54 protein-coding genes, 2 tRNA genes and 2 pseudogenes (1 of these 58 cut by a window edge) are annotated in these 57,591 nt (G+C 35.8%); 31 read left to right on the plus strand and 27 right to left on the minus strand.

The window, feature by feature from the left end; translation table 11 throughout:
* Window positions 1–713: the 5' portion of a UbiH/UbiF family hydroxylase gene (locus ACFIKN_RS01165; RefSeq protein WP_375657779.1), read on the minus strand. It extends 514 nt beyond the left edge of the window; only the first 713 of its 1,227 coding nucleotides appear in the window; the start codon lies at window positions 711–713; its stop codon lies off the left edge, out of view.
* A 182-nt stretch (window positions 714–895) separates the two neighbouring features.
* Here ACFIKN_RS01165 and pcsA point away from each other — a divergent pair, with 182 nt between their 5' ends.
* The 3 genes from pcsA to ACFIKN_RS01180 are packed head-to-tail and all read left to right on the plus strand — an operon-like array spanning window position 896 to window position 3,194.
* Window positions 896–1,708, plus strand: coding sequence for a phosphatidylcholine synthase (pcsA, locus tag ACFIKN_RS01170; RefSeq protein ID WP_375657780.1), 813 nt, complete (start codon window positions 896–898; stop codon window positions 1,706–1,708).
* 26 nt (window positions 1,709–1,734) lie between these two features.
* Window positions 1,735–2,781, plus strand: a complete 1,047-nt coding sequence (locus ACFIKN_RS01175; RefSeq protein WP_375657781.1) for an enoyl-CoA hydratase/isomerase family protein — start codon at window positions 1,735–1,737, stop codon at window positions 2,779–2,781.
* Window positions 2,778–3,194, plus strand: coding sequence for a DUF6163 family protein (locus tag ACFIKN_RS01180; protein ID WP_375657782.1), 417 nt, complete (start codon window positions 2,778–2,780; stop codon window positions 3,192–3,194). Before ACFIKN_RS01175 ends, ACFIKN_RS01180 begins: the two co-directional genes overlap by 4 nt.
* A gap of 307 nt (window positions 3,195–3,501) precedes the next feature.
* Here ACFIKN_RS01180 and ACFIKN_RS01185 read toward each other — a convergent pair whose 3' ends face one another.
* From ACFIKN_RS01185 to ACFIKN_RS01215, 7 genes are all read right to left on the minus strand, one after another.
* Window positions 3,502–3,861, minus strand: a complete 360-nt coding sequence (locus ACFIKN_RS01185) for a hypothetical protein (protein ID WP_375613428.1) — start codon at window positions 3,859–3,861, stop codon at window positions 3,502–3,504.
* Between the two features lie 109 nt (window positions 3,862–3,970).
* On the minus strand, window positions 3,971–4,780 hold the full coding sequence (locus ACFIKN_RS01190) for an MBL fold metallo-hydrolase (protein ID WP_375631133.1): 810 nt from the start codon (window positions 4,778–4,780) through the stop codon (window positions 3,971–3,973).
* Between the two features lie 10 nt (window positions 4,781–4,790).
* Window positions 4,791–5,564 (minus strand): TatD family hydrolase, encoded by a 774-nt coding sequence (locus tag ACFIKN_RS01195; RefSeq protein WP_375657783.1) that lies wholly within the window; start codon window positions 5,562–5,564, stop codon window positions 4,791–4,793.
* The gene (gene metG / locus ACFIKN_RS01200; RefSeq protein ID WP_375637624.1) at window positions 5,554–7,113 is read right to left on the minus strand and encodes a methionine--tRNA ligase; all 1,560 of its coding nucleotides are present in this window, start codon (window positions 7,111–7,113) and stop codon (window positions 5,554–5,556) included. The genes ACFIKN_RS01195 and metG overlap by 11 nt, the downstream gene beginning before the upstream one ends.
* Before the next feature lie 76 nt (window positions 7,114–7,189).
* Window positions 7,190–8,233, minus strand: coding sequence for a DNA polymerase III subunit delta' (locus ACFIKN_RS01205; protein ID WP_375611915.1), 1,044 nt, complete (start codon window positions 8,231–8,233; stop codon window positions 7,190–7,192).
* The gene (gene tmk, locus ACFIKN_RS01210) at window positions 8,230–8,874 is read right to left on the minus strand and encodes a dTMP kinase (protein ID WP_273791046.1); all 645 of its coding nucleotides are present in this window, start codon (window positions 8,872–8,874) and stop codon (window positions 8,230–8,232) included. The genes ACFIKN_RS01205 and tmk overlap by 4 nt, the downstream gene beginning before the upstream one ends.
* 28 nt (window positions 8,875–8,902) lie before the next feature.
* Entirely contained in the window at window positions 8,903–10,066 is a 1,164-nt protein-coding gene (locus ACFIKN_RS01215; protein WP_375657784.1) for a D-alanyl-D-alanine carboxypeptidase family protein, read from the minus strand.
* A gap of 719 nt (window positions 10,067–10,785) precedes the next feature.
* On the opposite strand from ACFIKN_RS01215, the gene ACFIKN_RS01220 reads away from it, so the two are divergent.
* Complete coding sequence (locus ACFIKN_RS01220; RefSeq protein WP_273791044.1) at window positions 10,786–11,010, plus strand: hypothetical protein; 225 nt, start codon at window positions 10,786–10,788, stop codon at window positions 11,008–11,010.
* Between the two features lie 149 nt (window positions 11,011–11,159).
* Here ACFIKN_RS01220 and ACFIKN_RS01225 read toward each other — a convergent pair whose 3' ends face one another.
* Window positions 11,160–12,059 (minus strand): septal ring lytic transglycosylase RlpA family protein, encoded by a 900-nt coding sequence (locus tag ACFIKN_RS01225; RefSeq protein WP_375657785.1) that lies wholly within the window; start codon window positions 12,057–12,059, stop codon window positions 11,160–11,162.
* Between the two features lie 277 nt (window positions 12,060–12,336).
* Between ACFIKN_RS01225 and ACFIKN_RS01230 the strand changes: the two are divergent.
* A pseudogene (locus tag ACFIKN_RS01230) lies at window positions 12,337–12,523 on the plus strand (hypothetical protein); the annotation flags it as partial.
* Between the two features lie 90 nt (window positions 12,524–12,613).
* On the opposite strand, the gene ACFIKN_RS01235 reads toward ACFIKN_RS01230, so the two are convergent.
* Window positions 12,614–12,689, minus strand: a tRNA-Lys gene (locus tag ACFIKN_RS01235).
* A gap of 1,225 nt (window positions 12,690–13,914) precedes the next feature.
* Here ACFIKN_RS01235 and lexA point away from each other — a divergent pair.
* Together lexA and rimO are read left to right on the plus strand one after the other, a co-directional pair.
* Window positions 13,915–14,619 carry a transcriptional repressor LexA gene (gene lexA / locus ACFIKN_RS01240; RefSeq protein WP_273791042.1) on the plus strand — a complete coding sequence of 235 codons (705 nt, stop codon included), beginning with the start codon at window positions 13,915–13,917 and terminating at the stop codon, window positions 14,617–14,619.
* Window positions 14,620–15,080: 461 nt separating this feature from the next.
* A complete protein-coding gene (rimO, locus tag ACFIKN_RS01245; RefSeq protein ID WP_375657786.1) occupies window positions 15,081–16,394 on the plus strand; it encodes a 30S ribosomal protein S12 methylthiotransferase RimO in 1,314 nt (437 codons plus the stop codon).
* A gap of 531 nt (window positions 16,395–16,925) precedes the next feature.
* Here the strand turns inward: rimO and ttcA are convergent.
* The 4 genes and pseudogenes from ttcA to ACFIKN_RS01265 all read right to left on the minus strand — a co-directional run bounded on the left by ttcA (window position 16,926) and on the right by ACFIKN_RS01265 (window position 20,512).
* Entirely contained in the window at window positions 16,926–17,801 is an 876-nt protein-coding gene (gene ttcA / locus ACFIKN_RS01250) for a tRNA 2-thiocytidine(32) synthetase TtcA (protein WP_273791040.1), read from the minus strand.
* Between the two features lie 265 nt (window positions 17,802–18,066).
* The gene (rpsD, locus tag ACFIKN_RS01255; protein ID WP_273722651.1) at window positions 18,067–18,684 is read right to left on the minus strand and encodes a 30S ribosomal protein S4; all 618 of its coding nucleotides are present in this window, start codon (window positions 18,682–18,684) and stop codon (window positions 18,067–18,069) included.
* Window positions 18,685–18,854: 170 nt separating this feature from the next.
* Window positions 18,855–19,682 carry a glutamate racemase gene (murI, locus tag ACFIKN_RS01260; protein WP_273791039.1) on the minus strand — a complete coding sequence of 276 codons (828 nt, stop codon included), beginning with the start codon at window positions 19,680–19,682 and terminating at the stop codon, window positions 18,855–18,857.
* Window positions 19,675–20,512 (minus strand): annotated as a pseudogene (locus ACFIKN_RS01265) (RNA methyltransferase). The gene murI and the pseudogene ACFIKN_RS01265 overlap by 8 nt, the downstream one beginning before the upstream one ends.
* A 278-nt stretch (window positions 20,513–20,790) precedes the next feature.
* Here ACFIKN_RS01265 and sfsA point away from each other — a divergent pair.
* The 3 genes from sfsA to radC are packed head-to-tail and all read left to right on the plus strand — an operon-like array spanning window position 20,791 to window position 23,142.
* Entirely contained in the window at window positions 20,791–21,507 is a 717-nt protein-coding gene (gene sfsA, locus ACFIKN_RS01270) for a DNA/RNA nuclease SfsA (protein ID WP_273791037.1), read from the plus strand.
* Window positions 21,500–22,330, plus strand: coding sequence for a type I methionyl aminopeptidase (gene map, locus ACFIKN_RS01275; protein WP_375638409.1), 831 nt, complete (start codon window positions 21,500–21,502; stop codon window positions 22,328–22,330). Before sfsA ends, map begins: the two co-directional genes overlap by 8 nt.
* A 17-nt stretch (window positions 22,331–22,347) precedes the next feature.
* Window positions 22,348–23,142 (plus strand): DNA repair protein RadC, encoded by a 795-nt coding sequence (radC, locus tag ACFIKN_RS01280; protein ID WP_273791035.1) that lies wholly within the window; start codon window positions 22,348–22,350, stop codon window positions 23,140–23,142.
* Between the two features lie 43 nt (window positions 23,143–23,185).
* Here the strand turns inward: radC and ACFIKN_RS01285 are convergent, their stop codons facing one another.
* The 4 genes from ACFIKN_RS01285 to ACFIKN_RS01300 form a co-directional block, all read right to left on the minus strand.
* Window positions 23,186–23,398 carry a DUF3126 family protein gene (locus ACFIKN_RS01285; protein ID WP_375631125.1) on the minus strand — a complete coding sequence of 71 codons (213 nt, stop codon included), beginning with the start codon at window positions 23,396–23,398 and terminating at the stop codon, window positions 23,186–23,188.
* A 616-nt stretch (window positions 23,399–24,014) separates the two neighbouring features.
* Window positions 24,015–24,788: an alpha/beta fold hydrolase gene (locus ACFIKN_RS01290; RefSeq protein WP_273791033.1), complete on the minus strand. Its 774-nt coding sequence runs from the start codon at window positions 24,786–24,788 to the stop codon at window positions 24,015–24,017.
* Complete coding sequence (locus tag ACFIKN_RS01295; protein ID WP_273791032.1) at window positions 24,785–25,297, minus strand: DUF192 domain-containing protein; 513 nt, start codon at window positions 25,295–25,297, stop codon at window positions 24,785–24,787. The genes ACFIKN_RS01290 and ACFIKN_RS01295 overlap by 4 nt, the downstream gene beginning before the upstream one ends.
* Window positions 25,298–25,548: 251 nt before the next feature.
* Window positions 25,549–26,124 (minus strand): cold-shock protein, encoded by a 576-nt coding sequence (locus ACFIKN_RS01300; RefSeq protein ID WP_273791031.1) that lies wholly within the window; start codon window positions 26,122–26,124, stop codon window positions 25,549–25,551.
* Between the two features lie 323 nt (window positions 26,125–26,447).
* On the opposite strand from ACFIKN_RS01300, the gene ACFIKN_RS01305 reads away from it, so the two are divergent.
* The 5 genes from ACFIKN_RS01305 (at window position 26,448) to ACFIKN_RS01325 (ending at window position 31,306) form a co-directional block, all read left to right on the plus strand.
* The gene (locus ACFIKN_RS01305) at window positions 26,448–27,581 is read left to right on the plus strand and encodes an ABC transporter substrate-binding protein (RefSeq protein ID WP_273791030.1); all 1,134 of its coding nucleotides are present in this window, start codon (window positions 26,448–26,450) and stop codon (window positions 27,579–27,581) included.
* Between the two features lie 114 nt (window positions 27,582–27,695).
* Window positions 27,696–28,772 carry a branched-chain amino acid ABC transporter permease gene (locus ACFIKN_RS01310; protein ID WP_273791029.1) on the plus strand — a complete coding sequence of 359 codons (1,077 nt, stop codon included), beginning with the start codon at window positions 27,696–27,698 and terminating at the stop codon, window positions 28,770–28,772.
* Window positions 28,772–29,830 carry a branched-chain amino acid ABC transporter permease gene (locus tag ACFIKN_RS01315; protein ID WP_375657787.1) on the plus strand — a complete coding sequence of 353 codons (1,059 nt, stop codon included), beginning with the start codon at window positions 28,772–28,774 and terminating at the stop codon, window positions 29,828–29,830. Before ACFIKN_RS01310 ends, ACFIKN_RS01315 begins: the two co-directional genes overlap by 1 nt.
* The gene (locus tag ACFIKN_RS01320; protein WP_273791027.1) at window positions 29,827–30,609 is read left to right on the plus strand and encodes an ABC transporter ATP-binding protein; all 783 of its coding nucleotides are present in this window, start codon (window positions 29,827–29,829) and stop codon (window positions 30,607–30,609) included. The genes ACFIKN_RS01315 and ACFIKN_RS01320 overlap by 4 nt, the downstream gene beginning before the upstream one ends.
* A complete protein-coding gene (locus ACFIKN_RS01325; RefSeq protein WP_273791026.1) occupies window positions 30,596–31,306 on the plus strand; it encodes an ABC transporter ATP-binding protein in 711 nt (236 codons plus the stop codon). Before ACFIKN_RS01320 ends, ACFIKN_RS01325 begins: the two co-directional genes overlap by 14 nt.
* A gap of 96 nt (window positions 31,307–31,402) precedes the next feature.
* On the opposite strand, the gene gatA is transcribed toward ACFIKN_RS01325, so the two are convergent.
* Both gatA and gatC read right to left on the minus strand, forming a co-directional pair.
* Window positions 31,403–32,887, minus strand: coding sequence for an Asp-tRNA(Asn)/Glu-tRNA(Gln) amidotransferase subunit GatA (gatA, locus tag ACFIKN_RS01330; RefSeq protein ID WP_375657788.1), 1,485 nt, complete (start codon window positions 32,885–32,887; stop codon window positions 31,403–31,405).
* A gap of 31 nt (window positions 32,888–32,918) precedes the next feature.
* Window positions 32,919–33,206, minus strand: coding sequence for an Asp-tRNA(Asn)/Glu-tRNA(Gln) amidotransferase subunit GatC (gene gatC / locus ACFIKN_RS01335; RefSeq protein ID WP_273791024.1), 288 nt, complete (start codon window positions 33,204–33,206; stop codon window positions 32,919–32,921).
* Between the two features lie 147 nt (window positions 33,207–33,353).
* Between gatC and ruvX the strand changes: the two genes are divergently transcribed.
* A complete protein-coding gene (gene ruvX / locus ACFIKN_RS01340) occupies window positions 33,354–33,833 on the plus strand; it encodes a Holliday junction resolvase RuvX (RefSeq protein WP_375625758.1) in 480 nt (159 codons plus the stop codon).
* Here ruvX and ACFIKN_RS01345 read toward each other — a convergent pair.
* Window positions 33,818–35,437 carry an acyl-CoA dehydrogenase family protein gene (locus ACFIKN_RS01345; RefSeq protein ID WP_273791022.1) on the minus strand — a complete coding sequence of 540 codons (1,620 nt, stop codon included), beginning with the start codon at window positions 35,435–35,437 and terminating at the stop codon, window positions 33,818–33,820. The two genes, ruvX and ACFIKN_RS01345, sit on opposite strands and share 16 nt — an antisense overlap.
* A gap of 125 nt (window positions 35,438–35,562) precedes the next feature.
* On the opposite strand from ACFIKN_RS01345, the gene ACFIKN_RS01350 reads away from it, so the two are divergent.
* From ACFIKN_RS01350 to dprA, 4 genes are read left to right on the plus strand one after another with little or no spacing between them, the layout of a single operon-like run.
* Window positions 35,563–36,528: an aspartate carbamoyltransferase catalytic subunit gene (locus tag ACFIKN_RS01350; RefSeq protein WP_375631119.1), complete on the plus strand. Its 966-nt coding sequence runs from the start codon at window positions 35,563–35,565 to the stop codon at window positions 36,526–36,528.
* Window positions 36,525–37,826 carry a dihydroorotase gene (locus ACFIKN_RS01355; RefSeq protein ID WP_375657789.1) on the plus strand — a complete coding sequence of 434 codons (1,302 nt, stop codon included), beginning with the start codon at window positions 36,525–36,527 and terminating at the stop codon, window positions 37,824–37,826. The genes ACFIKN_RS01350 and ACFIKN_RS01355 overlap by 4 nt, the downstream gene beginning before the upstream one ends.
* Window positions 37,827–37,837: 11 nt before the next feature.
* Window positions 37,838–38,470, plus strand: a complete 633-nt coding sequence (gene plsY / locus ACFIKN_RS01360; protein ID WP_375657790.1) for a glycerol-3-phosphate 1-O-acyltransferase PlsY — start codon at window positions 37,838–37,840, stop codon at window positions 38,468–38,470.
* Window positions 38,427–39,659 (plus strand): DNA-processing protein DprA, encoded by a 1,233-nt coding sequence (dprA, locus tag ACFIKN_RS01365; protein ID WP_375631117.1) that lies wholly within the window; start codon window positions 38,427–38,429, stop codon window positions 39,657–39,659. The genes plsY and dprA overlap by 44 nt, the downstream gene beginning before the upstream one ends.
* Here the strand turns inward: dprA and ACFIKN_RS01370 are convergent.
* Window positions 39,589–39,795 (minus strand): hypothetical protein, encoded by a 207-nt coding sequence (locus ACFIKN_RS01370; protein ID WP_005773510.1) that lies wholly within the window; start codon window positions 39,793–39,795, stop codon window positions 39,589–39,591. The genes dprA and ACFIKN_RS01370 overlap by 71 nt on opposite strands.
* Before the next feature lie 261 nt (window positions 39,796–40,056).
* Here ACFIKN_RS01370 and topA point away from each other — a divergent pair, with 261 nt between their 5' ends.
* The 7 genes from topA to ACFIKN_RS01405 all read left to right on the plus strand — a co-directional run bounded on the left by topA (window position 40,057) and on the right by ACFIKN_RS01405 (window position 48,715).
* Complete coding sequence (gene topA, locus ACFIKN_RS01375; RefSeq protein WP_273791017.1) at window positions 40,057–42,630, plus strand: type I DNA topoisomerase; 2,574 nt, start codon at window positions 40,057–40,059, stop codon at window positions 42,628–42,630.
* Window positions 42,631–42,633: 3 nt separating this feature from the next.
* On the plus strand, window positions 42,634–44,910 hold the full coding sequence (gene rnr, locus ACFIKN_RS01380) for a ribonuclease R (protein WP_375631115.1): 2,277 nt from the start codon (window positions 42,634–42,636) through the stop codon (window positions 44,908–44,910).
* Between the two features lie 296 nt (window positions 44,911–45,206).
* On the plus strand, window positions 45,207–46,379 hold the full coding sequence (locus ACFIKN_RS01385) for an MFS transporter (RefSeq protein WP_273791015.1): 1,173 nt from the start codon (window positions 45,207–45,209) through the stop codon (window positions 46,377–46,379).
* Between the two features lie 102 nt (window positions 46,380–46,481).
* On the plus strand, window positions 46,482–46,649 hold the full coding sequence (gene rpmG / locus ACFIKN_RS01390; RefSeq protein WP_004864083.1) for a 50S ribosomal protein L33: 168 nt from the start codon (window positions 46,482–46,484) through the stop codon (window positions 46,647–46,649).
* Between the two features lie 331 nt (window positions 46,650–46,980).
* Complete coding sequence (locus tag ACFIKN_RS01395; protein ID WP_375657791.1) at window positions 46,981–47,544, plus strand: thermonuclease family protein; 564 nt, start codon at window positions 46,981–46,983, stop codon at window positions 47,542–47,544.
* A gap of 28 nt (window positions 47,545–47,572) precedes the next feature.
* Window positions 47,573–48,202, plus strand: a complete 630-nt coding sequence (locus ACFIKN_RS01400; protein ID WP_375657792.1) for a uracil-DNA glycosylase family protein — start codon at window positions 47,573–47,575, stop codon at window positions 48,200–48,202.
* Between the two features lie 21 nt (window positions 48,203–48,223).
* The gene (locus ACFIKN_RS01405) at window positions 48,224–48,715 is read left to right on the plus strand and encodes an Lrp/AsnC family transcriptional regulator (RefSeq protein ID WP_015856433.1); all 492 of its coding nucleotides are present in this window, start codon (window positions 48,224–48,226) and stop codon (window positions 48,713–48,715) included.
* Window positions 48,716–48,741: 26 nt separating this feature from the next.
* On the opposite strand, the gene cobT is transcribed toward ACFIKN_RS01405, so the two are convergent.
* The 3 genes from cobT to glpD all read right to left on the minus strand — a co-directional run bounded on the left by cobT (window position 48,742) and on the right by glpD (window position 53,353).
* Window positions 48,742–49,749 (minus strand): nicotinate-nucleotide--dimethylbenzimidazole phosphoribosyltransferase, encoded by a 1,008-nt coding sequence (gene cobT, locus ACFIKN_RS01410; protein WP_375631112.1) that lies wholly within the window; start codon window positions 49,747–49,749, stop codon window positions 48,742–48,744.
* A 393-nt stretch (window positions 49,750–50,142) separates the two neighbouring features.
* On the minus strand, window positions 50,143–51,123 hold the full coding sequence (dusA, locus tag ACFIKN_RS01415; protein ID WP_375657793.1) for a tRNA dihydrouridine(20/20a) synthase DusA: 981 nt from the start codon (window positions 51,121–51,123) through the stop codon (window positions 50,143–50,145).
* A 700-nt stretch (window positions 51,124–51,823) separates the two neighbouring features.
* Window positions 51,824–53,353, minus strand: coding sequence for a glycerol-3-phosphate dehydrogenase (glpD, locus tag ACFIKN_RS01420; RefSeq protein WP_375631110.1), 1,530 nt, complete (start codon window positions 53,351–53,353; stop codon window positions 51,824–51,826).
* A 344-nt stretch (window positions 53,354–53,697) separates the two neighbouring features.
* Here glpD and ACFIKN_RS01425 point away from each other — a divergent pair, with 344 nt between their 5' ends.
* The 4 genes from ACFIKN_RS01425 to ACFIKN_RS01440 all read left to right on the plus strand — a co-directional run bounded on the left by ACFIKN_RS01425 (window position 53,698) and on the right by ACFIKN_RS01440 (window position 56,962).
* Window positions 53,698–54,570, plus strand: a complete 873-nt coding sequence (locus ACFIKN_RS01425) for a DsbA family protein (RefSeq protein WP_273791009.1) — start codon at window positions 53,698–53,700, stop codon at window positions 54,568–54,570.
* A 242-nt stretch (window positions 54,571–54,812) separates the two neighbouring features.
* Window positions 54,813–55,310, plus strand: coding sequence for an acetyl-CoA carboxylase biotin carboxyl carrier protein (gene accB, locus ACFIKN_RS01430; RefSeq protein ID WP_375643407.1), 498 nt, complete (start codon window positions 54,813–54,815; stop codon window positions 55,308–55,310).
* Window positions 55,311–55,324: 14 nt separating this feature from the next.
* Window positions 55,325–56,683 (plus strand): acetyl-CoA carboxylase biotin carboxylase subunit, encoded by a 1,359-nt coding sequence (accC, locus tag ACFIKN_RS01435; RefSeq protein WP_375657794.1) that lies wholly within the window; start codon window positions 55,325–55,327, stop codon window positions 56,681–56,683.
* Between the two features lie 203 nt (window positions 56,684–56,886).
* A tRNA-Thr gene (locus ACFIKN_RS01440) sits at window positions 56,887–56,962 on the plus strand.
* Window positions 56,963–57,061: 99 nt separating this feature from the next.
* On the opposite strand, the gene ACFIKN_RS01445 is transcribed toward ACFIKN_RS01440, so the two are convergent.
* Both ACFIKN_RS01445 and ACFIKN_RS01450 read right to left on the minus strand, forming a co-directional pair.
* Window positions 57,062–57,265, minus strand: a complete 204-nt coding sequence (locus ACFIKN_RS01445; protein ID WP_005865986.1) for an AlpA family transcriptional regulator — start codon at window positions 57,263–57,265, stop codon at window positions 57,062–57,064.
* 95 nt (window positions 57,266–57,360) lie between these two features.
* Window positions 57,361–57,591 (minus strand): DUF488 family protein (locus tag ACFIKN_RS01450; protein ID WP_375657795.1); only part of this gene is annotated, 231 nt, incomplete at its 5' end.

Below are 57,591 nucleotides of genomic sequence, written 5' to 3' on the forward strand. Positions count from 1 at the left end.
TTCAATAATTCTTCAGCACGGGAAGGATGAACAACCCATACAAGACTAGATCTTCGTCCTGGTAGTGGAACCTGTGTAAATGGACCGTGTTCTGTATGAAATTCGGTTGATGTATTTTGATGAGAAAACTCATGAGAAAAGTTGAGAACAAGTGCTTTTTGTGGATAATTCCACTGTTTGACACTTATCCCTGCTGCGGCACGTGTAAGAGAGTGACGTCCATCAGCTGCAATAACAAGTGGTGCTTGAATGACTCTACAATCAGCAAGAGTAATACATACATGTTTTTTTGTGTGATGAACAGATTTGGCTGCAGAAACAAATCTTGTAATATTGGGCGTACGTGTAACAGCATCGACTAAAGCACTGTTCAATTTTACATTAGGTATATTATAGCCAAAAGCTTTTTCACCAATTTCAGCAGAAGAAAAATGCACCGTAGGAGCATGCACAATTCTAGAAGTTATATCTATAATTCTCATGGAAGATAAAGCTGCTGCATGTTTTTGAAGATTATCCCAAATATTGAGTTTTTGAAGCATGCGTATTGCAGGCATCATAAGAGCAGTTGTCCGTAACTCATCTGTATGAGCAGGGGGCCCAACAAGAAAAACAGAAAGCCCCTCATGTGCAAGACTCAGCGCCGCTAACATTCCGACAGGGCCTGCACCAATAACAGCAATATCTTTATGCTCTTCCTTTTCAAATATCACAATGACTTGAACCTTTCTCCATTGAGAAAATATTTTAACATTTCCAAATGATCGCTCTCTTTTTATTATATGAAGCTCTTCTATTATAGTATGTAATAAATAATGCGATATAAAAAAGTAACCTTTTTATGATTTTTTAAAATGCTGAGTTATATCATCGGTAAAAAATGGCGTATTGATAGATGGTTGAAGACTTTAAAAACGAGGATAAGAAAAACTTGAAACGTAAACTAACAAAGAAAATCAAAACAAATGCTAAATTATTACGCCATAAAAAAGTAACAATGCCACAAGCAAAGGCCTTTTCTGTTCATTTACTAACAGCTTCGGGATCATTTTTAGCGTTTCTTTCTCTTATATCAGCCTCTCAAAAAGAATGGACAGCTATGTTCTGTTGGCTTGGGCTTGCTCTTCTCGTTGATGGTATAGATGGACCAATTGCACGTAAACTTGATGTTAAATACGTTCTTCCAACATGGTCTGGAGAGCTGTTAGATAATATTATTGATTACGTGACTTATGTCTTAATTCCTGCCTTTGCACTCTATCAAAGTGGTTTTATGGGGGTAGGGTTATCATTTTCATTGAGTGCAATTATTGTTATTTCATCTGCTATTTATTATGCAGATACTAGTATGAAAACCAAAGAAAATTTTTTTAAAGGATTTCCTGTTGTTTGGAATATGATGATTTTTACGCTTTTTGTCGTCAGACCAGGAGAGTGGATTACTTTTATCATTATTGTTTTATCGGCGATTATATCTTTTTTGCCAATTTATTTTATTCATCCAGTAAGAGTCCTTCGTTTACGTAGGGTTAATTTTCCCATTTTTCTCTTATGGTGTTTTTTTGGTATTTCTGCCTTCTTTTATCAACTAGAGGCTCCCTATTGGATTAAAATAGGAATTTCGGTAACAGGAATTTATATATATTGTATTGGTGCAATCATGCAAATATTTCCTCAACTTGGGGCAAAAAATATAAAAAAACAATGAAATAGTTGTTTTAAGAAGGGTGTGAGATGCAAATTAATTTTGGAGCAGATGATGATATTTCTTTTACGAAAGAAGGGCGGGCTGGTATTATAAAGCTCACACGTTCTTCAGCATTAAACGCTCTTAATCAACGAATGGTTTCAGCTTTAAAAAAAGCTCTCAGAACATGGGAAACAGATGATAATGTTTCTTGTGTCTTAATTGAAGGGGAGGGGCGTGCTTTTTGTGCTGGTGGAGATGTTGTAGAAATCTATCATATGGGGAAAAGTGTTGCTGCTTGTCAATACTTTAGGGATGAATATAGCTTAAATGCTTATATCAAACATTTTTCAAAGCCCTACATTTCTTTCTTAAACGGTATTTGGATGGGAGGAGGGGTCGGTATTTCTCTCTATGGTTCGCATCGAATTGTTACAGAAAATACAGTTTTTGCTATGCCAGAAGGTGCGATTGGATTTTTCCCAGATGTAGGTGCAAGTTTTTTCTTACCATCTCTTCCCAATCATTTTGGCATCTATCTTGCATTAACGGGCGCACGCATAAAGTGGGGAGATTGCTTAAATTTAGGATTAGCAACACACGCCGTTGCTGAAACTGAATTCGATATGATTAGAAAAGCTGTTATTGAGCAAGGAGATCCCACTTTAGCTTTAAACGAGCGAGCAATTACAAAAGACTATGAAACAAGTCATGAAATACGTTGTATTATTAACAGTTGTTTTAGTGCCCATAGCTTAGAAGAATGTCTTGAGTTGCTACATAAAAAAAGCAATGAAGATGTTTTATTTGCTAAAGAATGTTATGATATTTTGCAGTCACGTTCCCCGACAAGTTTAAAAGTTATCTGGAAACAAATGAAACAAAATTCATCTCAAACGTTGGAAGATTGTATGAAAATTGAAAACCGCATAGCGCATCATATGATTCATTCACATGATTTTTATGAAGGTATACGTGCTATGTTAATCGATAAGGATAAAAGACCTCAATGGCAGCCAGATAAACTTTCAAATGTGACAGATGAAATGGTAGATTCTTACTTCCAACCTGTTGAACAAGAGTTATTATTGTGAAAAATAATTCTCACAAACATATTTCAAAAATCAATTTAATCTATAACTGTTACTTACGGTTTTTGGCACTTATTTGCTTAGTTCTAGGTATTTGTTATTGGATACGCCTTGTTGGTGTTTTTCCAGGTATTCTATGGCGTTTTGATCTTATGCCTTGGCAGTGGCAATTTGCATCAGCTATATTGGCTATTCTCTATCCTATTGCCTTAGTTGGACTTTGGATGTATTCACTATGGGGCATCATTGTGTGGTGTATTGCAGCATTGATTGAAGCAATAACAATGTATTATTCCGATTTTATTTATCAGCCATTTGTACCATTATTTCATGGAATATTGTTTTTAGCTTTTATAGCACTACAAATTGTGATGATTTTTTTTAAAAGAGTAAAAAATAAAAAACATTGTGATTGAAATTTTCGAGCCAGAATAACAGGCTCGATTTTCAATCTTAGCTAACTTAAGTAGCTCATTTTAAAGATTCGTTCTTCAAAGCGCTGATGCTAGATATACTTCTTCTATAAAGTTCCATAATATATATTATGCGATAATATGATGCAGAAGATAAATCCTTTATCCAAAAAGAAAACCCTACTTTAAAACATCATCATAATATTTATATCATACAATTTACTTTTAAAATAAAATTTGGTCTTTAAGGTATATTCCTTAAAGACCAAAAATAGTGATAATGAAATTACGTATAATAAAATAAGGAAAATTATTGCATTATTTTACAACGTTTCATACGTGCAAGATCACTCAAAACAGCATTACGATTGTTTAAAGCCGAAATTTCATTACTTTCACTGGATTTAGTATCCATAAAAAACAAAGCAGGTACAAATACAACACTTGCTGCTGCTAAAGCCACGTTCTTATTTCTTGCTTTAGAACGCTCTGCAATTGTATCATTAATCTGACGTTTATTAGCAAAAAACTCCCGTTGAATATCGGCACAACTCATTGATCCGTCATGTAATGTTGTCGTTGCAATATTTTTTTCTAAACGCCCCCCACATGCTGTTAAGGAAACCGCTAAAACCACAATACATACACCCCGCTTAAAATTCTTATACATAAAAGCCTCATTTTTGACATAAAAAACACTAAATATGTCAGAAATGAAATAAAATAAAGGATAAATTTAAAAGTATTTTATTTAACTTAAAATATTGCGCATAATAAGCTTATGCATCTGTTTCAAAAGTAAGACCTTGATATGCAGGTTTTACATAGGATGGAACGTAATTTATAACCTTATTGTAATCCAGCGATCTGTCCATATGTGTGAGTATTGCTTGTTTTGGCTTTAAATATTCTATCCACTGTAATGCTTGATCAACAGAAAAATGACTCGGATGGGATTTAAATTGAAGAGCTTCAATGATGAGAACATCCAAATCCATTAATTTGGATAAAGTTTTTTCAGGAAATTTACTAACATCCGTACAATAGGCAACATTCCCAATCCGAAAACCTAAGGAATGAATGTTTCCGTGGTGTTGTAAATGTGTATTGACGCTTATTTCTCCGCCCTGCCCCTGAATAATAAATTGGCTATCTTCATTGATAAGATGCTCTTTTAAAATGGGAGAATAAGATGAATCTTTTGGAGTTTGAAAACAATATCCGAAAGCACTTTTGAGATGCTCTAGTGTAAATCTGTCGGCATAGATATCTATTAAACATTTTTGTGCAAGTGCATAGCTGCGTAAATCATCAATACCGTGGATATGGTCTGCATGAGAATGCGTGTAAAGAGCAGCATCAAGATGGCTTACACGCGCATCGATCATTTGTGAGCGAAAATCTGGACCTGTATCAATAACGATCGTTGTTTTGCCTCCTGAAGGTTTAATACGTTCAACTAATAAAGAACTTCTGTAGCGTTTATTTTTAGGGTTATTCGGATCACATGTTCCCCAATCACCATTAGGTCTTGGCACTCCTGGAGAAGGACCACAACCTAATATTGTAAATCGGTATTGATCACACATATCTTTTGCCTTATTTCATTTTGCTAAATAAACGAAAAGCATTACGCGTTGTTATTTGAGCTGTTTCTTCAATGCTTAAGCCAATTGTTTCAGCCAAAACAGCTGCTGTATAACATACAAAAGATGGTTCATTTGTTTTGCCCCGATGGGGACTAGGTGCTAAAAATGGAGCATCTGTTTCCACTAACAAATGCTCATGGGGCACAATTTTTGCTATTTCACGGATTTCAAATGCGTTTTTAAAAGTAAGAATACCTGAAAAAGAAATATAACCACCAAGTTCAATTCCAGCACGAGCAAGTTGCATTCCAGACGAATAACAATGAAGGATAAAGGGAAAAGCTCCTTCTTTTGTCTGTTCACGTAATATTTTCTCCATATCGATATCGGCATTGCGTGAATGTATAACAAGAGGAATCTGTGTTTCTCGAGAAGCAATGATATGTTCATAAAAAACTTTCTTTTGCTCTTCTGGAGTAGAATAATCATAATGATAATCAAGCCCCCCTTCCCCAAACGCAACAATTTTAGGGTGATTCGAGAGCTGTATAAGCTCTTCCGCTGTAATATTTTGTTCTTCATGCGCATGATTGGGGTGTGTTCCAACGGAACAAAAGACTTGATCATAGCTTTGCGCAATGGCTAACAGCTTATCTAACTTATAAACATGGGTTGAAATTGTTATCATACGTTTAACGTCAGCATCTAAAGCCCGTTGGATAACATTATCCAAATCTTGTGAGAAATCTTCAAAATCAAGATGACAATGTGTATCAATCAACATGATGAGTATCTTCTTTCTTCAAGATATAACGAGGAAAAATTGGTTCTGGTGGTGGAAGATCAAGCCCTTCTTGAATTTTTGAATGACTTATATGATACAATAACCGATCATCTTCAGCAACCGCAAGGCTATCAAGAAGTTTCGCTGCTGATTGGGGTATGAAAGGCAAAAGCATAATTCCTATTCTCCGCAAGATTTCTACAGTTATATAAAGAACTGTAGAAAATCGCTCTCGATCATTTTTACGTAAACTCCAAGGTTGTTCGTTGGCAAAATAGCGATTGGCATCTGCTACAATTGAAAAAATAGCTGAAAGTGCTAAATGCATACTATAAGAAGACATAGCTTGGTGTACAGTTTCAAGTACTTGAAGAGATTGTTCTAAAAGCTGTTTATCTTGAGCTGAAAATGAAGCTGGTTTCGGGACTTGTGCATTACAATTTTTGGCAATCATAGACAAACAGCGCTGTGCTAAATTACCAAGATCATTAGCAAGATCAGCATTAATACGGTTCACAAGGCTTTCATGACTATAACTACCATCTTGTCCGAATGGCACTTCACGGAGAAGGAAATAACGGACCTGATCAAGACCATAGTGTTCAACCATTTCAAAAGGATCAACGACATTTCCAATAGATTTTGACATTTTTGCACCACGATTAAGTAAAAAACCATGTGCAAAAATATTTTTAGGCAATTCAATTCCAGCAGACATTAAAAATGCCGGCCAATAGACTGCATGAAAACGAATAATATCCTTACCAATAATATGCGTATTTGCAGGCCAAAAATCACGTTTTTTTGAATTTTCATTGAAAAAACCTATTGCTGATAGATAATTTGTAAGCGCATCAACCCAGACATACATCACGTGCTTTGGATTCTCAGGAACAGCAATTCCCCAGTTAAAACTTGCGCGTGAAATAGAGATATCTTTTAAACCTGATTTGATAAAACTTATAATTTCATTACGCCGCTCAAATGGAGCAATAAAATCAGGATGTTTTTCATAATATTCAAGAAGAGCCTTTTCATAATGAGAAAGTCTAAAAAAATAACTTTCTTCTTCATTCCATTCAACTGGAGAGCCTAATTCCTTCTCACGACGGATGTTGTCTGGTCCAACTTCCGTATCTTTTTCTTCATAATAGGCTTCTTGGCGAACCGAATACCACCCCGTATAACGACCGAGATAAATATCGCCATTTGCTTCCATCTTTTTCCAAATTTCTTGACAAGCTTGATAATGGCGTTCTTCTGTCGTACGGATAAAATCATCGTTAGAACAATTTAATACTGCAAGCATTTTTTGAAACACCGCACTATTACGATCTGCAAGCTGCTGAGGTGTCATGCCTAATGCAGCTGCGGTTTGTTGCATCTTGAGACCATGCTCATCTGTACCAGAAAGAAAAAATACATTTTTTCCGTTTAACCGTTGAAAGCGGGCTAAAACATCGCTTGCAATTGCACTATAAGCATGTCCAATATGTGGAGCACCATTAGGATAAAAAATGGGAGTTGTTATGTAATATGTGTCACGCATGTCATACTCGTTGTAAAACGCTATAAATAAAAGATATTATGACATAACGTTTGTTTATCGCATTGTCACGGAAAAACTAATCCTCATGAATGATCTTATGAACTTTAAAAAGCAAGTTAATAACAAACTGCTTTTTATCGAGATTAAACAGTTGTATTTCCTCTATTTCTTGATGAATCTCCCGCCATTTTTCCGCATATTTTTTTGAGAGAAATAAGTCTCCCTTTTCAACGAGCATGATAGCTTTTTTTTGAATTTTATTAAGAATTTCATCACAAAATTGTTGAAATTGGAATGTAGAAGAAACAGATGAAAATGTTTGTGCAAGAGTATGTACAATCATTGCGTTACAAACAGGTTTCTCTAGGAGAGCATCAATTGTTTTAATAATTTCAAAACCGCCATGGCAAACAAGTAAAGCAGCTTTTCGAGGACTTCCTTTAGATTTTTCAATAATCATTTCAATTGTTTTCTCATCAGGTAAATCCTGATTGGCGAAAATATGTGTAATAACTTTTTTCATTTCATCGTTATTCAAGGGACGAAAAGAGATTTTTTGACACCGTGAATGGATTGTTGGGAGCAATTTGCCAGAAGAATGCGCGATAATAACAAATAACGTTTTTGTAGGTGGTTCTTCAAGTATTTTAAGAATTGCATTTGCTGCATTTCTATTCATATCATCTGCAGAATCAACAATAACTATACGCCATCCATTTTCTTGTGATGTTCGGCTTAAAAAATGCATAATATCACGGATATCATCAACGAGTATTCCTGTTTTAAACTTTTGCGTTTTCACATCAAATCGACGTGAAATATACAAAAGACCAGGGTGACTTCCTTGTGTAATTTGGCGCCATGGGGTAGAATAAGGATCGGGTTTCAAGAAAGCACTCTGTTGAAAACTTAAAATGTTCCAAGCAAGATGAAAGGCTAATGTAGCCTTTCCAATCCCATATTCTCCTTCAAATAATAATGCATGATGTAAACGCTCTTCTTTAAGCATTTGTGTCAAAAAATGACGCACATCCTCATGACCAAAGATAACATTGTTCTGGGATGGTGATAAAATTGTATCAATATCATCATATTGGCGTAAGGTATTTACATTACTCATGAAAGCTGATCCAACAATACCTGATGACAAATATTTTTTATTTGATGAGCAATGGCTTCCACTGAGCCAGTGGCATCAATAACTCGAAATCTATGGGGTTCCTGTTTGGCCAATTGAAGAAAAGCCTGACGCCTTTGTTCTTGAATTTCCAACAGATCTTTTTCAAAATAATCAATTTCTTCTGTTTTTTTTCTTCGCAAATTTGCACGCTTCATACCACACATTGCAGGCATATCTAATAAAAATGTTAAATGAGGCAAAATACCATTGAGCGCAATACACTCTAAAACAGAAAGAAGAGAAGAACTGACGGTATCATTGAGTCCTTGATAAACGCGTGTAGAATCAATAAAGCGGTCACATAAAACGATTTTACCTTTTTGCAAAGAAGGTGCGATAACCTCAGTAACATGGTCGACACGTGCAGCTGTAAACAAAACAGCTTCAATCAACGGTCCATACTGTCGCGCCTGCCCCGACAACAAAATATGCCGGATTGCTTCTGCTCCTGGTGTTCCTCCTGGTTCTCGTGTTGTGACAACATCATAACCTTGGTGTGAGAGAGACTCAGCAAGTAAAGAAATCTGCACCGTTTTCCCTACCCCGTCCCCTCCTTCAAATGTAATAAAATAACCTGACACGTATGATCTTAACCTTATTAGCGCGTAACTACAAATATTTTCGTAACCATCCAATTGTTATTTCATAGAATGCATTTTTTACTTTTGCAAAGAAACTTCCTTCCTGAACATTCATTCCGGCAAAAACTGGTTTTTCCAGAAGAACCTTTTTATCTTCTAAAATTTGAATAACGCCAACTGATTGCCCAGAAACGATGGGAGCTTTCAATGGACCATGATATTTAATTTTTGCTTTAACATTTACTTTTTTTTCATTCGAAAGCATAAAACTTATTGGTGTTTTAACAATGAGTGGAACAAAATTTTGCGTACCACCATAAACAGAAGCACGACCAACCGTTTCTTCTTTTGTAAAAATCGTTTTGAGATCAAAAGCCGTCATTCCCCATTGAAGAATGCGTTCTATTTCTTTTGTATATTTTTTACCATCTTGCAAACCATTGATTGCTAAAAAAAGACGTCGATGATTTTTAGAAATGGTGGCAACCATTGAAAAACCTTCTTTTTCACTGTAGCCAAAACCAAATCCTTCTACACCAATTTCCTTAGAAATAAGAGGATTTTTATTACGTTGAAAAATATTATTCCATGTAAAATGAGGCTCACAATAAAGTGCATAATAGTCCGGATATTCCTGAACAATATGACGTGCTAATATAATCATATCACGCACAGTTACAAATTGTCCCTCTTCGGGTAACCCTGTTGCATTAACAAAATGACTCTGAGATAATCCGATTATTTTTGCGCGCTGATTCATCAACTTTGTGAAATGAGCTTCATCTCCCGATATTCCTTCAGCAAGAATAATAGCAGCATCATTTCCATTCACAATAATTAAACCACGCAACAGATCAGAAACACTGATTTCTGTTTTTATCTTTGCAAACATAGTGGTTGTACCGGAAGGTGCTCCACCCTTGCGCCAAGCATTTTCACTGACCTTAAATTTCTGCGTACTTTTTAATAATCCTTTTTTTAATTGATGAAATACAACTTCTGCTGTCATCAATTTTACTAATGAAGCAGGAAAAAAAGGAATAGCACTTTGTTTTTCATAAAGTATTGTCTCTGTATCATCATCGAGTAATAACAATTGTGAAGCAGAAATTTGAAAATCTTCTGCTTTCCCCCACATGACAAATACCAATATCCCCCATAAGGTCAATAAGATCCTTAATATTGTGTACATAGCTGCTCCTCCCATCCCAAAGATCAACATAAAGAATCTTATATAGGAAAAAACTTTTTTATTTCCGCAAATTGAGGAATTATTGATAACTCAAGAAAAGATTTTATTTTTATTCAGCGTTAGCAAAAGTAAAATGATGCACTTCTTATCTTCCACCTAGATTCAATTTTATGTTTTAAAGCATGAGAGACAAAAATTTTTTTTATTTGTTGTTTTATATTGATAGTAGATTGATTTATTATGATAAATTATAATCTTTTAACGTGGATCTGATTCAAAATACTGTAAGATTCTTTCGTTATATTTCCTCTCATATTGAATTCAATAAAATCGCTTGCTTACGCATCATAAGTAGGGTTCGTATATAGATAAAAATTATTAAAAAAGAGAGTAAAAATACTTCTTATCAACCTCTCAAGTGTTAAGAATTATCGCATAAAACATTGGGGCTTGCAAAGTGTATGACGGTGTCGGTTTATATCTTCATAAGTGTGAAGATGGTGATATCTAAAGGCGTTACAGTTATGCCATTCACAGGCGCTGTCGTAAAATAGACCTGTAGCGTGTTGAAGTATGTCTCTTTTAAATAAGTTCGTGAATTGGCAATGTAAGCGTATTTTGTTTGAGACGCTCTGTTTTTCGTGAGGGAACTTACTCCATTAAAGAACATGATAAACAAAAGCATGAGGTAATATATAATCTCTTCATAAGATATTACCGTGGATACTTTGGAAAATTGCAAAGCCGAATCAAAAGAAAATATTTTTTTACTTGTTAAGCTTTTTATTCCTCTCAAATCGATTGTACAGTTGTTTTGGAGATTACACAAACAGACTGATACAATAATCTACCTTCGTCTAGCAAAAGCTATTACAGTAAGAAAAGTACGCGCTTTATTAAGCAAGCAATATCATAAAACGACGAATAGACCAGCAATGGAGTAGAAAGGCCGTACTGAATTTATAATAATAGCACCCCACCACGCTTTTTGAAAAGGACAAAGCGCTTTAAGATGAAAATCTTACACTAAATCCGTAAGTTCTTACCTTTTTTACTAGAAAATTATATAGATAAAAAATCAATGCATTTTTTCTTAAAACAGTTGTAGCCAATTGACCTTTGTTTTTTTGTTTAGCTTATTTATAGAAGCAACTTGATCGAATGGAATCGGCTTATCAACCATGATAGGACCAATTTCTGGCAATTTAACTGCAACAGTTTTATTACGTTGTTCCTGTTCAACAGCAGCTGCTTTAGCTAGTTCCTTTTTGTTTCCTGTATTGCGCTGCTCTTTTAACAAAACAGTTTCTCTTTTTTTCGAAACATTTTCCGACGCTAATGAATATGGGGCAGCATTTCCAGGAGTATAAGAGGACATTAAATATGCACCATCATAATAGCCAACAGGTGCTTCAGCAATATATTCTACTTTAACATCTGCAACCCCCCTATCTACATACCCCAGTATTGTCGCAGCTTGCCTTGATAAATCAATGATTCTGTCTTTCATAAAAGGTCCGCGATCATTCACTCTAACAACGATTGAAGATCTATTTTTCAAATTAGTGACACGAGCATAGCTAGGTAAAGGCATTGTAGGATGAGCAGCAGTCAAAAGATTCATGTCATAAATTTCACCGTTGGCAGTTAAACGTCCATGAAAATCTGAACCATACCATGATGCTTCGCCAACACGTTTATAAGTTGGATCACTTTGAGGATAATACCACTTTCCTTTTATTTGATAAGGTTTACCAACAATCGCTCGTCCACGCTTTTTTTCTTCCGATTGATTCTTCTTATTGGAGACTTGTTGAGGTAGTACAGAAGTGTTTACGTTAATTGGTTTATTATGATAGGAATCTTTTATTGAAAAATTCATAGTTTGGCTTGCGCAACAAGATACCAGTGACTGAGAAATGACGATCATAGAAAACAATTGAAGTGTTGGTTTAATCATAAAAGTAAATTTCTTTTTTCTATTTGAAGGCATCTATTCAGTCCACTTATTTCTGTTAAGTACTACTGTAAAAACCACGTCACGCTTTTTGTACGCAACGGAAGAATTTACGTTTTTAAATGATTCCCCTCGCGCATATACCACTCTTGAATTGGCCCCTTCTATCAAGAAATTAACGTATTGTTAACCTTTTTATGATCTTCATAAGAAATAAATGTACTATAGTAGATGTTAAAAAGAGTAAAAATTAAATAAATCAACATCTTATAGAAAAGTCATTTCATAATATAAAGTGTGAATAAGTGGTGATTTTAGCAACTTGTTTTGCGAATCATGTAATGCAGTGGGTATTAAAAAATCAACCTATAGATTGAGAAAATTAGAAACCACATGTGCTGCCAACGCAGGTACAATCCTATCGTAATCTTAAAGCTCTTTTTTGTTGGACAGGAGACAGCATAGCATCGCTCTATTTCAAAACAGCTGATAGAAAATGACAGGTTATAGAATCAACAAAAAACTTCAAAAAGAATAAAAACAAGAAAGATTCTTAAATTTTTTATAGCCTATTGATATTAATTTAAATTTGGTGAGCGCGCAGGGATTCGAACCCTGGACCTACTGATTAAAAGTCAGTTGCTCTACCAGCTGAGCTACGCGCTCTCATACAAGCTATCTAGTTTGCACACTATCTAATTTGTAGAAAGTGAAGGGAACATACGGTTGACTTTCCATTTGGTCAACACCTTTTGGAGAAAAATATTATTATTTTCTTCAATTATCAATAATTTTTCGTTTTCACCCCTTTACTTCATCATTGTATAAGTACTCTTTAATCTTATTTTTGAAGTTTCAATAAAGGAAAAATTTCACTGCAAAATATTGCATAGATTCGAAGCGTTAAAATTATGAGAAATTACCCCCTTCCCCTCACATGGGTTGTTGAGCATAATGGGTAGAGAAGAAAAAATACCTTTTATTATAATATTATTTTTTATATCTTTATATCTTAGTGTTCAATTTTCAAATATAAATACAGATTTATAAGATAATATATTGATTTATAATAATTTATCATTTTTATCACTTGAGTGATAAGTCTCAAATACTGTAAGCTTATCTCATTTCAAATCTTTTTTATATTGAAACAATAAAAAGCATTTTCTTGACCAATATAAGTGAGAGAATAAAACTATAAAAAAGAAATGAAAATACCTTTTATGCCTCCTTTCAATAATCAAAATTTATCGTAACATTAGGGTTCATGAAAATAGTATATAGCAGTTGACACGTTAGACCTGAAAATGGAACAATGAGCAACAATGGCATTTTGAGAGTATAATTTTATTTATGCATAATGAATATATAACGAAAGCCAGTTTATCCTATAGAATAAAGTAGATATGAAGCAAAAATTTAGTCTCATTGAAAATATCTCGAATGACTATAAATTGTGTTCACTATTAGAGCTGTAGATAATTTTACTAAGAATAAAAAAGCAGAAATAATATGCAGTATGTAAAATGATTTTAAATACCCATAGAGAGTTCTAAATATATAGAATACCTTCTATTTAACTTTTTTATATCAGAAATTACAAAACATGTAGATATATTTTTAGAAGAAAAGGATAATACTGGTCATAAAATTTGGTGTTAGATAATTCAGTCAGAACTATAAAGTATTTTATACATTATTTAATATTAATGTAGCTATATAGTATATAAATAATAATTTAAATATATCTATAAATAAACATATTTATTTATTAAACGATAAGATCAAAAATAAAGAAAATAATTTTGATTTGGCGATAAAAATTGTAAAAGTTTTATATATACATGTATTTTTACTTTAATAATTTTTATTATTTTGATTGGAATATTGAATGCTAACATGTAAACAGTATGAGCTACTCTTGTTTATTCATAACCATATAAAAGAAACTGGTGTTCCTCCTTCTTTTGAAGAAATGAAAAATGCATTAGAACTTTCTTCAAAGTCTGGTATTCATAAGCTCATTATAGCCTTAGAACAAAGAGGTTTTATACGTCGTTTGCCCAATCGTGCTCGTGCTGTGGAGGTAATTCGACTTCCTGAGAAAATAACATTTAACCTTTCTTTAGCACGTAAAATTTCTCCCAGTATAATAGAAAGAAATAAAAGGGAAATATCAAAAAGCTTGAGTCCCTTTGATGAAGAAGAAAAAAAAAATATCACCATTCCTATTATGGGACGTATTTCTGCAAGCGTACCCGCCTCTGCTATACTGCAGCAAATAAACAGCCTTTCTCTTCCACTCGATATGGTTAATACAGGTGAGCACTACGCATTAGAAGTTAAAGATGATTCTATGATGGAGGCTGGTATCTTTGATAAAGATACGATCATTGTGAAACGTCAAAATACAGCAATAACAGGTGAAATTATTGTTGCGTTTATTGATAAAAAAGAAGCAACATTAAAACGTTATCGACGCAAAGGAGCTTCTATTGCATTAGAAGCTGCAAATCCTCATTATGAAGTACGGACATACGAATCTGAGCGTGTAGAAATACAAGGCAAACTTACCGGACTTATTCGCAAATATTAAAAAATAAACCTTATAGTACGCGATATATATCGCAATAAGAAGCTGTTGAGTATTTTTTTATTGTGCCACACGCAATTGACTTCTTCTCCACAGCCAAAGGATGCCCCCAATTCGGTTTATAAACAATCCAGATCCTTATCGAGCGGATTTCACTTTCCCTTCCCTCCATTGTTCTTCACTTATGTCAAGGCTTGGCAAGTAAGCTTTAAAATATTCACCACGTACTTTGAAAAGAACTTGAATGCTTTTAAGAAAGCAGCCTTATATCCTCGTCCTCAATGATGGAATTTTACGATATAATAAAACAAAATTGTATGCATGCATAAAAACACATAAAATTTTGTAGAAAAAAATCAAATAACTTTGTAACAGACTGTATTGCATAGGTATAAAAATAAAGAACATTATTTTTAAGTTAATAAAAACGTAACTGAATCATTCATAGTAATTGTAGGATCATCATGGTAGCACCTCGTATTAGTTTTGTCTCCCTCGGATGCCCAAAAGCACTCGTAGATTCTGAGCGAATTATTACACGCCTTCGCTCTGAAGGGTATGAAATTTCACGTCAACATCAAGGAGCTGATGTCGTTATTGTGAATACCTGTGGTTTTCTTGACTCGGCAAGGAAAGAATCATTAGCCAATATTGATGAAGCTCTTAAAAAAAATGGAAAAGTTATTGTAACAGGGTGTCTTGGTGCTGATCCTGATGCTATTCGCCAAACATATCCTAATGTATTGGCTATTACAAGACCGCAAGCTTATGAAAGCGTTATAGAAGCTGTTCATACAGCAATTCCTCCAATTCATGATCCTTTTCTTGATTTAGTTCCTCCCCAAGGTATTCGTTTAACACCTCGCCATTACGCCTACTTAAAGATTTCTGAAGGATGCTCTAACCAGTGTAGTTTTTGTATCATCCCTACTCTGCGTGGTAATCTCACTTCACGTCCCATCAGCGATGTTCTTCGTGAAGCTGAAAAACTCGTGCAAGCGGGTGTAAAAGAACTTTTGGTTATTTCACAAGATACGAGTGCTTATGGTGTTGATCTTAAATATCTCGAAAATTCTTGGAAAGATCGTACAATCAAAACGAAATTCTTTGATCTTTGTCGCGAACTAGGCGATATGGGTATTTGGATACGTATGCATTACGTTTATCCTTATCCCCATGTTGATGAAGTTATCGAACTTATGGCTGCAAAAAAAATTCTTCCTTATCTGGATATTCCTTTTCAGCATGCATCACCGGCTGTTTTGCGTCACATGAAGCGTCCCGCACTTATGGAAAAAACAAACCGTAGAATTGAAAAATGGCGGAAAATCTGTCCAGATCTTACTTTGCGATCAACATTTATTGTTGGTTTTCCTGGTGAAACGAATGAAGATTTTAATATACTTCTAGAATGGCTAGAAGAAGCAAAAATTGAACGCGCTGGGTGCTTTAAATATGAAGAAGTAAAAGGAGCTGCCGCAAATGATTTGGGATTAGAAAATATTCCTGAAGAGGTAAAAGAAAACCGCTGGCATCGTTTTATGGCAAAACAACAACAAATTTCTACACATCTTTTAAAGAAAAAAATTGGAAAAAGACTCCAAGTTCTTATTGATGAAAGTCAAGGAAAAGTTGCCAAAGGACGTAGTCAGTACGATGCTCCAGAAATAGATGGTGTTGTCCATATATCATCACGACGCCCACTGCGTGTTGGTGAATTTGTCACCGTTAAAATCGAACAATCGGATGCCTATGACCTTTATGGTATAGCCGTTTAAAAATTTAACTCCTTCTCTGTCCTCAATGATGAAGATTTCTATCAGCATTGGTTTATAAAAGGTCGGCTACTCACAATCGAACTTGATCACTTATGTAACTCACTTCATGAGAATTTACGAGCAATTCTTGCCCTGAGTGTTGCTATACACTCCCAAAATATCAAGCAGTTATATATTCTCTTAATTTAATGCCTTAAATGACGGTGACGGCGGCGCAACAGAATAAAATAAAATCCACAAGGTTCACCATTTTTAATTAACAAAAGAGAAAATTAACAACCGTACTATTTTCCTATTTTTGATATTGCGACAGTCATTGGTTAGTGAAAGGAAATTTTTTTCAAGAGAGTTTGATGCACACGAGAATTTCCTTTGTGATATGCAGGCAGATGTTTTTTATAGATGCAATATAAGAGAATTTGAAACAAAACAATCTGACGGTATTTAAATTAAAAAACAATAAATTATCATTATAAATAAGTATCTTATCTTAAACTCTTTGAACTTATTTTTTTAAATATCTAATTTTTATTAACACGTTTTAAAATCAAAGAATTTCTTATCAAGCAAATGACTTGGGCGTACATTTGTTAAAGCGCGAATCATCGTATCTTTACGTCCTGGCATTTGTCTTTCTATATTTTTCAGCATTTCTTTCATGGCATTACGTTGTAAACCATCTTGACTACCGCAAAGATTACAAGGAATAATCGGAAATTGCATTGCTTGAGAAAATTTTTCCATATCTTCCTCAGCAGCATAAACAAGAGGACGTAACACAAAAAGATCTCCTTCATCATTTTTAAGTTTTCCAGGCATGGCAGCTAATCGGCCACCGTGAAACAAATTCATAAAAAATGTTTCTAAAACATCATCACGATGATGACCTAAAACTAATGCAGAACATCCCTCTTCACGTGCAATACGATAGAGATTACCACGTCGTAATCGAGAACAAAGTGAACAATATGTCTGCGACTCTGCCAATTTATCTGTAACAATGGAATAAGTATCCTGATATTCAATACGATATGGAATTTTATAAGAACTTAAAAAGTCTGGAAGAATATGCTTAGGGAATCCTGGTTGCCCTTGATCAAGATTACAGGCAAGAATTTCAACGGATAAAAGACCTCGCCACTTTAAGTCTAAAAGAAGCGCTAATAAACCATAAGAGTCTTTTCCACCCGATAAAGCAACAAGCCATTTTTCTCCTGTAGAGAGCATAGAAAAATCATCCAAAGCTTGTCGCATATGACGTAAAAGTCGTTTGCGTAATTTATTAAATTCTACGCTTGAAGGAGCAACACGAAACATTGGATGACAATTATCTGCTTCGCTTATTAAAGGATCATCTCTCCCTTCGTTTTCTTCTATTACTTGATATTCAACTGGAACATCATTCATAATACCATATCCTGCATAAGTAACAGCTCGTTTTGCAAAGATAAAAAAATATTAAAGCAAGCTTACATTTATGTTTTTTGAATTTATAAATTAGATACACAAAAAAGAAATGGAACTATACAAATTTATGACTATAAAACATAGCAATAAACTTAATATAGAACCATTTACAAAAAGAACTTATTAACTTCAAATATTGTAAGAATAACACAATATTTTGAAGTTATCATACTAGAAGAGAGAAACAATTTCTCTTACAGAAAAATTATCGAGAATAAAATTCAACAACCAAATTAGGTTCCATTTGCACAGCATAAGGAACATCTGCAAAAGCAGGAATACGCGTAAAGGTTGCTTTCATCTGTTTATGATCTGCTTCAATATAATCAGGGACATCACGTTCTGCCAATTGCACTGATTCTAATACTAAAACAAGTTGTTTCGATTTTTCCCGAACCTCAATAACATCACCTGGTTTACAACGATAAGATTGAATATTTGTGCGCCGCCCATTGACATTAACATGACCGTGATTGATAAATTGGCGAGAAGCAAAAATCGTAGGTACGAATTTTGCACGATAAACAACAGCATCCAAACGTGATTCTAACAGACCGATAAGATTTTCGCCAGTATCGCCCCGTCGACGAGCAGCCTCTTCATAGGTTTTATGAAATTGTTTTTCTGAAATATCTCCATAAAACCCTTTCAATTTCTGTTTAGCGCGCAACTGCACCCCATAGTCAGAAAGTTTTCCTTTACGACGCTGTCCATGCTGACCTGGACCATAATCACGACGATTGACAGGAGATTTTGGACGCCCCCAAATATTTTCTCCCATACGACGGTCAATTTTATACTTTGTTGTTTCGCGTTTACTCATCGCATTTCCTTATAAAATAAAACACGAGATCTTAAGATCCCAAGGAAACGCGCCCTCCTCTGCCTTTAAATACTAAAGACTGACAGAATACCTTAACATATCAATATGCAAAGTTATCCACGGGACACGTCAATTAATGCTATTTTCTTGAAAAAATAGCCAGATCATCATTATTGGTCTCGTAACCCAAAGTCAACTCCTTTCATGAGTTTTAAGCCAAATCCTTTAAACAAATTCTCCGTTAAAGAAGTGATATTTTTCGATGTCAACAACGCAAAATCTTGATATTTCTTTATATATTGATGGTGTATTTCTCCCGACAATGGTAATAAAGATCTGATATGTTTGGCGATCGCTTTCGCCGGATCAATCCACTCAACGGACCATAAAGCATGTTCACGAAAGAAATTAATCAAAAAAGGATAATGTGTGCAGGCTAAAACAATAACATCCGTATATTGTCCATTTTTTTCCACAAAACATGGCAGGATTTCTTTTCTTAACTCTTCTGAATCGATAGATTTTCCCCGTAAATAATCTTCAGCAAGTCCAGCCAGCTTTTTACTTCCCACAAGCTGAACATGACACTGTCCAGCAAAAGAGTTAATTAATTCATTTGTATAAGCACGTTTAACTGTTCCAGGAGTCGCTAATACGGAAATAAAACCAGATTTTGTTTGTTCTGCAGCTGATTTAATTGCAGGAACCGTTCCTACAAAAGGGACATGAGGAAAATTCTGTCGTAAATCTGCTATCATCAGTGTAGAAACAGTGTTGCAAGCAATCACACATAAAGCTGGATTGTAGCGTGTTAAAAGATTTGTAAAAATCTTCAAAATACGCTCTTTCAAAATATTTTCTTTCCAATTTCCATAAGGAAATCCTGCATCATCAGCAACATAGATAAATTGCATTTCAGGAATAAGAATACGCGCTTCCCTAAACACTGTTAAACCACCAATACCGCTATCAAAAAAAAGAACAGGTCGTTCATCCATTAGTTTTCACACTTATTTTTAATTTTTTTACGATCACGTTCTTCAGGTGCTCTACTCCCCCGTGGATATTGTGGCGAAAAATGATCCAAAGAAGATATAATGCCTCGCAATAAACGAACCTCAGGTTCACTAAAGTTAGCGCGCGTAAAAACAGAGCGCAAATTTGCAAGCATTACTTCTTTGCGTTCTGGGGGTCTAAAATACCCACGGATATTCAAAGCCTCTTCTAACTGAGATAAAAAACCATGAAATATTGTTTTATTTGCAGGTTCCATCTCTGCGGCACGAAATGCCGTATCGCTGACATTCTCTAAACCAGTTTTCATCCATTCGTAAGACATTAAAAGAACCGCTTGCGCAATATTAAGTGACGCAAAAGCAGGATTAACTGGAAAAGTAATAATTTCATCAACAAGGCTGATTTCATCATTTTCTAGTCCCCATCTCTCTCTTCCAAAGACAATACCTGTCTTATGTCCGATACTTTCACGCTGACGTAATACGCTTGCTGCTTCGACAGCACTTTTTACAGTTTTAAATCCACATCTTTCACGTGCTGTTGTGGCAAAAACATAGTGTAAATCTGCAATTGAATCACGCAATGTGTTAAAAATCACAGCATTGTTAATGACATGATCAGCTTTACTTGCAGCAGCTCTAGCTTTTTCATTTGGAAACATTTCTCGAGGTTTGACTAATCGAAGCTTAGAAAGCCCAAAATTCGCCATTGCCCTTGCGACCATACCAATGTTTTCAGGAAGCTGCGGTTCAACTAAAATAATAATGGGACCATTTGTTAAATTTTCACGATTCTTATTCGTTCCTGCCATCAATCTTACCTAGTTTCACTTAAACTATCTCCCTCTCCACTATTTTTTACGAAACCTTTTTCACAATACTCTAATGCTGTTTAATAATAAATTATAGACAATGTTATCTTTTCATTCAAAGATAATAGTTTCTAAACCTAATAATAAATTTTAAAAGCCATTAAAGTGAACGATATCGTAGCGTTTTTTACATCAATTTTATCTACTTTTAATAGGAAACAGCCCCTGCAAATCATAATCTCAGTTGAATTATGAAATCATAAATCCTAAAAAGGGATATGCACTTTATTCCCAAACTTTTTCCTGCAAAGCTTATCCGTCGTTATAAACGTTTCCTTGCAGATGTTCAACAAGATGATCAGCATGTCCTCACCGTGTCTGTACCTAATACAGGATCAATGCTTGGATTAACAGCTTTCAACTCCAATATTTGGCTTTCTTATCATAACGACATCAAACGAAAATATGCCTATCAATTAGAAATTATTGAAGCCGATAATACTTTGGTTGGCATTAATACTTCTTTACCCAATAAGCTTGCGTTAGAGGCAATTCAAAACGGATTACTACCAGAATTAAGTGGATATAAAACAATTTTAAAAGAACAACGCTATGGGACACAATCACGAATTGACTTTCTTTTACAAGATGACATTCTTCCTGATTGTTACCTAGAAGTCAAAAATGTTCATTTTATTCGTCAGAAAGGATTAGCAGAATTTCCTGATAGCGAAACAAAACGTGGTGCACGTCACCTTGATGAGCTCATAGGAGTTGTACAACAAGGAAAACGAGCTGCTATGCTTTATATTATTCAACGAGAAGATTGCACAGCTTTTACAATTTGTCATGATCTTGATCCACTCTATGGACGTAAGTTTGATTTAGCATTAAAATCAGGGGTAGAATGTTATGCTGTAAAGTGTCATGTAAGTGTAGAAGGCATTTTTCCGATTCAGAGAGTAAAAATAGAAAATAGAAGAAACAATGACTGAGTATATCGAATATAATAAAATCCCTTTAAAATTTAATGGAAAAATCCGCATTTTCGATGATTATGCTTTTGCTAAAATGCGTGAAGTTGGTCGTATTGCTGCAGAATGCCTTGATGCGCTTACGGATATTATTAAGCCGGGCGTTACTACGCAAGAAATTGATGATTTTGTATTCGTTTTTGGTGCTAAGCGAGGAGCACTTCCTGCTGATCTAAATTATCATGGATACAGCCATTCATGCTGTACATCTATCAATCACGTTGTCTGCCATGGCATTCCCAATAAAAGACCTTTGCAAGAAGGTGATATTGTAAATGTTGATGTAACCTTTATCCTTGATGGTTGGCATGGGGATTCAAGCCGAATGTATCCTGTTGGAAAAATTAGGCGTGCAGCAGAACGCTTGCTAAAAATAACCTATGAAAGTCTTATGAAAGGAATCGCTGTCGTTAAGCCTGGAGCAACGACAGGTGATATCGGGGCAGCCATTCAACAGTATGCAGAATCTGAACGCTGTTCAATTGTGAGAGACTTTTGCGGACATGGTATCGGCCAGCTTTTTCATGATGCTCCTAATATCCTCCATTATGGAGCCCCTGGAGAAGGAGTCGAATTAAAACAAGGTATGATGTTTACAATTGAGCCTATGATTAACCTTGGTAAACCACAAGTTAAGATTTTATCTGACGGTTGGACTGCTGTTACCCGTGACCGTTCTCTGACAGCACAATATGAACATACAATTGGTGTGACAAATGAAGGATATGAAATATTTACGCAATCTCCTAAAAATATTTTTTATATTCCAAATTCGCATACCTAACGCAACGTAGAGATGTTATGGCTAAAAAATTAAATCAAAAGGAAGGTACTCAAAGTAATCACTTTGCATTAACATCGAGTTCTCCACTCACCCCAGTATCAGAAAGAAAAAGTGAAGAGCCTCAGAAAAACGCACAGCTTCATAAACATTATCAAGGACATCGTGAACGTCTTCGGAAGCGCTATTTAAAGTCAAAAGGAAATGCAATTGAAGATTATGAGTATCTTGAATTATTGCTTTTTCGCACAATACCCCGTGCAAACACAAAACCCATAGCTAAAAATTTGATAGCGCGTTTTGGTTCATTAGCTGATGTGTTGGGAGCGGACATTCACCGACTTCAAGAAATTCCAGGATGTGGTCCCGCCACTGCAATTGATTTAAAAATTATTTCAGATGTTGCTGGACGTCTTGCTCGTGCGCAATTGTTTAAACGCGATATTTTTTCATCATGGGATAAAGTTTTAGCTTATTGTAAAGCTGTTATGGCTCACGAAACACGTGAACAATTTCGTATTTTGTTTCTTGATAAGAAAAACGGCTTGCTTGCTGATGAGGTGCAACAAACTGGAACCATTGATCATACCCCTGTTTATCCTCGTGAAGTTATTTCTCGCGCTTTAGAGTTATCCGCCTCAGGACTTATCTTAGTCCACAATCACCCTTCTGGCGATTCCACTCCCTCTGATGCAGATATAACAATGACATATAGATTAAAAGATGCAGCAAATGCATTAGGCATTATTATCCATGACCATCTTATTATTGCACGAAATAACCATACGAGCTTTAAAGCGTTAAAACTTATATAAATCTTATGGGATAAAAAGACTTCATTCAACTATGAATAACAAATCAATTTTCTAAATCAATATCTAATATAGCCATTGAGAAATTATAGGAGAGCTCTTCTTCATCATCATCTCGATAGATAATGCCTAAAAACTCATCTCCCATATAAACCTCACAAGAATCACTCTTTTTAGGCCGTGCTCTGACTTGCAATGCTGAGTTTTGGAATATATTTTTAAAATAATGATCAAGTTTTTTTATTTCATCAGCATTCACTATGCTCTCCTGTTTTTTGAAACGATTAAAATAATTGCGTGTCGCGCAAATAAGACACTCTTATGATTCTGTAAAGTCAGTAAAAAAGCATAATCTGAATATTTACTTAATGTTACATATATTTACAACGTTCTTTATAAATTCATAAAGAACGTTTACAAAAAGAGTCTATCATTATTAAATATACCCGTATAGATTAAAAAATGGCAAAAAAACTGTATATTTTTAATAATTTTACTTTATCTCCAATTTTAGCATCTGTATTTAGAATGCATATTCGTAAGAATAAATTGATCAATAATTTATAATTTTGTTCCTTTTATAAAAAATATAAATAACAATATTTTTTTATTTAAAACTACATTTTTTAGCAAAAAATATTTATTACATCATTCAAAAATAATTCTTTTTAATAACTTTTAAAGTATAATTATCTAATCTTAGAAGAGTTACATCTCTGAAAAATATACAAAATAAGCTAATAAGAGTTTATTTTTCTTTTCATTCTTTATAAAAACTTATGTCACAAAAGAAAGATTTTTAAATAAGCTTTTTTAATTTATACGAGATAAAAATATTGGGTATTTCTGTAAATTCTAAAAGCTATGAAGAATTCTTATTTTATAGGATAACGAGAAAGAAAATCGATAACACCTTTTTTATAAACTTTATCGCCTACAGCAAGCATATGATCTCGATCAGGAATTGATATAGCTTCACCACAAGGCAACAAGGCTGCCAATGGCTCTGCAGCACCGCCAATTTCATCTAATGAACCAACAGCAACAAGTGCTGGTTGTTTGATTTTGTAAACTTCAGACGCCGTTAACTCCTGTTTTGATGTAATGATACAAGCAGCAAGAGCACGTCTATCGCTTTTCGTTTGATCTGCAAATTTACGGAACATTAAACCGCGTGCATTGGTAATGGTGGAAATATCTTCTGCTAAAAGGGCCTCAGCAACGGGCTCCCAATTTCCTGCTCCCGTCACCATACCAATACCTAAACCACCAAAAATAACACTGTGTACATATGTTGGATGCAAAAGAGCCATAAAAGCACTAATACGAGCCCCCATAGAATATCCCATAACATGAGCTTTAGATAACTCTAAATGCTGTAGTAACTTTACAGCGTCGCCAGCCATAGCTTGAGGTGTATAAAAGACAGGATCATAACTTTTAACTGAATCTCCGTGACCGCGATTATCAAGAGCAATAACACGATATCCTGCTTCAGTGAGAATACGAAACCAACCCGTTGCATACCAATTCACCCGTGCAGAAGATCCAAAACCATGGATCAACAAAATAGGCGCGCCCTGCCCTTCTTCTCGATAAGCAAATCGCAAACCATTATATTCAAAAAAACGAATATCTTCAGCGGTCATTTTTTATTGCACTTTCCACAAAGCACAGGATGAATAACACGTTGCCCTTTTTGTATCTTTTTTTCAGAAATTTCACCAGCGTTAATCTCAAGTGCAAAAGCTGCAGGAACTTCTGATGAAATGGTCTTTGTTGAAAATGGAGAAGTATTTTCAACAATCGATACAATAATTCCCTCAGAGTTTAAAAAAATCATATCTAAAGGTAAAGGGGTATTTGCCATCCACATAAAAATTTTCTGCTCATCTCCCGATTGAGAACTTTTTAGCTGCTTAAAGAGCATTGCACGATCGCGTGGAAAATCAGTTCGATACATTAAACCAGCTGCTGCTTGAGATGGCGTAAAAGCAATCTCTACCTTATAAAAAACCGGACCTTGCTTTGTATGTATTTCTAAAGGAATCGGATGCACAGGAATCTCTATGGGCTCCTTTGCTACAACAACACGCATATCTAGCATAAAAAGCATCACCAATAAAACAATATGCCCCTTTTTAAAAGGCTTTAACATTCTTGTCTCCACCACAGAAAAATTTTAAATTTTGTTTATAAAATAAAAAGTACCAGAGTTTAAAAGTCAAAAAACAAGAGAATTGCTTCCTTGTTATTTTCTAGTTTCTTTCAACGTAATATGCACAATTTCCTTCATTTGGTTTATAGATTCACGAGAGCTATATTTTCTTTAAAAATCTACTTCTATAGCAATTTATGAAACAATCACCTTTAAAAATACAGAAAACATACTGATTTCACTCGTGAAATTTAATGCGTAGCTAAAGGAATGCCTATATCCGGATAAATCTCTGCTGTCATTAAACCTTTTTCTCCTTTACCAAAACGTACAAGAACAACTTGACCGGAACGAAGCTCTGCTAAACCAAAACGGCGCAATGTTTCCATATGAATAAAAATATCTTCCGTTCCTTGCCCACGGCTAAGAAAACCGTATCCTTTGTCACGATTAAACCATTTAACAATTGCTCGTTCTAGTCCACTTTCTGGAGTAACAACAACATGGGTACGGGCTGGAACTTCTGATGGATGAATTGCTGAAGAACAATCTATGGATTTCACCTGAACGCACTTTAATCCTCGTTCAGTTTTTTCCACAGCACAAATGACTTTAGCTCCCTCCAAAGCTGTTTGAAAACCATCCCTTCGCATTACTGTAACATGCAATAATATATCGGGGAAATGAGGTAAATCAGGTACAATAAATCCATACCCCTTACTACCATCAAACCACTTAATGACACCACTGATTTCGATAATCTCCCCACAAGCACCTATACTATCCTCAGATGGGGAACAATCCTTTAATGCATCCTTACTCGTCATAATAACGTGATCCTGTAGCTTATAAATTGTACGATATTGATTCTCTAGGTTTAAGTAAACATTGCTCTTGTATCAACACGCAAGCCCCAAGATAAGATTTCCCCACATTGTCGTATCTTCTATGTTAATGTCAGAGAATATCAACATGAATATTTATAAAACTATTTGATTGTACACTTTACATACCTTACAAGAAGTGCCCTACAAAAGAGGTCATATAAAAGTTTTTTTACATAATGATATTTTGATTAATGTGTAACTTGCATGATGAAGAAGTTCAATATAAGGTGAAAAAACGACAATTCAATTAAGGAAAATGCGCAATGCAATTGAAGAAAATCCTTACGATAATCGCAGCATTTATGGCATTTACAGCAAATGTTTATGCGAGTGAACCTATTAAGATTGGTGTTTATCTTCCATTAAGTGGTCAAAATGCATTTGGAGGTCAGCTTGAAATTAGAGGTATAGAATTAGCCCATAAAAAAGTTCCAGAAATTTTAGGACGTAAAGTAGAACTTGTTATTATTGATAATAAGTCTGATAAAGTAGAAGCGGCTAATGCTGTCATGCGTTTAACAGCAAGTGAAAAAGTGAGTGGAATCATTGGTAGCTATGGTTCTTCGCTCTCGTTAGCAGGTGGTGAAATATCTGAAAAGGCAAAGACTCCAACCATTGCAACGTCCTCAACAAGTCCCCTTGTTACACAGGGTAAAAAATATTACTTTCGTGCTTGCTTTATTGATTCCTATCAAGGAGTAGGAATCGCAACTTATGTAAGCCAAACTTTACATGCAAAAAAGGCTGCTATCCTTAAAGATATTTCAAGCGATTATGCTATTGGTCTTGCAAGTTATTTTACGCGTGCTTTCAAAAAATTAGGGGGTGAAGTTATCTCAAATTTAAATTATAATTCTGGAGATCAGGACTTTTCAGCTGTTCTCACGCAAATTATCGCCCAGAAACCTGATATCTTATTCATTCCATCTTACTTTTCTGAAGGTGCTATCATCATGAAACAAGCACGAGAATTAGGGGCTAAGTTTCAAATTATGGGTGGAGATGCTATGGATAATCCAGAAACCATTACGATTGCAGGAAAAGCTGCAGAAGGTTTCTTACATACGACACTTCCCTATAGTGAGGATATGCCAAATATGTCAGTAGCTGCGCAAGAATTCACAAAAGAATGGAAAAAAGCTTACCCTGACAAAGAACCAAATATCAATTCTGTTTTGGGATACACGAGTTATATGATGTTCATGAAGGCTATTGAAAATGCTGGTAGCACTGATCGTGAAAAAATTACTATCGCACTTAGCCAATTAAAAGATTTTCCTACCCCCTTTGGGGATATGTCAATGGATGAAAATCATAATCCTAAAATTCCTATTGGTATCATTAAAATACAGGATGGAAAACGTGTTTATTTAGAAGAAGTTAAACCTGCTTTTTAATTAAAAAGTTGTACTTATTAAAATGCAAGAATTGGTTGAGGATCTTTTTCTCAACCAAAAACTTAGAAATTTCTTATTGTCCTATGTAAATTAACAAATGTGGAAGGATGAGAGATGAGCACTGAAATGTTCATCCAGTACTTTTTTAATGCACTGGCATTGGGATCTCTTTATGGGCTTATTGCTATTGGCTACACCATGGTCTACGGTATACTGAGACTCATTAATTTTGCTCACGGTGATATCTTTATGCTGGGAGCATATTTTGTTTTCTTTTCCACAATTGGCTTTATGCCTGCTTGGGCAGCTTTTCTTCTTTTGTTCCTTGCTGCTCTTGTTTATTATTCGGTCTTTATAGGCTTTAAAAGGCGTCCTCCAATTTATTGGATTGCTACTTTTTTAATTCTTGCGCTAGGATTTGTTTATTATTTTAAAATTTCCCCACAAGATTTTACACCGATTTGGGTTTTAGCTCTTTGTTTTTCCATTTTTATTACAAGTGCTGTGGGTGTTGCTGTTGATCAATTTGCTTATAAACCTCTACGCCATGCTCCGCGCATTTCGGCACTTATCGGTGCAATCGGTGTTTCTTTTTTTATTGAAAATCTTGCTACTGTACTCTTTAGTGGTGTTCCGAAAGGTGTACAACAGCCAGATTTTCTTGTAACACCATTTTTATGGCATCTAGGATCAGGAGCAGATGGTATCATCAGAATTGCTCCCATGTCTTTGATCGTTCCCTTTGTGTCATTAATTCTTATTTTATTACTATTATGGATTATCCATAAAACAAAACCGGGTCTTGCTATGCGCGCAATCTCCCATGATATTGAAACAACACGTTTGATGGGTGTATCTGTCAATAAAGTTATTGCGTTTACATTTGGAATAGGCTCAGCTCTTGCCGCCATAGCAGGCATTATGTGGTCTTTACGTTATCCTCAAATTCAGCCTTATATGGGTGTTCTTCCTGGTCTCAAAGCATTTATCGCTGCTGTTATCGGAGGTATTGGTTCGATACCAGGTGCAATGTTGGGAGGATTGTTATTAGGGTTTATTGAAATTATGATTATCGCATTTTTTCCCGCGCTATCTGGATATCGAGATGCCTTCGCTTTCATTTTATTGATTCTGATTTTATTGATATTGCCCACAGGATTAATGGGTAAAAGAAGTCAGGAGAAAATCTAATGGCGAAGTCAGCGACAACTGTTTTATCGTGTATAAGTATTTTCGTTTTTATAGGTTTTTTATTTTATGCTGATAGCCATTTTAATGACTATACGCTTCGTATCATAAATCTGATTGCTATTAATGCGATATTGGCAATTTCGCTTAATTTGATTTACGGTTTCACAGGTATGTTTTCTCTTGGACATGCTGGATTTATGGCTATTGGTGCTTATGTTTGCGCAATTTTACTTCTTTCCCCTGAACAAAAAGAAATGATGTGGATTCTTGATCCTATTGCTGAACCATTATACCATTTACAGTTACCTTTTTTTATAGCTGTTGTTATAAGTGGTTTGTGTGCTGCAGTTGTAGGTTTATTAATTGCTTTACCAATATTGCGTCTTGGTGGTGATTATCTTGGAATTGCAACATTAGGTTTTGCAGAAATTATTCGCATTGTCATTACGAACGCAACATCGCTCACAAATGGCTCTTTGGGAATCAAAGGAATACCTCAAAATGCAACATTATGGTGGAACTACGGTTGGCTAGCATTTACTGTTCTCTTTATTGTCCTCTTACTGCAAAGCAATACTGGTAACGTATTACGTGCTATCCGTGATGATGAAATAGCTGCGAAAACTATGGGAATTAACGCTTTTTTCTACCGTAGTTTTTCTTTTACTGTTGGAGCGTTTTTTGCAGGTATAGGTGGCGCATTAATGGCGGCTCTTATTTCAACCATTGATCCAAAAATGTTTAATTTTCTTTTGACTTTTAATATTTTGATGATTGTTGTTGCTGGTGGTCTCGGTTCAATTACAGGGAGCATTATTGGCAGCATTATTATTACAGTAATGCTTGAATGGCTTCGTATTATTGAAAGTCCATTTGACTTAGGTTTTATACATATTCCAGAAACCCCAGGACTTCGTATGGTTGTTTTTTCTCTTTTATTGCTGGTAATTATCTTGTTTTGGAGAAAAGGGTTAATGGGACAACGAGAATTCTCATGGAATGGAATTTATAGCTTTTTGACACGCAAAAAGCTTTCTAATACTGAGGGAAAGCTATGAACGACAACATCCTTTCACTCAATAATATTGTAATGCGTTTTGGCGGATTAGTTGCTGTAAATAATGTTAATATGGCAATTAAACGAGGAAGTATTACTGGGTTAATTGGTCCCAATGGTGCTGGAAAAACAACAGTTTTCAATATGATTTCTGGATTTTATGCTCCTACAAGCGGCATCATTCTTTTTGATGAGAAAAAAATTTCTGGAGCGTCTCCTTATATTATCTGTAGAAGCCATATTGCCAGAACATTTCAAAATATTCGTCTTTTTTCAGGGTTAACGGTTTTGCAGAATGTTATGGTAGGAGCGCATGTTCGACAAAAATATCCTTGGTTTTCTTCAGCTCTATTTTTTTCAAAAGCAATGAAAGAAAAGAAGGAAGTTTATAAAAATTCCTTGGAGCTCCTTGAACAGCTACAACTTGATCACCTTGCCAATCAATCGGCAACAGCTTTACCTTATGGTGTGCAACGACGTCTAGAAATTGCACGCGCGTTAGCCACAAAGCCCAAATTGCTTCTTCTTGATGAACCTGTTGCTGGCATGAATCCACAAGAAAGTGAAGATCTTAGAAAATTCATCGCAAAAGTGCAAAAAGACTTTGATCTTACAATTCTTCTTATTGAGCACGATATGAAAGTGGTTATGGGGCTTTGCCAACATATTTTGGTTATGGAATATGGCTGTTGCATTGCCAATGGTACACCAGATGAAATTCGTAATAACCCTAAAGTTATTGAAGCTTATCTTGGCGGAGATGTTTATGGATATTCTTAAAATAAAAAATCTTTACGTTCATTATGGCGCCATTAAAGCTGTCCAAAATCTTTCTATGTCCATAAAGCGGGGCAGTATTGTCACTTTAATTGGAGCCAATGGTGCAGGAAAAAGCAGTATTGTACGTTCTATTACAGGACTTAATCGCTCTGTTTATGGAGAAATTACCTATAATGGCAAATCTATTATTAAAAAATCACCAGAAGAGATTTTGCGATTAGGGATTGCTCTAAGTCCTGAAGGACGACGTATCATGCCCCATCTCACTGTTTTAGAGAATCTTCATCTAGGTGCTTATATTCGTCACGATAAGCAGGGAATTTCCCGTGATATTGAATGGATATTTGACCTTTTTCCGCGCCTACGTGAAAGAGCAAAACAGTTGGGAGGAACAATGTCAGGTGGTGAACAACAGATGGTTGCTGTGGGCCGTGCACTCATGAGCAATCCTGATATGGTCATATTAGATGAACCCTCGTTGGGGTTAGCGCCACTTCTCGTTCGAGAAATTTTTTCTATTATTCGAAAAATTAATGATATGGGAAAAACTGTTCTTCTTATTGAACAAAATGCATTTGCGGCACTTTCCATAGCTGACTATGCTTATATTTTAGAGGTAGGACATATTTTATTTCACGGTGAAGGAAAAACTATGCTCTCTGATTCGCGTGTTAAAGAAGCCTATCTTGGTGGATAAAGACTACGAATTAAGGAAATAGAGCTCATTCCCTCCACCTTCTAAAAAAGCATTTCTCATTAAGGATGAGAAATGCTCCTTTGTGAATTTTGACTATTACATCCACCATTTTTCTGCACTGAATATTCCTGCTTCTTGTTCAATAATATGCGCTATCTGAAAAATGACTTCTTCAGAAAAAGGTTTACCAATCAATTGCAATCCTAGAGGTAAACCATTTGATGACAGACCAGCAGGAACAGAAATTCCTGGTAAACCAGCCATATTGACTGGTACCGTAAAAATATCATTAAGATACATTGCTACAGCATCAGTTTTTATTTTTTCATCAGCAATACCAAAAGCAGGTGTTGGTGTTGCTGGTGTCAAAATAGCATCAATGCCTGAAGCAAAACATTGATCAAAATCACGTTTTACGAGTGTTCTTACTTTTTGAGCTCTTAGATAACAGGCATCATAATAACCAGATGAAAGGACATAAGTCCCCACCAAAATACGCCGCTTAACTTCATTACCAAAACCAACAGAACGTGTATTTTCATACATCTCAATGATGTCTTTTCCAGGCATGCGCAAACCAAAACGCACACCATCATAACGCGCTAAATTAGAAGAGGCTTCTGCAGGAGCTATAATGTAATAAGAAGGTAGAGCATATTTTGTATGAGGCAAAGAAATATCCTTAATCTCAGCACCTGCTTCTTTTAACCAATTTATTCCTTTTTGCCAAAGCTCAATAATTTCTGGAGACATTCCATCCACATGATATTCTTTTGGAATACCTATTTTCATTCCTTTGATTGATTGACCAAGATAACTTTCATAATCAGGAACTGGTAAATTGACGGAAGTAGAATCTTTTTCATCAAAAGAGGCCATTGATCTGAGTAAGATAGCACAATCACGAACATCTCTGGCAACAGGTCCAGCTTGATCAAGAGATGAAGCAAACGCGACAACGCCCCATCGCGAACAACGTCCATAAGTTGGCTTTATTCCTACAGTTCCAGTAAAAGCTGCTGGTTGACGTATTGAGCCACCTGTATCTGTTGCTGTTGCCCCAGCACAAATTTGTGCAGCAACAGCGGCAGAAGATCCTCCCGATGAACCACCGGGTACGAGTTTTTCATTCGAGCCTTTTTTTCTCCATGGACTAATAACGGGGCCATAATATGATGTTTCGTTGGATGAGCCCATAGCAAACTCATCCATATTAAGTTTTCCTAACATCACAGCACCGTCTTGCCATAAATTAGCTGTGACAGTTGATTCATAGTGCGGTTTAAAACCATCAAGGATATGTGAACAGGCTTGAGTATGAACACCATAGGTTGCAAAAAGATCTTTAATCCCCAAGGGGATTCCTTCTAAAAGCCCTCCCTGCCCTTTCGCTAAGCGACTGTCTGATTCAGCAGCCATTTTCATTGCCTGTTCTGCTGTTATTGTTACATAAGCATTCAAAATTGGATTAGCTAATTCTATTGCTTGTAAATAAGCTTCCGTTAATTCTGTTGCTTTGAGATTCTTCTTTGTTAAAGCATCACGAGCTTGCGCAATTGTGAAGGTTGTTAAATCAGTCATATTGGTTCTCAAATTTCAAAAATATAAAAAATTACTCAACAATTTTTGAGACAAGAAAAAAATTTTCTTCTGTAACAGGAGCATTGGCTACAATATCTGCTGCTTTATCACCATCTGTAACACTATCTTCACGCATTCGTAGAGTCATCGGCATCACAGATGTTAATGGCTCAATTCCACTGACATCAACTTCATTCAATTGTTCTACAAAACCTAAAATAGCATTGAATTTTTTTGTCACAGGTTCTATCTCATCATCGTGGAGGGCAATCCTTGCTAAATGTGCTATCCGCTTGACTGTCTCTTGATCAACAGACATACTCTTTACGCCTTTCTGCTTTTTTGTTTATTTATTGATCTTTATTCTGGCTATACAAGGCTGCACTTGTAAGTGCAAGAATATTAGATAACATGAATAAAGAATATAACTATAGATCTGAAACATTAAAAAACGTATTATTCCCTTATGACTGTTATTAATATAGATGAAGTTATAACACATCTTTTGCCTAAACAAACAATAGCAGGCTTAGATTTAGGGACAAAAACTATCGGAATTGCCATTTCTGATATGGGGCTGACTGTCTCAAATCCACGTCCTGTACTACAGCGAAAAAAATTTACAGAAGATGCTTACACACTTATTAAAATTTTTGACCGTGAAAATGTAGGCGTTATTATCATTGGCTTACCTCTTAACATGAATGGAAGCAGTGGCTCTCGTGTTCAAGCAACCAGAGCTTTTGTGAGCAATATGAAAGCTTATACAAAAATTCCATTTGTTTTTTGGGACGAACGTTTATCAACAATTGCTGCGGAACGGTCTCTTTTAGAAATGAATGTATCGCGCGCTAAAAGAGCAAGCCGTATTGATTCGGCAGCCGCCGCTTTTATATTGCAAGGTGCTCTCAATAGAATTCAACACTTTCATCATATGGAAGGATAGAGGACATTGAGCAAATGCCCTGCATTATATCGTGCAATGAGCATCCCGTAAGAAGATCTCCATTGTCCCCCAAGGCGGCTTTCCATATAGGCATTTGCAACATGTTCTATGTCTGTAGAACGTAATGCTGCTGCTGCTGCTGCATAAGCTACCTGTTCAACAAAAAACCTTCCTGCACCTTCATTTGCTGATGCCATATCACCTGCTGACTTAATGATTTCAATTGCTCGGGGTCCCGCTGGCCCAATATCAAGAGCAATTTTTTCCAACAATTTCTGAAACAATCCCGGTGCTTTTTCAGCAATAAGAATGGCATCCTTTACCAATTGATTAGCAGAACTATTTCTCACAATTCGCGCAGGCCCATTATGCAACATTTGTGATAATGGATTATTCTCTATAAAACTTTCAATACCAAGTTGTGCAATAATTTCACCAATAATAGGCACAACCAATTGACTTACATGATAAGCAATAATAGGTGTCATAATACGGGCAAAAGCGGCTTCAGAACGGTCATTTGCTGCATTGTCAAATGCTCTCGCTAAACGCAAAACCAATGCTTGTGAGGCAGCTATATCTAATGCAATATCTGCAAAAATACGTTCTGTCAGTGGAGGTAAAGGCTGATTGGGCATTTTTTTCCGGAAAAAATCTATACCAAATTGAAGAGCCGCTCGTAAAACACCTGCCGATATGACAGATTGATCGAAACGCATCATCGTCTCGATATCTTTAATAACTTTAAGCCCTTCTCCAGCATTTCCCAAAAGCCAGCCATAACTGCCTTGGAAATCGACAACCCCCTCTGGTGTTAAAAGTTCTCCAGAACGCTGAATTAAATGACGAATCGATATAGATCCATTTAATGCGCCATTTTCTTGTATGCGTGGAATAAAAAAACAACTTAAATGACCATTTAAATCTGCACTAACAAGATATCCGTCAGCGGTAGGATTAATAACATTGGTTTTTACAACATTTAAACGATATAGATCACGTTCCATACTTTCATCGAAAGAAATTTTCTTAACACTTGGAAAATTGAAAGCGTATTTTTCAATATCGTCAAATGCACAAGTTAGAGAAGCAGCCTTTTTATGATGAATAGGCTTTGATGAAGAATCATATTGGCGTGATAAAAGTACATTTTGCCATTTTTTGAAGAGCTCAATATCACTAATTAAAACAGCAATAGCTGCACTCGTTATGATAACTTCATTCAAATGTCCTGTTTCTAAACCAGCAGATAAAGCTAAACGAATCGCACGCGCTTGATAGCGTACTCCATTTTCTGAACTCGCATTTTCCCAAAGTGAGGTAACCAAACCTGCTTGTCTAGAATATTGTTGAAGAGCTTGATAGGAAGAATGGATCTCTAATTTTTCCGTTGGTTGCCCCCATTCATCATTATAGCATAATAAAGGCTTATAATGATTCGCTAAGCAAGAAAGTTTCCATGCTTCTCGACTCGCGGCAAAATCCCCTATTTCTTCAAAACTTGCTAACAAAAACTTAGGCAAAGTAGAAGCAATACGAAACATAAGCGTATCGCTAAGAAATGTATTTTTTCGACGAGTATTTTGCGCAGATACAGCACTCATAGGTATATTCCTACATTCAAATCATTCATATCATAGACTATTTGTCTTTTTAGAGTTAAGAAACATTTATCATATTCAAACAAATGCTTGTTTAACCTGTTTAGAGAGAGATAAAGAAGAATGCTATGATTCAAGATAATTTTTTTCCACTTTTCCCTCATCAACATCTTTTAGCTATTAAAGATCTGAGTGTACAAGATCTTAATACATTGCTTGATCGTGCAGAAGCAAATGTTATCCTTTCTAACAAAATTGATAAAATAAAATCTACTTTGCATGGACGGACTCAAATTAATCTCTTTTTTGAAGCCTCTACGCGAACACAATCTTCTTTTGAATTAGCGGGTAAAAGGCTAGGTGCACATGTGATGAGTCTTGCGATCGGCAACTCATCTGTAAAAAAGGGAGAAACATTACTTGATACAGCTACAACTCTCAATGCAATGAAGCCAGATATACTGGTTTTTCGCCATAACAGTGCAGGAGCGGCAGCTTTATTAGCGCAAAAAGTTGATTGTTGTGTTATTAATGCAGGTGATGGTGCTCATGAACATCCAACCCAAGCTTTATTAGATGCTCTAACCATTAAAAGGGCAAAAGGTCGTATTGAAGGATTAACTGTTGCGATTTGCGGAGATATCTTACACTCACGTGTTGCCCGTTCCAATATCTTGTGTCTTAATGCTTTGGGTGCTCGTGTTCGTGCTGTTGCTCCCTCAACACTCTTACCCGCAGAAATCGCTCATATGAGTGTTGAGGTTTTTAACACGATGAAAGAAGGTCTTAAAAATGCTGACGTTATCATGATGTTGCGCTTACAGCATGAACGGATGACAGGCTCTTTTATTCCCTCTACGCGTGAATATTTCCATTATTTTGGCTTACATAAAGAAAATTTAGCCTATGCCAAAAATGATTCTATTATTCTGCATCCTGGCCCATTAAACCGTGGTGTAGAGATTGCATCCGACATAGCAGATGGACCACAAAGTATGATTCATACACAAGTAGAAATGGGAATTGCAGTGCGTATGGCTGTCATGGAGGCTTTATTAGATTCACGCGCAAAGATCAGTGGAGAAAAAAAATGATAAAACCAATTGTTTTTCAAAATGCTCGTATTATTGATCCTTCGCGCACAATCGATGAAATTGGTACAGTTATTGTTGAAAATGGACGAATTATAGCCGCTGGAAAAGAAGCTCTGAATCAGGGATTCCCTGAAGAAGCAGAAGTTATTAACGCACAAAACAAAGCAATTCTCCCTGGACTCGTTGATGCGCGCGTTTTTGTTGGAGAATTAGGGAATGAGCATTGTGAAACAATTGCATCAGCAAGTCAAGCGGCCGCAGCAGGTGGTATTACTTCCTTTCTTATGATGCCAAACACGCATCTAGTTATTGATAATATTGCTCTGATTAAATTTATTACGCATACAGCACAGGAAATCTCATTGGTCAATATTTATCCCGTTGCTTCAATCACACAAGGTTTCAACGGACAAGAAATAACCGAATTTGGTTTGCTCAAAGATGCAGGAGCCGTTGCTTTTAGTGAAGGCAAAAAAACACTTCAAAATTCATCTGTTATGCGGCGTGCAATGACTTATGCACGCGATTTTGATGTTCCATTGATGCATGAAACGCAAGATAAAGATCTTACAGGGCAAGGTGTGATGAATGAAGGACTGCTTGCCAGTTGGCTTGGTCTTTCTGGCATCCCTCGCGAAGCAGAAGTTATCCCACTTGAAAGAGATCTGCGATTAGCAGTATTAACGCAAACACGCTATCATGCCGCTCAAATATCGACAGCACTCTCTGCTGATGCACTTCGTTTAGGTAAAAAACGCAGTGAGAAAATTTCAGCGGGTGTATCTATTAATCATTTATCTTTCAATGAAAATGACATTGGTGAATATCGCACCTCTTTTCGCTTAATGCCCCCATTGCGTACAGAAGAAGACCGTATAGCAATGATTGAAGCAATAAAGGATGGGACTGTAGATGTTATTGTCTCTTCTCATGATCCTCAGAGTATCGACAAAAAACATTTACCATTTAATGACGCGGCAGTTGGCGCTATTGGTATGGAGACCTTATTGAGCGCAGCCTTACGCCTTTATCATGATGATAGCCTATCTCTTCTACGGATAACGGAACTTTTGTCAACGGCGCCTGCAAAGCTCTTTGGACTCAATGCAGGAACACTCAAAAAAGGTGCTCATGCAGACTTTATTGTGGTTGATCTTGAAGAACCATGGGTTGTTTCGAAAGAGAAGCTCTATTCACGTTCAAAAAATACCCCTTTTGATAATGCACGTTTTCAAGGACGTGTGCTCCAGACCTTTGTGAAAGGGAAATCCGTTTTTAAACTTGATCAACAAACTTAATGAGATTCTTAATGAATGAAGCAGAAATATTTTTTCAGTCCACTCCATGGTTTATTTTCCTCATATCTTATCTCATTGGCTCGATTCCATTTGGTCTTCTTTTTACGAGATTGTTCAAAATTGGTGATATAAGAAAAATCGGTTCCGGCAATATTGGAGCAACAAATGTTTTACGAACAGGAAATAAAAAGCTTGCTGCTCTAACACTTCTTTGTGATATGTTAAAAGGAACTATCGTTGTTTTGATTATAAAGTTTTTTAGTAATCCGCTAGACAATAGTATACTTGTTTCTCTAGCGGGTTTTTTTACTTTCTTAGGACATCTTTTCCCCGTATGGCTTAAATTTAAAGGTGGCAAAGGTGTTGCTACCTATCTAGGGGTCTGTTTAGGAATCTATTGGCCCGCAGCAATTATTTTTATTATTGTATGGAGTGCGATTTTTCTTCTCATGCGTTATTCTTCATTATCTGCGCTTATTGCTGTTACGATCACACCGATATTTGTTTTTTATTTTTCCGCTTCTTATTTCTATTGTATGCTGATTGTGATGAGCGTATTTGTGTTTATAAAACATTCTGCAAATATCAGTAGATTATTAATTGGGGAAGAAAGTAAGATTGGTACGCAACACGGAGATAAATAAAGGAATCCTGCTTACTGATCGTCAACGTCTAAGTTGGTTACGGTTATTGCGCAGTGAAAATATTGGAGCTGTTAGTTTTCGCAATCTCATTGATCATTATAAAACAGCAGAAAATGCTCTGGCAGCGCTGCCAGAGCTTAGTAGAAAAGGTGGTGGTTCTGTATCTATAAAAATAGCAAGCTTAGAAGATGCAGAAAAAGAAATGCAAGAAGCTGAAAGATTAGATATTCGGTTCATCGGTGTGGGCGAACCAGACTATCCAGCTTTTCTTAAGGTTACAGAAGCCCCTCCGCCGCTTATTGCTATCAAAGGTAATATTTCAATTTTTCAAAAAACTTCTATTGGAATTATAGGTTCTCGAAATGCTTCAGCTGCTGGGAAAAAGCTTACGGCTCAATTTGCGCGTTTTCTCGGAGAAGCAGACTTTGTAACAATTTCTGGTCTCGCTCGTGGAATTGATAGCGTTGCGCATCAAGCAAGTTTAAAAACAGGAACTGTTGCAGTCATGGCTGGAGGAATTGATCATATCTATCCTCCTGAAAATAAAAAGTTGCACGAAGATATTATCGCCAACGGTGGGGCCATCATCAGCGAAATGCCCATTTCTTGGAAGCCGCGTGCTATCGATTTTCCAAGAAGAAACCGTATTATTGCAGCTCTATCACTTGGTCTCTTGGTTGTAGAGGCAGCCCTGCGCTCAGGGTCCTTAATTACCGCACGTCAAGCAGCTGAAATGGGACGGTTAATTTTTGCCATTCCCGGTTCTCCACTTGATCCAAGATCTGTTGGTACAAACAATCTTATCAAAGACGGTGCTCTACTCACCACACATCCTTCTGACATTATAGAAACACTTACGCCATTAATTTCACCGCTTCCAAATTCGCAACTCAATTTTTTTGAGGAACCATCCTCTTTACAACTTGAAAAGGAGAATTTTAATTTAGCAGATGAAAAAAACAGCGGTCTCTCTTCAGCAGATGACAATGCAGCACGCGCAGCAGTTCTCTCCGCTCTTTCAACAACGCCAATCGATTTAGACACACTTAGTATCCACTCAGGTGTTTCACTCCCAGCTCTCTACCTCTTGTTGGTAGAACTCGACCTTGCTGGAAAGCTTATTCGACACTCTGGTGGTTGTGTGTCATTGTCGAATCTTGATCTTCCCCAAGAGCCTCAGCACTATTAATAATGCTTTGCCCTTCTTTGGCAACCATATCCAAAAGCAATGCTAAAAGCGGACTATGCGCCTGACGCGCCATCTGATTCATTTGCTTTGACATGTCTGTAATATATTGGATAACTTTTAAATGATTTATAAACATAATCCTCTATCCTTGAGCATTTCCCCTCCTACCTCTCAATAGACGTCTTAGTATTTCGCCGTATGTTTTTGTAATAACAGTGGAAAATAAATCGTGTAATTCTATATAGGGTGTATTCTAATAATGACAATCATAAGTTGTACAATATTCATGTTTTTTATATGGCTAATATTTTTTTATGTGCTCTTAAGCAATTGGCATTAGCTATTCGCGTAAAAGGCGTTTATAAAAAAATTTTTATTTCAATATTTGGGTAAAATTATGAATATCGTTATCGTTGAATCTCCAGCAAAAGCAAAAACAATTAATAAATATCTTGGATCTCAATACAAAGTTGTCGCATCATTTGGACATGTTCGTGATTTGCCTGCAAAAGATGGTTCTGTTTTACCGGATCAAGATTTTTCTATGAAATGGGATATAGATTCTGCTGCCGCTAAACGTTTAAATGAAATAGCAAAAGCCGTTAAAGAAGCCGATAGCCTTATATTAGCAACAGACCCTGATCGTGAAGGGGAAGCTATTTCATGGCATATTCTGGATGTTCTCCGTCAAAAAAAAGTTTTAAAAGATAAACCTATTAAAAGAGTTGTCTTCAATGCCATCACCAAAAAGTCTGTGCTTGATGCTATGAACAATCCACGTGATATTGATACATCACTTGTAGATGCTTATCTTGCACGTCGCGCTCTTGATTATCTCGTTGGTTTTACACTTTCACCTGTTTTATGGCGGAAACTTCCTGGTGCCCGTTCAGCAGGACGCGTTCAATCGGTTGCTTTGCGTATTATTTGTGATCGTGAATCAGAAATAGAACATTTTATCAAAGAAGATTATTGGTCCATTACAACACAGTTAAAAACCATCCGAAATGATAGTTTCCAAGCAAGATTGACAATGTTTAATCAAAGAAAAATAGGCAAGCTTGATATTCAATCTCAAGAACAAGCAGACCAAATTCGCCTTATGTTGGAGCAAGCCCAATATCATACACTCAGTGTTGAAGCAAAACCTACAAAGAGAAATCCTTTTCCTCCATTTACAACCTCCACACTACAACAAGCAGCTTCTTCAAAATTAGGATTTTCAGCTTCTCGCACTATGCAAATTGCCCAAAAGCTTTATGAAGGCATTGAAATTAATGGTGAAACGGCAGGGCTGATTACTTATATGCGTACCGATGGTGTGCAAATAGCACCAGAAGCTATTGATTCAGCACGAAAAGTTATTCATGAAACTTTCGGTAAAGACTATATTCCTGAAAAACCACGTTTTTATTCAACAAAGGCAAAAAATGCACAAGAAGCACACGAAGCGATCCGTCCAACAGATTTTCAACGCAATCCTAGTCAAGTCCGTAATTTTCTCGATAGCGATCAAGCAAAGCTCTATGAGCTGATATGGAAGCGTGCTATTGCCAGCCAAATGCGTTCTGCTGACATTGAACGTACAACCGTTGAAATTGAAGCACAGCAAGGAGAAAACCGTGCAAATCTACGAGCAACAGGATCTGTTATTCGCTTTGATGGCTTTATTTCCGTCTACACGGATCAACGAGACGAAGAAAATAATGAAGAAAATGAAACAACACGTTTACCACAAATAAACACTGGTGAAGCACTTACAAAAGAAAAAGTTGAATCCGTACAACATACCACAGAGCCCCCTTCTCGTTATTCTGAAGCTTCATTAATTAAAAAGCTTGAGGAGTTAGGAATTGGTCGTCCTTCGACTTATGCCTCCACATTGGCGACATTGTGTGACCGTGGATATATTGTCATTGATAAACGAAAGCTTATTCCCGATGCTAAGGGACGTATTGTTACGGCCTTTCTTGAAAATTTCTTTAATCGCTATGTAGAATATGGTTTCACAGCAGATCTTGAAGAAAAGCTGGATCTTATATCTGACGGCAAACTTTCTTGGAAAGACGTCTTAAGGGATTTTTGGGATGGATTTAATGCATCTATTAGCAATATCCAAGAACTCCGTATAACCAATGTCCTTGATGTTTTAAATGTAACATTAGCACCTCTCGCCTTTCCTGAACGCGAAGATGGAAGTGATGTGCGTTCCTGTCCTCTTTGTAAAAATGGTCAATTATCATTAAAACTCGGTCGTTATGGTGCTTTTGTTGGCTGTTCCAATTATCCCGAATGTAAATACACACGCCAACTTGGTACAGATACTGGAGAAGATAATGAAGCTGTACGCAATGATGAACCTGTTATACTTGGTATTGACCCTGAAACAGGAAAAGATATCTCTCTTCGCAATGGCCGGTTTGGACCCTATATTCAACTTGGTGAAAGCAAAGAAGTTAAGCGTGCAGGACTACCAAAAGAGTGGCAGGCAGAAAATGTAACCCTTGATAAAGCCTTGGCTTTACTATCCCTTCCCCGTGAAATTGGCATTCATCCTGAAACTGGAAAAATAATCACGGCTACGATTGGACGATATGGTCCCTATCTTAGCCATAACGGAAAATCTGCGCGCCTTCTTCATGCAGATGAAGTTTTTGATATTGGTATCAATCGCGCTGTTACAGTATTGGCAGAACAACAAGAAAACAAAACCAAGCAAAGCAGAACAACACCTGAAGCATTGGCAACATTAGGAGAGCATCCAGAAGGAGGAACCATTACCGTGCGCAACGGGCGTTATGGTCCTTATGTCAATTGGGGTAAAATTAATGCAACATTGCCAAAAGATAAAGATCCCATTAGTGTAACACTTCCAGAGGCACTAGAACTTATATCGGCTAAAGCATCGAGTAAAAAAACAACTTCAAAAAGAGCTTCTTCTAAAACAAAAGCAAAAATAAAAGAGACATAAATTTTGGCTAAAGGTGAAAAAAACATAAAATATCTCTCTTCATTCAAGGGGAAAACTTTTCCCAATAAGGAAGCAATCCTTTCCTTTATAATTGAGAATCCTAACCACTCAAGTAAACGAGAAATCGCTAAAGCTTTTAACTTAAAAGGCGATTCTCGTATCTGGCTTAGAGATATGTTACGTGAGTTAAAGGATCAAAATCTCATATCTAAACACCACAAAAGAGCAATAAACAAAGGAAAATTACCCCCTGTTTCTTTAGTAAAAATTAGCGGACGTGATAAAGATGGAAGTTTTATTGCACAACCTCTTGAATGGGAAGATTCTCCAAAGCCCAATATTGAAATACACTCTTTTCATCACATAACAGGAAGTAATATTGGTGTTGGAGATCATATTCTTGTAAAAGTTTTTCGAAATAAAAATTCTGAAAGCTCAAGCCATCCTTATACGGGACGAATTATTCGTAAAATTGATGTATCTCCCAAAAGCGCATTTGCTATTGTACGAAAATTGGAAAATAATCAATGGCGCCTTGATCCTATAGACCGCAAAACCAATGAACTCATTGTTGAAATGTCTCCAGAAATGAAGATTCAAATTGGTGATCTCGTTGAAGTCGAAATAAAAAAAAATACTGGTTACGGATTAAAGAGCGCAAAAATAAAGAATGTTTTAGGGCACATTAAGAGTGAGAAAACACTCTCAATGATAGCGCTTCTTTCGAAAGGAATTCCTTATATTTTTCCTGAAAGTGTTCTTGAGCAAGCCAAACATATCAAAGCTGCCAATATGGATAATCGTGAAGATTGGCGACAATTACCCTTTATTACAATTGATCCACCAGATGCAAAAGACCATGATGATGCAGTTTATGCAACCAAGGATAAAGACCCAGCAAATAATGATGGTTGGATTATTATTGTGGCCATTGCAGATGTTTCTTACTATATCAAAACAGGAAGCGCTTTAGATAAAGAAGCATTGAAACGTGGAAATTCTGTTTATTTTCCCGATACCGTTGTGCCAATGTTACCTGAACGCCTTTCTCATGATTTATGTTCTCTTCGTGAAGGAAAAGAAAGACCAGCTTTAGCCGTTCGTATGATTTTTGATGCAAACGGTAATAAACGAAAACATAGTTTTCATCGTATTATGATTCGTGTAAGAGCCAAACTTTCTTATCAAGAAGTACAATTGGCAATTGAAGGTAATATAAATGAAAAAATAACCCCTCTTTTTGAGAGCATTTTGCACCCCTTATGGGAAGCCTATGCATGCCTTAAAGCTGCGAGAAATCGTCGCCAACCACTAGAATTAGAAATTGCAGAAAAAAAGATTATTCTTGATCAAAATGGATGCATAAAAGATGTTGTGAGTGAAACACAATTAGAAGCGCATCGTTTAATTGAAGAGTTTATGATACAAGCTAATATTGCAGCTTCTGAAACATTAAAACAACATCACCAGCCGCTCATTTATCGTATTCATGAAAAACCTTCTCTTGCTAAGCAAGAAATACTTCGGAGCTTTCTTCAAAGTTTGGGGATACCACTCTCCCGCGGAAGCGAACTTACCTCAGCGCGCCTTAATAGAATTTTAGAAAAGGTCGCTCATACTCAACAACAAGAACTAGTCAATCAAGTTATTTTGCGTTCACAATCACAAGCAGAGTACAACCCTAAAAATAGTGGCCATTTTGGTTTGAATTTGCAGAACTATACACATTTTACATCACCAATCCGTCGTTATGCTGATCTCATTATTCATCGAGCACTCATTAAAGCTCTCAAATTAGGAAATGATCAATTAACAGATACACAAGAACAAAATCTTGCAGAAATTGCTACGCAAGTTTCTTTATACGAACGCCGTGCAATGATGGCTGAAAGAGAAACGATTGATCGGCTTGTTGCTCACTATTTAACGAATAAAATCGGTCGTATTTTTACAGGCCGCATTTCCGGAGTTACAAAAGCAGGTCTTTTTATCTCACTTGATAAACTCAATACAGATGGTTTTGTCCATATTTCTACACTTAAAAATGATTATTATCATTTTGATGAAGCACAACATGTTCTTGTAGGACAGCGTAGCCATAAAGGCTATCAGCTCAGTGATGTTGTAGAAGTAAAACTTATAACGGTACAACCTTTTGCTGGCGCTTTATGCTTTGAACTGTTAACAAAACCTCGTCCAATAAAATTTTCACCGACATCCTACCATAAAAACAAATTAAAAAAACAAAAGTATACTTTTTATGGGAAAAGAAAAAATTAAGCTTCTTGCCCTCCATTGAATATAATATGAATAATAAATTCAATTTAAGAAATGACTTATATTATATAATATTTATATGTACAATCTTCTTTCTTTAGTATACAAGAGGATAAATTTTATTATTAAGTCTATAATAACCATATAAAAATCTTGCAGTTTTTTATACTTAGAAAATGAGAGAAACTGCAAAGGATAGTTTTGGCTCCCTTTCATTTCAGCTCATCTTTTCATTGTTTAAATAAACAAGAGTACCTTAAGCCATGTTTAAATAAACAAGAGTACTTTAAGCCATTCTCATGAAAAAAAAACCTTTTGACTCTCAAAATAATTCTTTGCGTGCAATTATTGCCGCTATTGCAACCATTGGCACTGTTGGAACAGCATTGGCAATGGGAACACAACTTGTCTCTCTTCTTATGGCAGAGAAAGGACTTTCCAACAGTACAATCGGCTATAGTGGAACAGTTGGTGGAATCGCCACAATTATTGCAGCTATTTTTACGTCTCGAATTGCCTTATGCTTAGGAATCGCTCAAACAATATTGCTTATGATGGCGATAGGATCTTTAAGTTTTTTAGGATTCTATTTTTTTGATCCCATATGGATTTGGTTTATTTTAAAGTTTATATTACATTTCAGCATGACAGTTATGTTTATCCTATCAGAGTTTTGGATCAACAGTTATGCTCCCCCAAAAAAACGCGGTTTGATCCTTTCTATTTATGCTATTGTCTTAGGATTAGGGTTTATAATAGGTCTAACGCTGCTAGCAAAAGTGGGAACACAAGGATTTATTCCTTTTGCTGTTGGATATAGCCTTATTATACTTGCTACTATACCAATTCTTACCGCTTGGAAATTAAGTCCAGAATTTCAAAAAAATCAATATATGCCATTTTTTCGTTATCTTTTTCACGTTCCAAGTGCAATGATGGCGGTCCTTGTTTACGGGGCCATTCAAATGGGCGTATTAACTCTTATAATACCCTTTAGTTTATCCATTGGTTATAATGAGAATGAAGCAGCACATTTTATGGCAACCCTTGCACTTGGGAATATTTTCCTCTTAATTCCTATCAGCATTATAAGCGACTACGCCAAAGATCGACGCTACCCGCTGATGAGTTGCGCTATTTTAGGTTTTATAGGAACTTTTATAGTACCATGGATTCTTCAATATCCATGGATTCTGATGCTTGATTTGTTTTTTCTGGGTGGTGTATCAGCGAGCCTTTATACAATTAGTCTTGCACATTTAGGAGCCCGTCTCAAGGGGCAAGAGCTTGCTGCTGCTAATTCTGCTTTTATTTTTTGTTATGGAATTGGTATGCTCATCGGACCGACCTTTATCGGAAAATCCATGGATATCTTTAAACCCTTTGGTTTTTCAATAGCCATGGCTGTTTTTTTCGGTTTATATGTCATTTTGGTGTTTGTCCAACTTATGAGAAAATTAATCAGCTCTTGACTTTTTTGAGAACATCCGTAGTGTTGCCGGAAAATCTGATGATGTCGGAAATAAGTTTTGACAGAAATAATATTTTTTCAGTATAAATAGGGTATTTACATTATGGCTAAAGCAGCAACCATTAAGATCAAGCTTTTATCAACTGCAGATACTGGTTTTTTCTATGTAACAAAGAAAAACAGCCGTACAATGACAGATAAAATGAGCAAGCGTAAATATGATCCAGTTGTAAAAAAGCACGTTGAATTTAAAGAAACAAAAATTAAATAAATAAAATTATTATTAAATTGATAGATTTTATACTCCAAAAGAAATGTGGGAGTATTGCTCTTCAAAGTTATTTTTTGAGGGGTGTTTTTTTATTTCCTTAAGTTTAAAAAGTTTACTTTAAACTTTGTATGTTTTGTACGGATTTGGATAAGTTGATTTATTATTTAAGTTGCTTACATATATTCTGTATGAGTATTTGATTATTGTGATATCTAATGAAAATTTTGTCATTAAAACGAAACACTGTTTCGTCATATGAATAAAGTTTCTCGGGTCAATTATAAACAATACTAAAATAGAGTTATAATAATGTTAGCAGTTTCTTTATTTCATGAAAAAATCTTTTTCTCATTTTAATCTAAGAAGCTTTAATCTAAAAGTTATCGGTTTCAGTATTTTTGTCGCTGCTAGCATTCTTATCATTATGTCAACTTATTTTAAGCAGACTCAACGGTTGCTTCAAAAAGAAAAATTTTCTTCTCAAAACTCTGTTAAAGGGAATGCATTAATCATTGATGGCGATACCATTATGATTTCTTCAATTAAGATTCGACTAGCTGGAATTGATGCTCCTGAACTCCACCAATTTTGTGGAAAAAAGGAAGCGCGCTACCCTTGTGGGCTTGAGGCAAAAAAATATTTAGAACAACTATTAAAAAATCAAACTGTTACATGTCACTGGAAAAAAACAGATAAATATCGCCGTATTCTTGCAACATGTAAAACAAAACAAGTTAGCAATATCAACGCAACACTTGTACATAATGGTTGGGCTGTAAATTATTATGAATATCCTAAAGAAGAGCAAGAAGCTAGAAAGAAAAAGAAAGGAATATGGGCATCAAGTTTTCAACGACCAAAAGAATGGCGCAAAGCAAATCCTCGCACAGAATAAGAAAAATATTTTTTAATTTTATTTACCAATGAAACAATGTAGCCAAATTATCAAACTTGAAAAAGAGATCTATTCCTGTCGTGTTTGCGTCCAACAACCCCATTATTTTCCTCCTCTTCCTCATGAACCAAACCCGGTCGTTTATTTATCCGATACCGCTTCGATTGCAATTGCAGGCCAAGCACCAGGGTTGCGTGTCCATGAAACTTCTATCCCTTTTAATGATCGTTCTGGCGAAAAATTGCGTAATTGGCTGGGTGTCACGAAAGAAGAATTTTATAATAGATCTCTTTTTGCTATTGTTCCTATGGGATTTTGTTTTCCAGGCTATGACAAAAATAAAGCTGATTTACCACCAAGACATGAATGTCGAGAAATATGGCATGAAAAGATATTTCAAGCGATGCCTCAAATAAAGCTTGTTCTTGCTATTGGCAGTTATGCGCAAAAGTGGCACATTACAGAATTAAAATATAAAACCGTTTCTGCAACTGTTGGTGATTGGAGAAATATTCTTTCCATTCCCCAACCTCGAGGCTATAATGTTATGCCTTTGCCTCATCCATCATGGCGAAATACTTCTTGGTTACAGAAAAATCCATGGTTTAATGATGAGCTTATTGTATATCTGCGTTGTTTAGTGCGTAAATTTTTATAAATTAAAATATTGAGAATAAATATGGACCGTCTTGACCGAAAAATTTTACATCTTTTGCAAGAAAATGCGACACTTTCTGTTGCTGATATTGCTAAAAAAGTGGGACTTTCGACCACTCCTTGCTGGCGTAGAATTCAAAAACTTGAAGAAGATGGCGTCATTCAGCGTCGTGTTGCTGTTCTTTCTCCTGAAAAAGTAAACGCACACGTCACTGTTTTTGTGTCTATTCGCACAAACACACATAGTCATGAATGGTTTAAGCGTTTTTCAAAAATTGTGCAAGAATTCCGTGAAGTCATTGAATTTTATCGAATGAGTGGAGATATTGACTATTTATTGCGTGTTGTTGTGCCCAACATTGAAGCTTATGATCTTTTTTATAAAAAATTAATTTCTAAAATTGATATCCGTGATGTCTCATCTTCTTTCGCAATGGAACAGATTAAATATACAACGGAACTTCCACTTAATTATATTAAATTACACGACAAGACGCATGAACAAAACTCTTAAGATTTTTATATCCGTCTCATGATCTTTTAGGCATTCAAACTTTCTTGTTGAAAAACGACCGTTTGTGCATGTGTTAAAACAGCAGCTTTGACAATACCAGCTGCCATAGCTGCTCCTGCCCCTTCACCAAGACGCATCCCCAAATCTAGAAGTGGTTCTTTGCCAATTTTTTTTAAAAGTTTACGATGAGCTGTCTCAGAAGAAACATGTCCAACAAGGGTATGATCAAGAGCTTTTGGATGCATTTTATAAAGGACCGCTGCAGCTGCTGTTGCCACAAAACCATCTAAAATAACAGGTATTTTTTCTATTCTTGCTGCTAAAATAGCACCAACCATAGCAGCAATTTCACGTCCTCCTAAGCGACGCATTATCTCAAAAGGATCATTAAAATAATCCTTATGCAAAGAAATGGCTGTTTTAACCGCTGCAATTTTACGCTGATAAAAATCACCTTCTGATTCCATAGCATTTTCTGTCCATTCTTCCACTTCCCCTCCAAACAATGCTAAGCATAAAGCTGAAGCTATTGCTGTGTTTCCAATTCCCATTTCTCCAATACATAAAAGATCTGTTCCACCCGCAATGGATTCCATTCCAAATGCCATTGTAGCAGCCGCACTCCGCTCATCCATTGCGGCATCCTTCGTAATATTCATTGTTGGATATTCCAATGCTAAATCAAATATTTTTAATCCAAGATCATAAGCAATACAAATTTGATTGATAGCAGCTCCACCAGAGGCAAAATTTTCTACCATTTTTTGTGTCATAGATTGTGGAAATGGTGTAATATTCTCCTCTACAATACCATGATTTCCAGAAAAAATAGCGACCAAAGGTCTCGTTACGATAGGTTTTTCTGTACCCCTCCACCCCGCATACCAAACAGCAATATCTCCTAGTTTTCCTAATGTTCCTTGCTCTTTTGTTAAGTCTTTTTGCCGTTTTTTTGCCAAAATTATAGAAAACTCATCAGCAACAGGTAAATTTGTAAGCAAAGCACGAAAATCATCAAATGGACTAGCGGTCATAAGGATACCTTTTAAAATCTACAATGTTTATGAAAATCCCGTCATATATACAGGATATGAATAATTTATTGTTTTTTTAACAGTGCTTTAAAAATGTTAAATACTATGAAAGCAATAATTTCTACATTCTATTTTCAACCCTAATAACAAACGTGCAAGATTCAAAATGTTATTAATATCTTATGATTACCTTTACAGTGATACCCTTAACCTATTTTTTATTTAATAGGCATAATCAGCATGCCGTTTAATATATACATTCCAACAATTCTTATGCATAATAAAAGTTATAAACTTTCAAAAACTTATAAAATTGAAGAGATCAAAATTATCGCAAAGACATCCAAACGCAAAGGATCTCAACTTTAATATATGTTAATTATTAGGCTATTATTAAATGAGAGCATAAAAAGCTTCTTTTAAAATACATATATCTGCATTTGGTTTTGTCGCATCATTTGATAATATTTGCCTCCATCGACGTGCCCCACCCCGCCCATGAAATAAACCAATCATGTGACGTGTCACATGAGAAAGCCGCCCCCCCGATGCAATATGTCGAGCTGCATAATCACACATAACCTCAATAAGATCACTCTCACTCAGATTATTTTGCGTCTCACCATAGAGTTCAAAATCAATATGTTTTAACAAAGCTGGATTATGATAAACTTGGCGACCAACCATGACAGCATCACAGAAAGTTAAGTGTTCTTTGATCTCATCAATCGATTTAATTCCACCATTTATCCCAATGAATTTATGAGGATATTTACGTTTTAATTTGTAAACTCTTTCATAATTAAGGGGCGGAATATTACGGTTTTCTTTCGGACTCAATCCTTGCAGCCATGCCTTGCGTGCATGTATCCAGAGCGCATCACATCCAGCATTCCAAACCTGATTAGCCAAAAGATCTAACGCTAACTCTTCATCTTGTTCGTCCACTCCAATCCGACATTTGACAGTTACAGGTATAGTAACCTCTCGTTTCATCGCTTCCACGGCATTTGCCACAATGTCTGGATGTAACATCAAACAAGCCCCAAAGACACCTGCTTGAACACGATTTGATGGGCACCCGACATTAAGATTTATTTCGTTGTAGCCAAAATCCTCAGCAATTCGTGCAGCTTCTGCTAACTTTTTCGGATCAGCCCCCCCTAGTTGTAATGCAACTGGACGTTCTTTATCGCTAAAAGCCAACAATTGTTCGCGAACACCATGAATGACAGCATCTGCTACCATCATTTCCGTATAAAGGAGAGCTTTTTTCGTTAAAAGACGATAAAAAAACCTGCAATGTCGGTCTGTCCAGTCCAACATTGGTGCTACTGCAAATTTTATAGTCGATGGAAGGTTGTAAAATATCATGAGGGTATTACTCTCATGTCCCTATAGCTCTCTCTTTATACATAGAAAAATACTTACTTTTAGTTTACGGAAAATTTTATTCTCTTATACTATCATGAGTATAATAACAGTTCATTATTTTCAATTGATATCAAGGTTTACTACAATCAATCATGATAAAACACAATTTTGCATTTCTCATAGATTAGTGTTCAGGTATATAAACATGAAAAAAGAAGATTTTCACCATAATATAAAAAACTCATTTACAAGTTCTTCTTACGCTCATCAAGCCTCCATCCTTACATGATTTAGCACAGCATTTAAGATAATAAATGCTAAACTAACACATTATACAATTTTTTATAATAGATTTAATTTTCTTTAGATTTTTTTTAACTTATTGTGCAAATAAATGCTACAGAAAGTATCTTTATCTTCTCCTAAAGAAAGAATAAAAATCCTTATTTCACATGAATCTAATTATAAATCATTTTTTTCAATGAGTTATTCTTGGTAACGTTCTTGAATTTCACTTTATAAGATAGACAAATTTCATCCTAAATATTCTATCTAATTTTGCCATTTTATGATTCTTGCAAAAAAAACTAAAATCAGGGTATAGACAGCCATTGCCTTTTTAATATCTATGACTGATATCAGTATCTCTTTAAGGAAAATATTTTACAATATTGCAGATAAAATCTGTAAAATGAAATGATCATAAAAGTTGTTCAATCTCTTGTTGGCTTTGCATATAGGAAGAAAGAGTACCAACCTCTTGTTCATTAAATAGGAGACCCAGTTTTGAACGACGCCATAACACATCTTCACATACTTTAGCCCATTCTTTTTCCATCAACCATTTTACTTCTACTTCATAAAGCCCATGTCCAAAATTTTTTCCTTTATTTGCCTTACCATGTGCAAAGATCACCAATGCTTCCGTACCGTAGGAGCGTGCAAGCCTGCGATGTGTAAAAGCATCTAAATCTGGCATCAAAAGAGCAATCCTATTTTCGATTGTATCTAATTTGTTATAGGGAAAATCACCCCCAGGAAGCACTGCCTTAGCCGTCCATGATGCTCCCTTTTTACCAAGCTCTTTTTCAACAAATTTCATCGCATCTTCAGCCAACTTACGATAAGTTGTAATCTTTCCACCATAAAGATTAAGAATCTTTGGTGTTGTTCCTGTTCCCATTTCTTTTAAAACATAATCGCGCGTAATTTCTTGTGCTTTTGAAGCTCCATCATCATAGAGTGGACGAACTCCAGAGTAAGACCAGACAATCGTTTCAGGCAACACTGGTTGTATGAAATATTCACTGGCTGCTGCACAAATATAATCAATTTCTGTCTCAGTAATATGAACGTCAGCCGGATCTCCTTGATAATTACAATCTGTTGTTCCAAGCAAGGTAAACTCTTCTTGATACGGAATAGCAAATATAATACGCCCATCACCATTTTGAAAAATATAAGCACGATCATGAGTATAAAGCTTGGGAACCAAAATATGAGAACCTCTAACAAGCCGTACTGGTGGATGTTCTTTACAATCTAATATGCTTGCCAAAACATGATCAATCCAAGGTCCTGTCATATTCGCGACATAAGAAGCTGTGACACTATATTCTTTGCTACTTAACTTGTCTTGAAGAAAGATACGCCATTTATTGTCTTCTTTTTTTAAAGAGAGAACTTCTGTTCGTACTTTTATATCAGCTCCCCTCTTTTCTGCATCACGAGCATTGCCAATAACTAAACGCGCATCATCTACTCTTGCATCAGAATATTCAAAACCTCTCTGATATTCTTTCTTCAGTGTAGAGCAAAATTTTTGTGAAAAATTAATCGTTTTACTGCGCCACAATTTCTGATTCCAATTCCCTAAATAATCATAAATAAAAAGTCCAAAACGCAACATCCAAGCAGGGCGCAATTCTTTATGATAAGGAAGGAGAAAACGCAAAGGACGCACAATATGTGGAGCCATGCGTAAAATGATCTCGCGTTCTTTCAATGCTTCACGAACAAGTTTGAACTCATAGTGTTCAAGATAACGAAGCCCACCATGAATAAGCTTTGTTGACGCACTTGAGGTCCCAGATGCAAGATCGTTCATTTCAGCCAATCCCACTTTAAAACCGCGTCCTGCTGCATCTCTTGCCAATCCACACCCGTTTATCCCTCCCCCAATGATAAACAGCTCATAATGTGTTGTGGTTTTCATAATTTCACTTTTCATTATTTAATTTTTTTCTCAGTACTCAATAAAGCAACAGGAAAAAATAATACAAGTGTTCTTCATTGTATTATCAACGTACTTTTTCCTAAAATAAACACGCACAAAAAGCTTTTGATACCCTTATACATCAAAACAACATTTGACAAATTAAAGAGATTTTTTTTATCTTTTACAAAACATAATCCTTGCCAAACCAAGGTTCATCATATGAAATCTTTTTAGAGAAAAATTGATGTTTTTTCTCATTCTTAAAGACACACTATAGCTAAATGCTTTATTGCACATAGAGAGCGCTTTTCCTATAGTTCACTCAATGACACCCTAGAAAATGTGAAGGTATACAGATGAATTATCACTCTCAAAACTCGAAAATAACACTTCTTTCAAAAATTTTAGTCCCAGTTATGTCGAGTATTTTAATCTTTTTACCTTCTTTATCAAACGCAACATCACACTCAAAAACAGCAAATAATTTAAGCTTAGAAAAGCTTAAAACACAACTTTTGGAAGATTCTAGCTTTTTATCTAAGCTTAAAGAAAAAATGATACCACATACTGATTCTCATCATATTCAACAAATTGTCAGAGAGTACCTTCTTACTCATCCAGAAATTATGATTGAAATGCAGCTTATTCTTCAAGATAAGCTGGAAAAACAGAATGAATACGAAAACCAAAAACAAACTTCTGTCATTCATTTGTTAGAAAAAGAAATTTTTCATTCTCCTCATGACGCTGTTTTGGGAAACCCAAATGGTAAAAGAGTGCTTGTCAATTTTTTTGATTACAACTGTGGATATTGTAAAATTTCCTATTCAAATATAGAAGACTTGATAAAAGAATACCCAGATTTAAAGGTTATTATCAAGGATTTACCAATTTTAAGCTCTGATTCTATGGCAGCCCATACTGTTGCCTACGCATTTCGAAAACAATTTCCAGAGAAATATCCTCAGTTTCACAAAACGCTTTTAATGTATCAGGGTCGTGCAAATGAAGCTAAAGCTATTAAAGTAGCTGTTTCATTAGGAGCAGATGAAAAAAAACTACGTAATGCAATAAAAGATCCCACTCTGCAAAACGCTTTTAAAGAAAATATTCAAATTGCCTCTACACTTCATATTACGGGAACACCTTCTTACATCATTGGTAATAAAATATTCATTGGCGCAGCCAAACAAGATATTCTAAAACAAGCGATAGACAATACACAGTGAATTCCTGATCCATTTTAGAAAGAATACTGTAAATGAGGTAATTTTATGCTTTCTCTTTTTTGACAACAGGCTTATAAGTGCAATTTTGCGTAAAGCAGATACGAGTTTTAAATTGCAAAGTATAATAATTTAAAGGAAATAAAAATCTTTAAAGCCTCAAAAGATGTCATCCCTAATCTAGAGATATTCGGTCATAAAATGAGATAATGACGATCTTCATTGATCAAGGAGTTAGAAATAAAATGACAACAAAAAAAATGGATTCGGCAAAAACCGCAATTGATACGAAAATTATTCGTGATCTTGCTGAAATTTTGAATGATACAAATTTAACGAACATTGAAGTTGAACAAGGGGAGCTTCGTATTTGTGTCTCACGCCAAAATACCTTAATTTCTTCTGAGCAAGCAATCTATGCTCCTGTTTCTACTCCTACTTTTTCTGTAACATCTTCTCCAGTTCCAACAGCTGAAGCTCCTATACAATCTATCCAAGAAGATAAATCAAAAAACACAATAACCTCTCCCATGGTTGGAACAGCTTATCTTGCACCTTCACCAGGCGCGCAACCTTTTGTAGAAGTAGGACAAAATGTTTCTGAAGGGGAGACATTACTTATTATTGAAGCCATGAAAACAATGAATCAAATTTCATCACCACGCTCAGGCACAGTAACCACTGTTCTTGTCAAAGATGGTCAACCTGTTGAATTTGGTGAACCACTTATTATTGTTGAATAAAGCGAGGGGCAACCATGATTCGAAAAATCCTCATTGCTAATCGGGGAGAAATTGCTCTTCGCGTTTTACGTGCATGTAAAGAACTTGGCATAAAAACCGTGGCTGTTCACTCTACCGCTGATGCAGATGCAATGCATGTTCGTCTTGCTGACGAAAGTGTTTGTATTGGACCTCCTCCCGCTCGCGATTCTTATTTGAGTATTCAGCAAATTATTGCTGCTTGTGAAATTACAGGAGCTGATGCTGTTCATCCAGGTTATGGCTTTCTTTCTGAAAATGCAAAATTTGCGGATGTTCTAGAAGCCCATGATATTACATTCATCGGTCCAACAGCTACTCATATCCGAATCATGGGCGATAAAATCGAAGCAAAGAAAACCGCCAAAAAACTTGGTATTCCTGTAGTTCCCGGTTCAGATGGGGCCGTCACTGAAGAATCAGATGCTTTACGCACTGCTCGTGAAATTGGTTATCCAGTTATTATCAAAGCTTCTGCCGGTGGTGGTGGACGTGGTATGAAGGTTGTTCATTCTGAACAAGAATTTTCTATAGCTCTCAAAACAACACGTTCAGAAGCGAAAGCTGCTTTTGGTGATGACGCTGTTTACATAGAAAAATATTTAGAAAAACCCCGTCATATTGAAATTCAAGTCATAGGTGATGGTGCGGGAAATGCTATTCATTTAGGAGAACGCGATTGTTCACTTCAACGACGGCATCAAAAAGTATGGGAAGAAGCTACATCACCTGCACTTAATGAAACAGAACGGAAAAAAATTGGAAGTATTGTTGCAAATGCCTGTGCCAAACTTGGATATCGTGGAGCTGGTACTATTGAATTTCTTTATGAAAATGGCGAATTTTATTTTATTGAAATGAATACACGTTTACAAGTCGAACATCCTGTAACTGAAGCAATTACAGGTATAGATTTAGTCCATGAACAAATCCATATTGCATCAGGCTGTAAGCTTTCAGTGACACAAGATGAAGTCTGTTTTTCTGGTCATGCCATTGAATGCCGTATTAATGCAGAAGATCCTATTAACTTTACGCCATCACCTGGAACTATTACACATTTTCATACACCTGGAGGTTTAGGGATTCGTGTTGATTCAGGCGCTTATTCAGGTTATCGTATCCCTCCTTACTATGATAGCATGATTGGAAAGCTGATTGTTCATGGACGTACCCGTTTAGAATGTATGATGCGTTTACGGCGTGCTTTAGATGAATTTGTCGTCGATGGGATAAAAACTACACTACCTCTTTTTCGCGATCTTATTAATAATCAAGATGTTGCTGATGGTAATTATAATATTCACTGGCTTGAAAAATACCTTTCTCATCAATCAAAGTCTTCAGATTCGTAATTTGATAGCAAAATAGTGCATTCTTATAAAAGATTCTATAAGATATCAACATAAGGATAGTGCCAACCTTGCTGTAAAAAGTGGTAAAAGAGGAAATAAGTTAGTTATTTTTATTTATTATATAGTTTTCACTTAATATGCACAAAATTTGATAATTTTCTGTTTTCCTTTTTGTGAGTTTGTGCTAATCCCTACATGGTTACGCCCTTATAGCTCAGTTGGTAGAGCACCTGATTTGTAATCAGGGGGTCGGGAGTTCGAGTCTCTCTGGGGGCACCATTTTATTTCTTAAACATATTGAAATATATAGTTTTTTTCTTTAAATAGCTATTTTCAGACCACCTTTTAGACCACCTTCTACAGTTTATATAATTTTACCTAATTTGTTCTTATTTGCTCCTTATTTTTCTTTGGAGTGAAGGCTAAGATCTCTTTTTTTCTCCATCTCACTGCTCTCCCTAGCTTATATGGCTCCGGAAACAACCCCTGAAGCACCCAATTGCGAATCGTTGTTGTGGATACACTAAAAAGCTGTGCACACTCACGTGTCGTTACATATCTATCTCCATCATCAAATATCATCTCATTACCTTTCTCTTTTTTATGTTAATTAAATGGGTGGGGGGCTGGAAGGCATGTGAAGCACTCCAACTTTTAAAAATTTGCAAGTTTATTTTTTAGATGTGCTTAATTTCATATTCCCAATCAGGCAATTGAGTAAGAGCTAATGCGAGTTGTCCTCTATGACACATGCATACATTGGCTTCAAAACAGGTGATTGCAACGCGCTTTTTGTTTAAAAACATTTTATATAATTTGTTTATTGAACAAGAATTATTCTTGAGAGTTGTATTTTGATAATCTTCAAAAAGGCGGTCATAATCTTTTTGTGTTTTCAAATTTCTTCG

The sequence above is a fragment of the Bartonella sp. CL436QHHD genome, from assembly GCF_042195105.1.
Lineage (GTDB): Bacteria > Pseudomonadota > Alphaproteobacteria > Rhizobiales > Rhizobiaceae > Bartonella.

Excerpts from the sequence above, each read along its gene's own strand:
- accC (WP_375657794.1), top strand. The coding sequence starts at position 55,325 with ATGATTCGAAAAATCCTCATTGCTAATCGGGGAGAAATTGCTCTTCGC.
- topA (WP_273791017.1), top strand. The coding sequence starts at position 40,057 with ATGAATATCGTTATCGTTGAATCTCCAGCAAAAGCAAAAACAATTAAT.
- rpmG (WP_004864083.1), top strand. The coding sequence starts at position 46,482 with ATGGCTAAAGCAGCAACCATTAAGATCAAGCTTTTATCAACTGCAGAT.
- ACFIKN_RS01225 (WP_375657785.1), bottom strand. The coding sequence starts at position 12,059 with ATGCCTTCAAATAGAAAAAAGAAATTTACTTTTATGATTAAACCAACA.
- map (WP_375638409.1), top strand. The coding sequence starts at position 21,500 with ATGACTGAGTATATCGAATATAATAAAATCCCTTTAAAATTTAATGGA.
- ACFIKN_RS01445 (WP_005865986.1), bottom strand. The coding sequence starts at position 57,265 with ATGATATTTGATGATGGAGATAGATATGTAACGACACGTGAGTGTGCA.
- rimO (WP_375657786.1), top strand. The coding sequence starts at position 15,081 with ATGGTAGCACCTCGTATTAGTTTTGTCTCCCTCGGATGCCCAAAAGCA.
- rpsD (WP_273722651.1), bottom strand. The coding sequence starts at position 18,684 with ATGAGTAAACGCGAAACAACAAAGTATAAAATTGACCGTCGTATGGGA.
- metG (WP_375637624.1), bottom strand. The coding sequence starts at position 7,113 with ATGCGTGACACATATTACATAACAACTCCCATTTTTTATCCTAATGGT.
- ACFIKN_RS01310 (WP_273791029.1), top strand. The coding sequence starts at position 27,696 with ATGAGCACTGAAATGTTCATCCAGTACTTTTTTAATGCACTGGCATTG.
- ACFIKN_RS01405 (WP_015856433.1), top strand. The coding sequence starts at position 48,224 with ATGGACCGTCTTGACCGAAAAATTTTACATCTTTTGCAAGAAAATGCG.
- glpD (WP_375631110.1), bottom strand. The coding sequence starts at position 53,353 with ATGAAAAGTGAAATTATGAAAACCACAACACATTATGAGCTGTTTATC.
- ACFIKN_RS01195 (WP_375657783.1), bottom strand. The coding sequence starts at position 5,564 with ATGTTGATTGATACACATTGTCATCTTGATTTTGAAGATTTCTCACAA.
- lexA (WP_273791042.1), top strand. The coding sequence starts at position 13,915 with ATGCTAACATGTAAACAGTATGAGCTACTCTTGTTTATTCATAACCAT.
- gatC (WP_273791024.1), bottom strand. The coding sequence starts at position 33,206 with ATGTCTGTTGATCAAGAGACAGTCAAGCGGATAGCACATTTAGCAAGG.
- ttcA (WP_273791040.1), bottom strand. The coding sequence starts at position 17,801 with ATGAATGATGTTCCAGTTGAATATCAAGTAATAGAAGAAAACGAAGGG.
- ruvX (WP_375625758.1), top strand. The coding sequence starts at position 33,354 with ATGACTGTTATTAATATAGATGAAGTTATAACACATCTTTTGCCTAAA.
- cobT (WP_375631112.1), bottom strand. The coding sequence starts at position 49,749 with ATGACCGCTAGTCCATTTGATGATTTTCGTGCTTTGCTTACAAATTTA.
- ACFIKN_RS01425 (WP_273791009.1), top strand. The coding sequence starts at position 53,698 with ATGAATTATCACTCTCAAAACTCGAAAATAACACTTCTTTCAAAAATT.
- ACFIKN_RS01305 (WP_273791030.1), top strand. The coding sequence starts at position 26,448 with ATGCAATTGAAGAAAATCCTTACGATAATCGCAGCATTTATGGCATTT.
- ACFIKN_RS01175 (WP_375657781.1), top strand. The coding sequence starts at position 1,735 with ATGCAAATTAATTTTGGAGCAGATGATGATATTTCTTTTACGAAAGAA.
- ACFIKN_RS01325 (WP_273791026.1), top strand. The coding sequence starts at position 30,596 with ATGGATATTCTTAAAATAAAAAATCTTTACGTTCATTATGGCGCCATT.
- ACFIKN_RS01385 (WP_273791015.1), top strand. The coding sequence starts at position 45,207 with ATGAAAAAAAAACCTTTTGACTCTCAAAATAATTCTTTGCGTGCAATT.
- ACFIKN_RS01400 (WP_375657792.1), top strand. The coding sequence starts at position 47,573 with ATGAAACAATGTAGCCAAATTATCAAACTTGAAAAAGAGATCTATTCC.
- dusA (WP_375657793.1), bottom strand. The coding sequence starts at position 51,123 with ATGATATTTTACAACCTTCCATCGACTATAAAATTTGCAGTAGCACCA.
- ACFIKN_RS01320 (WP_273791027.1), top strand. The coding sequence starts at position 29,827 with ATGAACGACAACATCCTTTCACTCAATAATATTGTAATGCGTTTTGGC.
- ACFIKN_RS01300 (WP_273791031.1), bottom strand. The coding sequence starts at position 26,124 with ATGACGAGTAAGGATGCATTAAAGGATTGTTCCCCATCTGAGGATAGT.
- ACFIKN_RS01190 (WP_375631133.1), bottom strand. The coding sequence starts at position 4,780 with ATGTGTGATCAATACCGATTTACAATATTAGGTTGTGGTCCTTCTCCA.
- ACFIKN_RS01315 (WP_375657787.1), top strand. The coding sequence starts at position 28,772 with ATGGCGAAGTCAGCGACAACTGTTTTATCGTGTATAAGTATTTTCGTT.
- ACFIKN_RS01345 (WP_273791022.1), bottom strand. The coding sequence starts at position 35,437 with ATGAGTGCTGTATCTGCGCAAAATACTCGTCGAAAAAATACATTTCTT.
- radC (WP_273791035.1), top strand. The coding sequence starts at position 22,348 with ATGGCTAAAAAATTAAATCAAAAGGAAGGTACTCAAAGTAATCACTTT.
- ACFIKN_RS01290 (WP_273791033.1), bottom strand. The coding sequence starts at position 24,788 with ATGACCGCTGAAGATATTCGTTTTTTTGAATATAATGGTTTGCGATTT.
- ACFIKN_RS01215 (WP_375657784.1), bottom strand. The coding sequence starts at position 10,066 with ATGTACACAATATTAAGGATCTTATTGACCTTATGGGGGATATTGGTA.
- ACFIKN_RS01355 (WP_375657789.1), top strand. The coding sequence starts at position 36,525 with ATGATAAAACCAATTGTTTTTCAAAATGCTCGTATTATTGATCCTTCG.
- ACFIKN_RS01185 (WP_375613428.1), bottom strand. The coding sequence starts at position 3,861 with ATGTATAAGAATTTTAAGCGGGGTGTATGTATTGTGGTTTTAGCGGTT.
- ACFIKN_RS01205 (WP_375611915.1), bottom strand. The coding sequence starts at position 8,233 with ATGAGTAATGTAAATACCTTACGCCAATATGATGATATTGATACAATT.
- ACFIKN_RS01370 (WP_005773510.1), bottom strand. The coding sequence starts at position 39,795 with ATGTTTATAAATCATTTAAAAGTTATCCAATATATTACAGACATGTCA.
- sfsA (WP_273791037.1), top strand. The coding sequence starts at position 20,791 with ATGCACTTTATTCCCAAACTTTTTCCTGCAAAGCTTATCCGTCGTTAT.
- plsY (WP_375657790.1), top strand. The coding sequence starts at position 37,838 with ATGAATGAAGCAGAAATATTTTTTCAGTCCACTCCATGGTTTATTTTC.
- pcsA (WP_375657780.1), top strand. The coding sequence starts at position 896 with ATGGTTGAAGACTTTAAAAACGAGGATAAGAAAAACTTGAAACGTAAA.
- ACFIKN_RS01350 (WP_375631119.1), top strand. The coding sequence starts at position 35,563 with ATGATTCAAGATAATTTTTTTCCACTTTTCCCTCATCAACATCTTTTA.
- accB (WP_375643407.1), top strand. The coding sequence starts at position 54,813 with ATGACAACAAAAAAAATGGATTCGGCAAAAACCGCAATTGATACGAAA.
- ACFIKN_RS01395 (WP_375657791.1), top strand. The coding sequence starts at position 46,981 with ATGAAAAAATCTTTTTCTCATTTTAATCTAAGAAGCTTTAATCTAAAA.
- gatA (WP_375657788.1), bottom strand. The coding sequence starts at position 32,887 with ATGACTGATTTAACAACCTTCACAATTGCGCAAGCTCGTGATGCTTTA.
- ACFIKN_RS01295 (WP_273791032.1), bottom strand. The coding sequence starts at position 25,297 with ATGTTAAAGCCTTTTAAAAAGGGGCATATTGTTTTATTGGTGATGCTT.
- murI (WP_273791039.1), bottom strand. The coding sequence starts at position 19,682 with ATGGATGAACGACCTGTTCTTTTTTTTGATAGCGGTATTGGTGGTTTA.